Source organism: Nitrobacter hamburgensis X14, assembly GCF_000013885.1.
GTDB classification, from domain to species: Bacteria; Pseudomonadota; Alphaproteobacteria; order Rhizobiales; family Xanthobacteraceae; genus Nitrobacter; species Nitrobacter hamburgensis.
This window is the reverse complement of sequence record NC_007964.1, coordinates 2,675,295-2,731,403: the sequence shown is the minus strand read 5'-3', so window position 1 is coordinate 2,731,403 and position 56,109 is coordinate 2,675,295. Positions and strand designations below refer to the sequence as shown.

General features: G+C 62.5%; 54 protein-coding genes (2 of these 54 running past the window's edge). 26 read left to right on the top strand and 28 right to left on the bottom strand.

All coding sequences use genetic code 11. The features are described 5' to 3' along the window. Nucleotides 1-1,046 carry the 3' portion of a saccharopine dehydrogenase family protein gene (locus NHAM_RS12595; RefSeq protein WP_011510928.1) on the top strand. It extends 133 nt beyond the left edge of the window, so the window shows 1,046 of its 1,179 coding nt (coding positions 134-1,179); its start codon lies off the left edge, out of view; the stop codon is at nt 1,044-1,046. Nucleotides 1,047-1,061: 15 nt separating this feature from the next. Here the strand turns inward: NHAM_RS12595 and NHAM_RS12590 are convergent, their stop codons facing one another. The 4 genes from NHAM_RS12590 to NHAM_RS12575 form a co-directional block, all read right to left on the bottom strand. Next, nucleotides 1,062-2,327, bottom strand: coding sequence for an O-antigen ligase family protein (locus tag NHAM_RS12590; protein WP_011510927.1), 1,266 nt, complete (start codon nt 2,325-2,327; stop codon nt 1,062-1,064). Nucleotides 2,328-2,361: 34 nt separating this feature from the next. Next, on the bottom strand, nt 2,362-3,894 hold the full coding sequence (locus tag NHAM_RS12585; protein ID WP_011510926.1) for an undecaprenyl-phosphate glucose phosphotransferase: 1,533 nt from the start codon (nt 3,892-3,894) through the stop codon (nt 2,362-2,364). A gap of 123 nt (nt 3,895-4,017) precedes the next feature. Continuing rightward, nucleotides 4,018-5,151, bottom strand: a complete 1,134-nt coding sequence (locus NHAM_RS12580; RefSeq protein ID WP_011510925.1) for a glycosyltransferase family 4 protein — start codon at nt 5,149-5,151, stop codon at nt 4,018-4,020. 3 nt (nt 5,152-5,154) lie between these two features. Continuing rightward, complete coding sequence (locus NHAM_RS12575; protein WP_011510924.1) at nt 5,155-5,862, bottom strand: polysaccharide biosynthesis/export family protein; 708 nt, start codon at nt 5,860-5,862, stop codon at nt 5,155-5,157. A 349-nt stretch (nt 5,863-6,211) separates the two neighbouring features. Between NHAM_RS12575 and NHAM_RS12570 the strand changes: the two genes are divergently transcribed. Beyond that, nucleotides 6,212-8,353, top strand: a complete 2,142-nt coding sequence (locus NHAM_RS12570; protein WP_011510923.1) for a GumC family protein — start codon at nt 6,212-6,214, stop codon at nt 8,351-8,353. A 24-nt stretch (nt 8,354-8,377) separates the two neighbouring features. Here the strand turns inward: NHAM_RS12570 and NHAM_RS12565 are convergent, their stop codons facing one another. Continuing rightward, complete coding sequence (locus tag NHAM_RS12565) at nt 8,378-9,571, bottom strand: GNAT family N-acetyltransferase (RefSeq protein ID WP_011510922.1); 1,194 nt, start codon at nt 9,569-9,571, stop codon at nt 8,378-8,380. Nucleotides 9,572-9,747: 176 nt separating this feature from the next. Beyond that, a complete protein-coding gene (locus NHAM_RS12560; RefSeq protein ID WP_011510921.1) occupies nt 9,748-9,954 on the bottom strand; it encodes a DUF2842 domain-containing protein in 207 nt (68 codons plus the stop codon). A 96-nt stretch (nt 9,955-10,050) separates the two neighbouring features. Here NHAM_RS12560 and NHAM_RS12555 point away from each other — a divergent pair, with 96 nt between their 5' ends. Continuing rightward, nucleotides 10,051-11,133, top strand: a complete 1,083-nt coding sequence (locus NHAM_RS12555; RefSeq protein ID WP_041358076.1) for a COX15/CtaA family protein — start codon at nt 10,051-10,053, stop codon at nt 11,131-11,133. A gap of 298 nt (nt 11,134-11,431) precedes the next feature. Continuing rightward, nucleotides 11,432-12,661: an MFS transporter gene (locus NHAM_RS12550; RefSeq protein WP_011510919.1), complete on the top strand. Its 1,230-nt coding sequence runs from the start codon at nt 11,432-11,434 to the stop codon at nt 12,659-12,661. A gap of 190 nt (nt 12,662-12,851) precedes the next feature. On the opposite strand, the gene NHAM_RS12545 is transcribed toward NHAM_RS12550, so the two are convergent. Both NHAM_RS12545 and NHAM_RS12540 read right to left on the bottom strand, forming a co-directional pair. Beyond that, on the bottom strand, nt 12,852-14,129 hold the full coding sequence (locus tag NHAM_RS12545) for an O-acetylhomoserine aminocarboxypropyltransferase (protein ID WP_011510918.1): 1,278 nt from the start codon (nt 14,127-14,129) through the stop codon (nt 12,852-12,854). A gap of 256 nt (nt 14,130-14,385) precedes the next feature. After that, nucleotides 14,386-14,970, bottom strand: a complete 585-nt coding sequence (locus NHAM_RS12540) for a CoA-binding protein (protein WP_011510917.1) — start codon at nt 14,968-14,970, stop codon at nt 14,386-14,388. A gap of 197 nt (nt 14,971-15,167) precedes the next feature. Between NHAM_RS12540 and NHAM_RS12535 the strand changes: the two genes are divergently transcribed. The 5 genes from NHAM_RS12535 (at nt 15,168) to tsaA (ending at nt 18,588) form a co-directional block, all read left to right on the top strand. Then, nucleotides 15,168-15,596, top strand: a complete 429-nt coding sequence (locus NHAM_RS12535) for a PaaI family thioesterase (protein ID WP_011510916.1) — start codon at nt 15,168-15,170, stop codon at nt 15,594-15,596. Nucleotides 15,597-15,747: 151 nt separating this feature from the next. Continuing rightward, entirely contained in the window at nt 15,748-16,212 is a 465-nt protein-coding gene (rplM, locus tag NHAM_RS12530) for a 50S ribosomal protein L13 (protein WP_011510915.1), read from the top strand. 2 nt (nt 16,213-16,214) lie between these two features. Continuing rightward, complete coding sequence (rpsI, locus tag NHAM_RS12525; protein WP_011510914.1) at nt 16,215-16,691, top strand: 30S ribosomal protein S9; 477 nt, start codon at nt 16,215-16,217, stop codon at nt 16,689-16,691. A 237-nt stretch (nt 16,692-16,928) separates the two neighbouring features. Continuing rightward, a complete protein-coding gene (locus tag NHAM_RS12520) occupies nt 16,929-17,870 on the top strand; it encodes a lytic transglycosylase domain-containing protein (protein WP_011510913.1) in 942 nt (313 codons plus the stop codon). Between the two features lie 226 nt (nt 17,871-18,096). After that, nucleotides 18,097-18,588 carry a tRNA (N6-threonylcarbamoyladenosine(37)-N6)-methyltransferase TrmO gene (gene tsaA / locus NHAM_RS12515; RefSeq protein ID WP_011510912.1) on the top strand — a complete coding sequence of 164 codons (492 nt, stop codon included), beginning with the start codon at nt 18,097-18,099 and terminating at the stop codon, nt 18,586-18,588. Between the two features lie 4 nt (nt 18,589-18,592). Here the strand turns inward: tsaA and NHAM_RS12510 are convergent, their stop codons facing one another. The 5 genes from NHAM_RS12510 to NHAM_RS12490 all read right to left on the bottom strand — a co-directional run bounded on the left by NHAM_RS12510 (nt 18,593) and on the right by NHAM_RS12490 (nt 22,938). Then, complete coding sequence (locus NHAM_RS12510) at nt 18,593-19,021, bottom strand: HIT family protein (protein WP_011510911.1); 429 nt, start codon at nt 19,019-19,021, stop codon at nt 18,593-18,595. 32 nt (nt 19,022-19,053) lie between these two features. Beyond that, nucleotides 19,054-20,307, bottom strand: a complete 1,254-nt coding sequence (locus NHAM_RS12505; protein WP_011510910.1) for a GNAT family N-acetyltransferase — start codon at nt 20,305-20,307, stop codon at nt 19,054-19,056. Nucleotides 20,308-20,453: 146 nt separating this feature from the next. Continuing rightward, entirely contained in the window at nt 20,454-21,206 is a 753-nt protein-coding gene (locus tag NHAM_RS12500; protein ID WP_011510909.1) for a glycerophosphodiester phosphodiesterase, read from the bottom strand. 5 nt (nt 21,207-21,211) lie between these two features. Next, entirely contained in the window at nt 21,212-21,679 is a 468-nt protein-coding gene (locus NHAM_RS12495) for a RidA family protein (protein ID WP_011510908.1), read from the bottom strand. Nucleotides 21,680-21,858: 179 nt separating this feature from the next. Beyond that, nucleotides 21,859-22,938 (bottom strand): IS630 family transposase, encoded by a 1,080-nt coding sequence (locus NHAM_RS12490; RefSeq protein WP_081434946.1) that lies wholly within the window; start codon nt 22,936-22,938, stop codon nt 21,859-21,861. Nucleotides 22,939-23,065: 127 nt separating this feature from the next. On the opposite strand from NHAM_RS12490, the gene NHAM_RS12485 reads away from it, so the two are divergent. Then, nucleotides 23,066-23,956 (top strand): cell envelope integrity EipB family protein, encoded by an 891-nt coding sequence (locus NHAM_RS12485; RefSeq protein ID WP_011510907.1) that lies wholly within the window; start codon nt 23,066-23,068, stop codon nt 23,954-23,956. Nucleotides 23,957-23,995: 39 nt separating this feature from the next. On the opposite strand, the gene NHAM_RS12480 is transcribed toward NHAM_RS12485, so the two are convergent. Beyond that, nucleotides 23,996-25,285 carry a DNA polymerase IV gene (locus NHAM_RS12480; protein ID WP_011510906.1) on the bottom strand — a complete coding sequence of 430 codons (1,290 nt, stop codon included), beginning with the start codon at nt 25,283-25,285 and terminating at the stop codon, nt 23,996-23,998. Further along, entirely contained in the window at nt 25,282-25,581 is a 300-nt protein-coding gene (locus tag NHAM_RS12475; protein ID WP_011510905.1) for a DUF3572 domain-containing protein, read from the bottom strand. The genes NHAM_RS12480 and NHAM_RS12475 overlap by 4 nt, the downstream gene beginning before the upstream one ends. Nucleotides 25,582-25,812: 231 nt before the next feature. Between NHAM_RS12475 and NHAM_RS12470 the strand changes: the two genes are divergently transcribed. Both NHAM_RS12470 and NHAM_RS12465 read left to right on the top strand, forming a co-directional pair. Continuing rightward, a complete protein-coding gene (locus NHAM_RS12470) occupies nt 25,813-26,178 on the top strand; it encodes a response regulator (RefSeq protein WP_011510904.1) in 366 nt (121 codons plus the stop codon). Nucleotides 26,179-26,188: 10 nt separating this feature from the next. Continuing rightward, nucleotides 26,189-27,562 (top strand): PleD family two-component system response regulator, encoded by a 1,374-nt coding sequence (locus NHAM_RS12465; RefSeq protein WP_011510903.1) that lies wholly within the window; start codon nt 26,189-26,191, stop codon nt 27,560-27,562. Nucleotides 27,563-27,690: 128 nt separating this feature from the next. On the opposite strand, the gene rpmG is transcribed toward NHAM_RS12465, so the two are convergent. The 5 genes from rpmG to topA all read right to left on the bottom strand — a co-directional run bounded on the left by rpmG (nt 27,691) and on the right by topA (nt 34,343). After that, entirely contained in the window at nt 27,691-27,858 is a 168-nt protein-coding gene (rpmG, locus tag NHAM_RS12460) for a 50S ribosomal protein L33 (protein WP_006611239.1), read from the bottom strand. A 175-nt stretch (nt 27,859-28,033) separates the two neighbouring features. Further along, nucleotides 28,034-28,774, bottom strand: a complete 741-nt coding sequence (locus NHAM_RS12455; RefSeq protein ID WP_011510902.1) for an NUDIX hydrolase — start codon at nt 28,772-28,774, stop codon at nt 28,034-28,036. Nucleotides 28,775-28,817: 43 nt separating this feature from the next. After that, nucleotides 28,818-29,258, bottom strand: coding sequence for a DUF983 domain-containing protein (locus NHAM_RS12450; protein ID WP_011510901.1), 441 nt, complete (start codon nt 29,256-29,258; stop codon nt 28,818-28,820). Further along, nucleotides 29,255-31,627 (bottom strand): ribonuclease R, encoded by a 2,373-nt coding sequence (rnr, locus tag NHAM_RS12445; RefSeq protein ID WP_011510900.1) that lies wholly within the window; start codon nt 31,625-31,627, stop codon nt 29,255-29,257. The genes NHAM_RS12450 and rnr overlap by 4 nt, the downstream gene beginning before the upstream one ends. Further along, a complete protein-coding gene (gene topA / locus NHAM_RS12440; protein ID WP_041358070.1) occupies nt 31,608-34,343 on the bottom strand; it encodes a type I DNA topoisomerase in 2,736 nt (911 codons plus the stop codon). The genes rnr and topA overlap by 20 nt, the downstream gene beginning before the upstream one ends. A gap of 240 nt (nt 34,344-34,583) precedes the next feature. Between topA and NHAM_RS12435 the strand changes: the two genes are divergently transcribed. After that, on the top strand, nt 34,584-34,814 hold the full coding sequence (locus NHAM_RS12435) for a hypothetical protein (protein ID WP_011510898.1): 231 nt from the start codon (nt 34,584-34,586) through the stop codon (nt 34,812-34,814). Between the two features lie 61 nt (nt 34,815-34,875). On the opposite strand, the gene NHAM_RS12430 is transcribed toward NHAM_RS12435, so the two are convergent. Both NHAM_RS12430 and NHAM_RS12425 read right to left on the bottom strand, forming a co-directional pair. Next, nucleotides 34,876-36,162: a polysaccharide deacetylase family protein gene (locus tag NHAM_RS12430; RefSeq protein ID WP_011510897.1), complete on the bottom strand. Its 1,287-nt coding sequence runs from the start codon at nt 36,160-36,162 to the stop codon at nt 34,876-34,878. 86 nt (nt 36,163-36,248) lie between these two features. Then, nucleotides 36,249-37,046, bottom strand: coding sequence for a polysaccharide deacetylase family protein (locus NHAM_RS12425; protein WP_049769423.1), 798 nt, complete (start codon nt 37,044-37,046; stop codon nt 36,249-36,251). A gap of 153 nt (nt 37,047-37,199) precedes the next feature. Here NHAM_RS12425 and NHAM_RS12420 point away from each other — a divergent pair, with 153 nt between their 5' ends. The 3 genes from NHAM_RS12420 to NHAM_RS12410 all read left to right on the top strand — a co-directional run bounded on the left by NHAM_RS12420 (nt 37,200) and on the right by NHAM_RS12410 (nt 39,381). Next, complete coding sequence (locus NHAM_RS12420; RefSeq protein ID WP_011510895.1) at nt 37,200-37,565, top strand: helix-turn-helix domain-containing protein; 366 nt, start codon at nt 37,200-37,202, stop codon at nt 37,563-37,565. Between the two features lie 100 nt (nt 37,566-37,665). After that, on the top strand, nt 37,666-38,484 hold the full coding sequence (locus NHAM_RS12415; protein ID WP_011510894.1) for an aldo/keto reductase: 819 nt from the start codon (nt 37,666-37,668) through the stop codon (nt 38,482-38,484). Between the two features lie 93 nt (nt 38,485-38,577). Continuing rightward, entirely contained in the window at nt 38,578-39,381 is an 804-nt protein-coding gene (locus tag NHAM_RS12410) for a YdcF family protein (protein ID WP_011510893.1), read from the top strand. An 8-nt stretch (nt 39,382-39,389) separates the two neighbouring features. Here NHAM_RS12410 and NHAM_RS12405 read toward each other — a convergent pair whose 3' ends face one another. Beyond that, nucleotides 39,390-39,659 carry a DUF3253 domain-containing protein gene (locus tag NHAM_RS12405; RefSeq protein WP_011510892.1) on the bottom strand — a complete coding sequence of 90 codons (270 nt, stop codon included), beginning with the start codon at nt 39,657-39,659 and terminating at the stop codon, nt 39,390-39,392. Nucleotides 39,660-39,808: 149 nt separating this feature from the next. Between NHAM_RS12405 and NHAM_RS12400 the strand changes: the two genes are divergently transcribed. From NHAM_RS12400 to NHAM_RS12380, 5 genes are all read left to right on the top strand, one after another. Further along, nucleotides 39,809-40,624 (top strand): hypothetical protein, encoded by an 816-nt coding sequence (locus tag NHAM_RS12400; RefSeq protein ID WP_245269878.1) that lies wholly within the window; start codon nt 39,809-39,811, stop codon nt 40,622-40,624. A gap of 71 nt (nt 40,625-40,695) precedes the next feature. Beyond that, nucleotides 40,696-41,352, top strand: a complete 657-nt coding sequence (locus tag NHAM_RS12395) for a glutathione S-transferase family protein (RefSeq protein ID WP_011510890.1) — start codon at nt 40,696-40,698, stop codon at nt 41,350-41,352. 264 nt (nt 41,353-41,616) lie between these two features. Beyond that, a complete protein-coding gene (locus NHAM_RS12390) occupies nt 41,617-41,820 on the top strand; it encodes a hypothetical protein (protein WP_086008320.1) in 204 nt (67 codons plus the stop codon). A gap of 290 nt (nt 41,821-42,110) precedes the next feature. Beyond that, a complete protein-coding gene (locus tag NHAM_RS12385) occupies nt 42,111-43,052 on the top strand; it encodes a hypothetical protein (RefSeq protein ID WP_011510888.1) in 942 nt (313 codons plus the stop codon). A 21-nt stretch (nt 43,053-43,073) separates the two neighbouring features. Continuing rightward, the gene (locus NHAM_RS12380; RefSeq protein ID WP_041358979.1) at nt 43,074-43,511 is read left to right on the top strand and encodes a DUF1489 family protein; all 438 of its coding nucleotides are present in this window, start codon (nt 43,074-43,076) and stop codon (nt 43,509-43,511) included. Between the two features lie 297 nt (nt 43,512-43,808). Here the strand turns inward: NHAM_RS12380 and NHAM_RS12375 are convergent, their stop codons facing one another. Both NHAM_RS12375 and panC read right to left on the bottom strand, forming a co-directional pair. Then, nucleotides 43,809-45,152 carry an IS1380-like element ISNha3 family transposase gene (locus NHAM_RS12375; protein WP_011510130.1) on the bottom strand — a complete coding sequence of 448 codons (1,344 nt, stop codon included), beginning with the start codon at nt 45,150-45,152 and terminating at the stop codon, nt 43,809-43,811. 122 nt (nt 45,153-45,274) lie between these two features. Then, on the bottom strand, nt 45,275-46,126 hold the full coding sequence (panC, locus tag NHAM_RS12370; RefSeq protein ID WP_011510886.1) for a pantoate--beta-alanine ligase: 852 nt from the start codon (nt 46,124-46,126) through the stop codon (nt 45,275-45,277). Between the two features lie 313 nt (nt 46,127-46,439). Here panC and NHAM_RS12365 point away from each other — a divergent pair, with 313 nt between their 5' ends. Next, nucleotides 46,440-47,216, top strand: a complete 777-nt coding sequence (locus NHAM_RS12365) for a hypothetical protein (RefSeq protein WP_041358068.1) — start codon at nt 46,440-46,442, stop codon at nt 47,214-47,216. A gap of 94 nt (nt 47,217-47,310) precedes the next feature. Next, complete coding sequence (locus NHAM_RS12360) at nt 47,311-48,030, top strand: DnaJ domain-containing protein (protein ID WP_041358066.1); 720 nt, start codon at nt 47,311-47,313, stop codon at nt 48,028-48,030. 214 nt (nt 48,031-48,244) lie between these two features. Here NHAM_RS12360 and NHAM_RS12355 read toward each other — a convergent pair whose 3' ends face one another. Beyond that, entirely contained in the window at nt 48,245-50,005 is a 1,761-nt protein-coding gene (locus tag NHAM_RS12355) for a D-alanyl-D-alanine carboxypeptidase (RefSeq protein WP_011510883.1), read from the bottom strand. A 367-nt stretch (nt 50,006-50,372) separates the two neighbouring features. Between NHAM_RS12355 and NHAM_RS12350 the strand changes: the two genes are divergently transcribed. Further along, complete coding sequence (locus NHAM_RS12350) at nt 50,373-50,711, top strand: phasin family protein (protein WP_011510882.1); 339 nt, start codon at nt 50,373-50,375, stop codon at nt 50,709-50,711. Nucleotides 50,712-50,787: 76 nt separating this feature from the next. Here NHAM_RS12350 and NHAM_RS12345 read toward each other — a convergent pair whose 3' ends face one another. Next, nucleotides 50,788-52,239 carry a TadE/TadG family type IV pilus assembly protein gene (locus NHAM_RS12345; protein WP_011510881.1) on the bottom strand — a complete coding sequence of 484 codons (1,452 nt, stop codon included), beginning with the start codon at nt 52,237-52,239 and terminating at the stop codon, nt 50,788-50,790. Nucleotides 52,240-52,722: 483 nt separating this feature from the next. Between NHAM_RS12345 and clpS the strand changes: the two genes are divergently transcribed. Further along, nucleotides 52,723-53,055, top strand: a complete 333-nt coding sequence (gene clpS, locus NHAM_RS12340) for an ATP-dependent Clp protease adapter ClpS (RefSeq protein WP_041358064.1) — start codon at nt 52,723-52,725, stop codon at nt 53,053-53,055. Between the two features lie 259 nt (nt 53,056-53,314). Continuing rightward, the gene (gene clpA, locus NHAM_RS12335) at nt 53,315-55,714 is read left to right on the top strand and encodes an ATP-dependent Clp protease ATP-binding subunit ClpA (protein WP_011510879.1); all 2,400 of its coding nucleotides are present in this window, start codon (nt 53,315-53,317) and stop codon (nt 55,712-55,714) included. A 242-nt stretch (nt 55,715-55,956) separates the two neighbouring features. On the opposite strand, the gene rplI is transcribed toward clpA, so the two are convergent. Continuing rightward, nucleotides 55,957-56,109, bottom strand: partial view of a 50S ribosomal protein L9 gene (gene rplI / locus NHAM_RS12330; RefSeq protein WP_011510878.1) — the final stretch only. It continues 456 nt past the right edge of the window; the window shows 153 of its 609 coding nt (coding positions 457-609); its start codon lies off the right edge, out of view; its stop codon occupies nt 55,957-55,959.

The following is a 56,109-nucleotide window of genomic DNA, read 5'->3' as shown; positions in this document are numbered from 1 at the left end:
ACAAGCTCGCGTCGGTGCGTGACGCCATCGGCGCGCCAGGCGACTTTCCGCTGATCGCCGCGGATTCCGGCGACCCCGCATCGCTCAAAGCCATGGTTGGCCGCACGGCCTCGGTGCTGAGCACGGTCGGACCTTATCAGCTCTACGGTTCCGGTCTGGTCGCGGCCTGCGCGGCCGGCGGGACCGACTATCTCGACCTCTGCGGCGAGCCGATCTGGATGCGGCAGATGATCGACGCGCACGAGGCGGAGGCGCGCAGGAGCGGCGCGCGGATCGTGTTCTCCTGCGGCTACGATTCGCTGCCGTTCGAACTCGGCGTGTTCTTTCTCCAGGAGGCCGCGAAACAGCAGCTCGGATCGAGCGTCGCGCGGGTCAAGGGCCGCGTGCGCAAGATGAAGGGCACGTTTTCCGGCGGGACCGCCGCGAGCATGAAGGCGATCTTCGCCGCGGCCGCCAACGATCCAAGTTTGTTGCCGAAGTTGCGCGATCCCTTCGTGCTGACGCCGGGGTTTGAAGGACCGAAGCAGCCGCCGGGCAATAAGCCTCTTTTCGACGAGGACATCGGGATGTGGCTGGCGCCGTTCGTGATGGCGAACATCAACACCCGCAACGTGCACCGATCGAACTTTCTGCTCGGGTTTCCCTACGGCAGGGGTTTCGTCTACGACGAGATGATGGTCGCGGGGCCGAAGGTGACCGGCGAGGCGACCGCGAAAGCCATCATTGCCGCCAACAACAAGCTAGGCGCGCAGGGCGGTCCGAAACCCGGCGAGGGGCCATCGAAGGAGGAGCGCGAGAGCGGATATTACGATCTTCTCTTCGTCGGCATCGCGCCCGACGGGCGGCGGGTGAAGGCCGTAGTGACCGGCGATCGCGATCCCGGCTACGGATCGACCTCCAAAATGATCGCGGAATGCGCGATCTGCCTGCGGCGCGACACGCCGGACGTTACAGGCGGCTTCTGGACGCCGGGCGCTGCGATGAAGGACGCGCTGATCAAACGGCTCGTCGATCGCGCGGGGCTGACGTTCACGATCGAGGCATAGAATTTTAGCCCAGCTCTATTGCGGCGCCTGTTGAACGGGAGCCTGCCGGGCGTCGGCGGTGTACTGGTGAGATGCCGCGAACATGCCCCACATCGTGCCGAGCATCAGCCAGAAGTGACGCCAGTGATCGGTGTCGATGACGAAGCTCTCGCCGACATTTCCCAGAAACGCCGTGAAGATCGCGAGATAGGTTCGTTGCCAGGGAGTCCGGACGAAAATGTAACGAAAGCCTAGAATTACGGTGGTGAAGATCAGCGCGGGATAGCAGATGCCCGAAACCCACCCGCCCGACATGAAGGCGTTCAGATACGAGTTGTGGGTGTCCTCCGGGAAGAACCGCCTGAACTGCAGCGGGCCGATGCCGAGCGGCAGGTCCAGCGCCATCTGGAAACCGAGAATGTGCCGGCCGAAGCGGCCGAAGCGTCCTTCGTCGTAGCTCTGGTCGAAACTCGCGCGTTCCTTGAACAGGCTATCGATCGAGTCGAACGACAGCAGGATCGCCAGCAACAGCGCGATCACGGCGGCCGCGATCACCGCGGTCGTGACCAGCCGCGACCGCTGTTTCGTTGACGGACTGGTCAGGAACATCAGGGCCAGCATGAAAGCCGATGTCAGCACGAACTGGCCCCAGGCCGCGCGCGAAAAGGCCAGCAGCAGCGCAAGGCCGATGATTCCGAGCACGATGCCGCTGCGAACAGCCTTTCCGAAGCGATCCGTGACGACGGTTTGCAGCACGAACAGCGCCGGCAGGATCAGGAACGCGGAGAGCACGTTCGGGTCCTTGAAGGTGCCGCGGGCGCGGCCATAGAGCGTCAGCAGGTCGTGTTCGCCCGGCACCAGATGGAAATAGCCCGCGATGCCGGCCACCGACGCGATCACCGCGCCGAAGATCAGGCCGCGCCGCAGCAGTTCGAGCCGTGCCGCCGTGTCCTCCGAAAACACCAGCGCGAAGAAGATGACCGTGACCGCCATGTACCAGGAGGTCATGATCCAGTTCACGATCAGGGTGTTGTCCATGAGATATGCGGCGCAGACCGTATAGCCGAGGTTGACCAGAAACAGCAGAAGCATCAGCGGAACGAACGCCAGCCGCATCCGCAGGCCGGTCGCGAGGAACACGACCATCGCGACCAGGGTCGCGAATTCGTACGGGCTGGGTTCGATGTAGACGATCGCGCCGCCGGCTCCGACCAGCCACAACAGCGAGCGCTGGAGCGCTGCAATGCCCGGGGTCTGCGTCAATGGCCGGAGTGGACTGTCAACCGCTGCAGGGTACGCCATTACACTCTCGCAAACTCAACGCACGAGGATCGGATCAATAAGCGTTTTCGGATTTCAGGAGCGCCAGCGGTGTCTTCAGCAGAATGTAGGCATCGAATAACACCGACCAGTTCTCGATGTAGTAGAGATCGAACTCGACGCGCTTCTGGATCTTTTCCTCGTTGTCGATCTCGCCGCGCCAGCCGTTGACCTGCGCCCAGCCGGTGATGCCGGGCTTGACGCGGTGGCGCGCGAAATAGCCGTCCACGGTCTCGGCGAACAGGCGGCTTTGCAGTTTGCCCTGAATAGCATGCGGGCGCGGTCCGACGAGGGACAGGTTGCCCTTGAAGACAACGTTGAAGAGCTGCGGCAGCTCGTCGAGGCTTGCCTTGCGGATGATGCGTCCGACACGGGTGACGCGACTGTCGTTCCTGGTCACGACCTTCGAGGCCAGCGGATCGGCTTGATCGTGAAACAGCGAGCGGAACTTGAAGACGTCGATGCGTTCGTTGTTGAAGCCGAAGCGTTTCTGGCGGAACAGCACCGGACCCGGGCTGTCGAGCTTGACCGCGAGCGCGACCAGCGCCATCACGGGCGAGACCAGCAGCAGGATGAAAGCGCCGACCATTCTGTCGAACAGCCATTTCAGCACCAGATCCCAGTCGGTGATCGGAGCCTCGAAGACGTCGAGCATCGGGACTTCGCCGAGATAGGAATAGGCGCGCGGGCGGAAGCGAAGCTTGTTGGTGTGCGCGGACAGCCGGATATCCACCGGCAGCACCCACAGCTTCTTCAGCATCTCGAGGATGCGGGTTTCCGCGGAGATCGGCAGCGCGAACAGCACGAGATCGATCCGGGTACGCCGCGCGAATTCGAGCACGTCATCGACCTTGCCGAGCTTCGGGCTTCCGGCGCAGGTGTCGAGCGCGCGCGAGTCGTTGCGGTCGTCGAACACACCGAGAATCTCGATGTCGGAGTCGTCCTGCGCTCTCAACGCGTTGATGAGATTTTCTCCGTTCTCGTCCGAACCGACGATGACGGTGCGGCGATCGAGACGGCCGTCGCGCGCCCAGCGGCGGATGACGGCGCGCAGCAAGAGCCGCCCGGCGATCAGGCCCGCCAGGCCGACAAAGAAGAACGAGGCCAGCCAGAGCCGCGAGACGGCATCGCCAAGCTTGACGAAGAACGAGATGCCGATGAACAGCAGGAAAACAAACGCCCAGGACGAGATCATCCGCCCCATCTGCCGCAACTGGCCGCGGAAAACCTGGATGTCGTAGATGTCCGCGGCCTGGAAACAGACGACCGCGGCGGCGGCCACGGCAAGGATCGCCTCGATATAGCGCCAGTTAAAACCATCGATGCGGGCGGCGTATCCGAGATAGAGCGCGACGCCGATCAGGCTCAGCAGCACGAAGTCGGCGGCACGGACGACGCCGGTGATGACGATGGGCGAATAGGCCGGCCGCACCTTCTGATTGGTGACCGCAAGCGCCGCGGGTGATAGCCGCCGGCGGCGCTCCACCCGTACCGCAAGGCCATTGCTCGCCGCCGCATCGGTTCTCGAGCGTGCGTTGATAGGGTCCATGTCCTCAAGTCCACATCTGCGCCGCAACGACAGGATGCGGCGCCGGGCAACCGCCCTCCGGTGCGGTTTAGGGACTCAATCGGGAAGATTTGGTTGCGCAGAACGTGAAGCAGTTCAGGATGGTTAACGTTTCGCAAACGTCTCGCGATAGCCTGCCATGACGCCATCGACCATCGCTGTCTGCGAGAAATGCTGGAAGATGCGCTCGCGCAGCGATTTTGCGCTCGCGCCCGCGGCCGCGGGGTCGTCCAGCGCAGCCTTTATTGCATCCGCCATGACGCCAACGATTCCGGGGGCGAACAGCGCGCCGGTGTGGGCGTCGAAAATCTCCGGGATGCCGCCGACGTTCGCCGCGACCATGGGAATACCCGCTGCCGCCGCTTCGATCACCACGTACGGCATGGAGTCGCCGCGCGATGGCACGACCAGCAACCGGCCCTTCGAGAAGCCGTAGCGCGCTTTGACGTGTCCGATGAAGCGGACGGCCTCGCCGAGATCGAGCCGCTGGACCTGGGCTTTCAGCGCCGCGGTTTCCTCGCCGTCGCCGGCGAGGGTGAGGGTGAGGGGTCTGCCGTCGGCCCGCAATCGCGCTACCGCATCGATCAGGAGGTCGGCGCCCTTGATATGTCTGAACTCGCCGACATAGACCACGTCGGTCGCGTCGTCAGCAAGCGTGACGGGATCGAATTCGCTGGCAGTCACACCGTTGAAGACGCATTTCACGAGGCCGGCCGGGGTGCCGACGATCCGCTGATAGGTGTTCCGCGCGAAGGCGCTCTCGAACAGGAACAGGTCGGTGCGGTTCATCAGCGCGCGTTCGAGGCGGCTGTAGAACGCGCCTTTCACCGTCGCCGGCGGATAGTGCAGGGACCCGCCGTGCGGCGTGTAGACCCGGACCGTGCGTTTCGACGGCCCCTTGAGCCGCACAAAGGCGCCGGCCTTGGCGCCGTGTCCATGAAGGATATCCGGCTTCAACTTCCGTATCAGCGCGGCGAACCGCATCCACGCAAACAGGTCGGTGGGGTGAGGTTCCCGGCGGATCGGGAGGCGGTGGACACCCAGTTTCAGTCGCGGCGCGATCTCCGCGAAAGCCGCATCAGCACGCTCGCCACCGGTGAGGCTGTCGGCGACGATGCCGACGAGATGCCCGCGATCGGCCTGTCCATTCGCGACATCGAGGATGTGCCGGATAATCCCGCCAACCGGCGCGCGCACGGCGTGCAGGATACGAAGCGGTCGATCAGGCGAGGGCGTCATGCCTCAGAACCAGCGTTCGCCGACGAGGATGGTGTCGCCGGGGCTGAGCAGCGTTGCGGTGGACACGACGAGGCGGACGGTACCGCGGGCATCGGTGTGGGTGACGGTGACGCGGTCGCGTTTGGCGCGGGGCGAGAAGCCGCCGGCGATGGCGACCGCGCTCTCGACCGTCATGTTGGGCACGAACGGATACTGGCCGGGGGCGGCGACCTCGCCGAGAATGAAGAACGGCCGGTAGGCTTCGACCTCGGCGGCGACATAGGGCTGGCGGATGTAACCGCTGCGCAGCCGCGCGGCGACGGCGGCGGACAGTTCGGCCGGGGTGCGGCCGCGGGCGACGACGGCGCCGATCAGCGGCATGGTGATGCTGCCGCCGGCATCGACCAGATAACTGTTGGTGAGGCCTTCCTGGCCATAGACCACGATGCGCAGCCGGTCGCCGGCATCGAGGTGGTAGGCGGGATCGCGCGCGACGGGCGGCGGCGCAGCGGCGTAGACAACGTGCGGCGCGGCCGCAGCGGCGCGGACCGGCGGACTCCGCATGACGCGGCGAGCAGCCGGCTCTGGCGCAACGGCCTGCCGCCCGCCATAGGCCAGCGCATCGAGATCGTTATGCGGACGGACCATCGCCGCCGGCGCCGGGTGCCGCATGCACCCCGACAGCGCCAGCGCGGTCAGCAGGCACAGGGTGGCGGCGCGCGCGCTTCGCATCAGGCATTTCCATGAAATATCAAATCCATTTAAGGGCTTTTGTGGTTAACAAAGCGTAATCAAAGCCTCGCGAAGCATCGATCAATGTTGGCGTCGGCGCGCGGAGTTAACCCGACAGCAACCATAATGGACTGTAATGGTCGCACTCGGCCTGGTGGTCCGTTTCAAACATTCGCATCCGTTTCAGCGGGTCGCGAATGTCAAATACGCTCCACTAGAGCATGATCCCGAAAAGTGGAAATCGGTTTTCGGATGTGATCATGCTCAATCAAAAGGATGAGGCGAGAGTCCGATCCAACGCAGTTTGGATCAGACTCTCGGAGTCGTAAGCGTCCAGCGGGAGTATGCGATGCGGTTTGCATTATGGCGTGCCGGCAAAGATAAGACACCGGTTTCGAACACGGTATCGGCGCCAATGCCTGCTGCGCCGAGCGTCTCGCCGCCGGGCGACCTTGATTTGCGCGTCATCTGGCAGGCGCTGCTGCGCAGGAAGCGCGCAATCATCATCCCGACGCTTCTCGCCTTCGCCCTTTCGCTTCTCGTCGTCAATCTGATCACGCCCAGATACAAGTCCGAAGCCCGCATCCTGATCGACGGCCGTGAAAACGTTTTCCTGCGCCCGAATGGCGAGCGTAACGACGAGCGCAACGCGCTCGATCCCGAAGCCGTCGCCAGCCAGGTGCAACTGGTGCTGTCGCGCGATCTTGCCCGCGAGGTGATCAAGAAAAACCAGCTCGCGAAGAATCCGGAGTTCGATCCGGTGCTGCGCGGCGTGTCGCCGATCAAATCGCTGCTGGCGCTGTTCGGAATCGGCCGCGACCCGCTCCGGATGACGCCGGAAGAGCGCGTGCTGGATGCCTACTACAGCCGGCTGACCGCCTACGCCGTCGATAAATCCCGCGTGATCGTCATCGAATTCCAGTCGCGCGATCCGGAACTCGCGGCTCGCATCGCGAATTCGGTCGCCGACGGCTATCTCGTCCTGCAACTGAGCGCGCGTCAGGAGCAGGCGAAGGCCGCCGGTCAGTGGTTGTCCGGAGAAATCGACAGCTTGCGCAAGAAGGTCACGGATGCCGAATCGCGGGTCGCGGATTTCAGGTCGAAGTCCAGCCTCTTCATCGGCACCAACAACACCTCCCTGTCGAACCAGCAACTGGGTGAAATCAACACCCAACTGAATAACGCGCGTGCGCTCAAGTCCGATGCGGAATCGAAGGCACGACTGATCCGTGGGATGCTTCAGAGCGGCAAACCGATCGAGGCCTCGGAGGTTCTCAATTCGGAACTGATCCGCCGCCTGTCCGAACAGCGCGTGACGCTGCGCGCGCAACTGGCGGAGCAGTCCTCGACCCTGCTCGGTCAACATCCGCGGATCAAGGAGTTGAAGGCCCAGCTTGCGGACCTCGATCGCCAGTTGCGCGAAGAGGCCGGCAAGATATCGCGGTCGCTCGAAAACGACGCCCGTATCGCCAGCGGCCGGGTCGAGGGCCTCAGCAACAGCCTCGAGCAGTTGAAGAAGCAGGCGACGTCGTCCAATGGCGACGATGTGAAGTTGCGGGCGCTGGAGCGCGAGGCGAGGGCGCAGCGCGACCTGCTGGAATCCTATCTCGCAAAATATCGTGAAGCCACCACGCGCGAGACCATCGACGCCGCACCGTCCGATGGCCGCATTATCTCGCGCGCCTTCGTCTCGAATACGCCGGCCTACCCGAAGAAGCTGCCCATCGTCCTGATCGCGACGCTGGCGACGCTGATGCTGGCGGCCGGCACTGTTGCGACCGGCGAACTGCTGCGCATCACCGCTCCGCGGGCCCCGGCCGGGTTCGGTCCTGTCTCGCCGCAAGCCGCCGCGGCGCCGGAGCCGCGCGAGCCCCGTCCCGATCCGGCGGCGAACCTGACCGGGATCGACCGCCTCGCAGACGACCTGCGGACCGCGGGCGAGGCGGCGCGCAAGATCACGATCATGGGCACCGGCCAGAACGAGAGCATCATGCTGAGTGCGCTCGCGCTCGCGCGGCTGCTGGCGCACGGCGCCAAGGTTGTCCTGGTCGATCTGTCGCCCTCATCGCCGGTCCTGACCGCCGCCTCGGTCGATCCGGCGGCGCCGGGACTGGCCGACCTGATGCTGGGCGAGACGTCTTTCGGACAGGTGATCACCCGCGACCGGCTGTCGGCGGTCCATCTGGTCGCCGCCGGACGTTCCGATGCCGATCGTGCGCTGCTGCAATCGCCACGCCTGACGATCGCGCTCGATGCCCTGCTGCGCGTCTACGATCACGTCCTGCTCGTCGTCGGCACCGCGACCGATCTGCCGGCCAGGCTGCTGACCGATCAGGCGCGCGCGATCGTCGTTCCCGACCCGTCGATGAGCGTCGATGCGCGTGCACGATTGAGCGGGCAGCTCACGGCCATAGGCTTCGCGTCGGTGACGATGCTCGATCCGACGCCGCAGCCGGCGGACACCCAGACAGGTCCCCGCGAGGCGGCCTGATCGTCCGGCGGAGGTGATGCGTCGTCAGCGATGCAGCGCGCTGCGCAGCGCCTGCGCCATCCGTTTCAGCGCCGGCGTCTGCTTCACGAGGCGCTTGGCGCGGGCCATCGAGGACATGCCGATGGCGGCCATCCTGCCGCGTGCGGTGAGCGGCAGGTAACTGTCGAAGATCGGCTCGTCGCCCTTGCAGAACAGGCGCTTGTAGTCGTCCGATCCGATCCCGAGATCGAGCGAGGTGTAGCCGCGCTCGGCATAGTGGTCGGCGATATCGCGCATCAGGATCAGGCCGGGACTGTAGCGGGCGTTTTCCGACAGGGTGTAGGTGTTGAACATCATCGAGAAGCGGTGGTCGTCGGCGACGCCGGCAAAGATCGCGATCACCTCGGTGTCGCATTCGAGGGCGTGGATTTCGATGGCGTGGCCACCGTCCGGCAGCGGCGTCAGGCAGGCTGCGCGCAGGAAATCCTCGACGCCGGGGCTGGCGAACACGTTCGGCAGCTTCTGCGCGGCCATCCGCAGCGGCTTGATCGTGAAGAACGCATCCAGCATCCGCTTGATCTCGGTCTCGGTCGTCGCCACGCGGTAGCGGAAGCCGGGCAGAGCCTGAAGCTTGCGTTCCTTATCCTTGAGCCGGCGGCGAAACGAGCGGCTGATGTGCTCCGAAGGCGGCGCGCCCGGCACGATCGTCATCAGCGGGCAGCCGTTGGCGGAAGTCTGGCCCGGCAGCAGCGCCATCGGGTTTTGCAGGTCGCGCCAGCGCCGCGGTTGCCGCGTGAATGCCAGCACGTCGATCTTCGCGGGAAGCTCGCGGATTCCTCGAACCAGCGTGTCGAGCTCGGCCAGCGTGGCGGAGGCTGCGAAATCCCGCTGCCAGAGCGGCATGTTGAAGGTGGCGTGCTTGCCGCCCATGAATCGCGCGACGCGGACGCCGTTCTCCGCGCCGGCTGTGAGCGGCAACAGCAACAGCGGCCGCCGCTCGGCGTCGCAGGCGACGATAATGCAAGGCTGAAGATCGCTTTTGGTCCCGACGTGCCGTTGCCAGGCAGACAGAAAATCGAACCGCTGATAGGGCGTCGAGAAATGCGACGCCTCGAGGCTGCGCCAGACCGGCTCGGCCTCTCCTAGATCATGAAGGATATCGAGATGGACGATACGTCTCTCCCCTGACCGCGGCCGTGTCCTCGCCGTCTGGCTTTCGATCACAGCCGCCATGGTCATCGCTGCGCCCGTTTTTGTAATTTTGTTTCTTTCTCGCTTTGGCCGACCTTTGCATGGGATATGTCAACAAAAGGTAATGGCGAAAGGAGAGAGGAGAACCGGATCGAGGGGCGTTCGCCTGCAGCCCGCACTGGAGGCCGCGCCCGCGGTCTGCGGAATTGGGCCGCAATGGGCCTTTACGCGTCGGGTCGCGCCATCCAGCTGACGATCGGCATGGCCGGCAATACCCAGCCAAGCCCGGCGACGACATAAAAGATCGCCTGGTAGAGGCCTGACGCAGCGAGCCACGGCGTCTGCGCAACCGTCATGCCCAGCAGCGACCAGACGACGACCAGAACGAGCAGGGCGATCGTGCCGAGGAATTTTCGGGTGCGGATCCGCATACCTTAAAAATGCAACTCGTGGCTGGGCCGAGGCTTGCGCCGAAGCTGGGGTGGACTATAAAGGGCGCGAAAAATGCATTCAACCCACGGCTTTTGATGACCCGTCCGATAGTACAAAAGGGGTTCCACCTGCGCGCCGTGCGATGGTGGCTGGTGTTGATGGCGCTGCTGATCGCCGCCATGGTGCTGGTCGGGGGAGCAACCCGGCTCACCGAATCCGGCCTTTCGATCGTCGAATGGAAGCCGGTGACCGGGACGCTGCCGCCGCTCTCCCAGGAGGAGTGGTCCCAGGCCTTCGATGGCTATAAGCAGATACCGCAGTATAGCGAGATGAACGCGGGCATGACGCTCGAGCAGTTCAAGACCATCTTCTGGTGGGAGTGGAGCCATCGGCTGTTGGGACGCTTTATCGGCGTAGCTTTCCTGTTGCCGTTTCTCTGGTTTATGTGGCGCGGCATGTTGCCGTCGGATCTGAAGCGGCGGTTGTGGATCATCTTCGGTCTGGGCGGACTTCAGGGCGCTGTCGGCTGGTGGATGGTTGCGTCCGGTCTCACCAAGCTCGTCGAGGTTTCGCAGTATCGTCTCGCGACGCACCTGGTGCTGGCGTTGCTGATTTTCTCGGCGATCGTCTGGACCGTGAGGCGATTGTCGGATCGCCCGTCATTGCTGTCGCCGATGCGATTGCGAGTGACCAGCGGCATTCTGCTGGTGCTGGTGTTTGTGCAGCTCTATTTCGGAGCGCTTGTCGCAGGGCTGCGCGCCGGCAAGGTCTTCAACACCTGGCCCGACATCGACGGATCGTTTATTCCGTCCTCGGCGCGACTGTTTTTCGAACAGCCGTGGTGGCGTAATTTGTTCGACAATACGCTCACGGTTCAGTTCGAACATCGCATGATGGCTTATACACTGTTTGCGATTGCTATTTTACATGCAATCGATGCGATCGTGTCGCGGGCGGGCGCCGCCGTCGTTCGCGGGGCGCTCTGGCTGGCCGCGGCAATGACGCTACAGGCGACGCTCGGAATCCTGACCCTCCTGCACGAGGTTCCGATCCTGCTCGCGCTGGTGCATCAGGGGGTTGCGATCATCGTCCTGACGCTTGCGGTCGTTCAGGCTGAGCGGCTGATGGCCGGTAACGCCGTACGGCAACGGCAAGGCTTGGGCGTGGCGGCCGGATAGATCCGGTGACCGGAGCTTTTGTTTCCGGTTTTGGTTCATAGTTCTACACGAGATCGCAAGCCGGCTGCTCACGAGCTTGACGCCGTGATGTCGGGTCATGCTGAAGCAGGGTGTGATGTGATTAAAATCGTCACGCCGGGATTTTATGCCGGCCTAACCTCAATCGGATAAAACGCGAATTTCTGGCGCTGTACAGTTTTGCGAACGTGCGTCATGATGTCGTAGTCATGAGTCAGGATCGATAAGCCAGGAACCGCCAATCCTCCCGGTCGATGGCGAGCCTTAATCGGGGCAACGAATGGCGAGAGCTGGCAGCCTGTCCGTCCTGCTCATCACCACCTGGGCCTTCACGGTCTGCTTCGCCGTCTGGATGATGTTCAGCGTGATCGGCATTCCGATCCGCGCAGAGCTTGGGCTTGGTTCGACTGAGTTCGGTCTCCTCACAGCGACGCCCGTCCTCACCGGCGCGTTGTTTCGTTTGCCGCTGGGCATCTGGACCGACCGCTTCGGCGGACGGATCATCATGCTGCTGCTGCTGATCGGCTGCGCGATCCCGCTCTGGCTGTCGTCCTATGCGACCGCGCTGTGGCAGTTCCTGCTGCTCGGGCTGGCGCTCGGTCTTGTCGGCGCCTCGTTTTCGGTCGGCACGCCCTACGTCGCGCGCTTCTTTCCAAAAGAGCGCCGGGGTTTCGCGATGGGCTTCTTCGGCGCAGGCACGATCGGTGCGGCGCTCAACATGTTCGTCGCTCCGTGGCTGATCGAGGCCTATGGCTGGCAGATGGTGCCGAAGGTCTATGCCGTCGCGCTGCTGGTCACTGCTTTGCTTTTTTGGGTGTTGTCCAGGCCCGATCCCGGCGTCGGCGGTCCGGTGTCGTCAATGTGGCAACAACTGTCCGTGCTGCGCAATCCGCGCGTCTGGAAATACTGCCAATACTACTCGATCGTGTTCGGTGGCTTCACCGCGCTGTCGATCTGGATGCCGCAATATTTCAAGACGGAGTACGGCTTCACCATCGCGCAGGCGTCGCTGCTGGCCGCGTGCTTCTCGCTCCCCGGGGGCGCCTTTCGTGCTCTCGGCGGCTGGTTGTCGGACCGCTTCGGAGCCCACAACGTCACCTGGTGGGTGCTGTGGGCCGCCTGGGTTTGCCTGTTTCTGCTGTCCTATCCCAAGACCGACCTGATCGTGCACACGATCCGCGACCCGCTGAGCTTCCGCATCGCCTTGCCGTCGTGGTTCTTCACAATGCTCCTCTTCACGCTCGGCATCGCCTTTGCCTGCGGCATGGCTTCGACGTTCAAATACATAGGCGACGACTTCCCCGACAGCATGGGAGCGGTATCCGGCATTGTCGGCATGGCGGGCGGCCTTGGCGGCTTCCTGCTGCCGATCACGTTCGGCGCGCTCCTGGACTGGATCGGCTTCAACTCAAGCTGCTTCATGCTGCTCTACGGCATCATCTGGGTGTCGCTGACCCTCAATTATCTGACCGAAGTCCGGCGGGCACCGGTCATGGGCGAAGAAACCTGATCGTCAGCGGCGGGGCCGTCGCATTAAGTACGGAAAAAAGCGGCGGCTGTATGAGCCGTTTTCTAGAACGTTTTCGAGCGAAGCATGTCCTCGGGCTTGACCCGAGGATGGATGCCGGTTCGCGTGAAGAAAACGCGTCAATTCAAAATCATAGAGCCTCGCTTCTGATTCCATCAGAAGCGGAAAGGCTCTAGGTCATGGCCTGATCGAGGTCGGCCATCAGATCCTCCTTGTCCTCGATGCCGATCGACAGGCGGACGATGTCGGGTCCGGCGCCGGCTCTGGTCTTGGCGTCGTCGTCGAGCTGGCTATGCGTGGTCGATGCAGGGTGAATCACGAGCGAGCGGGTATCGCCAACGTTGGCGAGATGCGAGAATAACTTGAGTTTCGACACCAGATTGACGCCGGCGTCATATCCGCCCTTCAGGCTAAACGTGAACACGGCGCCAGCGCCCTTCGGCGTGTATTTGCGGGCGAGCTTGTTGTACTTGTCGCCGGGCAATCCGGCGTAGTTGACGGCCGCGACCTTGGGGTGGCTGGCCAACCATTCGGCGATCGCCTGGGAATTCTCGCAATGCTTCTGCATCCGCAACGGTAGCGTTTCGATGCCGGTCAGGATCATGAAAGCGTTGAACGGCGACAGCGCCGGGCCGAGATCGCGCAGGCCCAGCACGCGGCAGGCAATCGCGAACGCGAAGTTGCCGAACGTCTCCTGCAGCTTGATGCCGTGATATTCCGGACGCGGCTCGCTCAGCATCGGATACTTGTTGTCCCTCGACCAGTCGAACGTGCCTGCATCGACGATGATGCCGCCGAGCGAGTTGCCGTGGCCGGCGAGGAACTTTGTCAGCGACTGAACCACGATATCGGCGCCATGTTCGATCGGCCGGATCAGGTAGGGGCTCGCCATGGTATTATCGACGATCAAGGGAACACCGGCCTTGCGCGCGACGGCGGCGACGGCTTCGATATCGGTGATCGATCCTCTCGGATTGGCGATGGATTCGATGAAGATCGCCCGTGTTCGCGGCGTGACCGCTTGCTCGAACGTTTCGACGTCGTCCGGATCGGCCCACGCCACGTTCCAGCCAAAGCTCTTGAATGCGTGGGTGAACTGGTTGATCGACCCGCCATAGAGTTTGCGGGCGGCGATGACTTCGTCGCCGGGTTTCAATAACTGCTGGAGCGTGACGACCTGCGCGGCGTGCCCCGAGGCCACCGCGAGCGCGGCGGTGCCGCCTTCGAGGGCGGCAACGCGCTCCTCCAGCACGGCGTTGGTTGGATTTCCTATGCGGGTGTAGATATTGCCGAATGACTGCAATCCGAACAACGACGCCGCGTGGTCGGCATCGTTGAACACGAACGACGTGGTTTGGTAGATAGGCGTCGTGCGTGCGCCCGTGGTCGGATCGGGCTGCGCGCCGGCGTGGACGGCAAGCGTTGCAAAGCCGGGAATGCGATCGGTCATATCGTGTCCTGTTTGCTCGGTCGAAGGTCGTTCCGCTAGAGCATTTTCCAGCTAAGTGGAATCCGGTTCACGCCAAGAAAATACTCTCAATCAATAACTGTGCGTATTCTGATCGCAAAACCGGTATCCACTTTTGCGGAACATGCGCTAGCGATGCTGATGGGATCATGCGCCGCCGTCAAGGCGCTGCCGGAAACTTTGCCTGTTTCGGCATGCGGCCTTGCGGCGCGGCGAAGCTGAACGGAATCTTATGCGCTCACGCCGGACCGTTCTTGTCTTTCGCGGCCCGGTCGGCGGCGAGGGTGCTGCCGCCGCCTACGCTCACGCGGTTGAGCGACAGGCGCTGGCCATGGATCGGCATCGGCGCACGTTTCGAGCTCAGGGTCCGCGAGTTGACACCCATCCACGAGATCTCCGACGACAGACGGCCGTATTCGATCTTCGGACAGCGGTTCATCACCACCTTGATGCCGGCAGCCTCGGCTTTCGCGGCAGCCGCGTCGTCGCGCGCGCCGAGCTGCATCCAGATCACCTTCGGCGGCGGCGACAGCGTCAGCGCCTCGTCGACCACGGGCATGATGTGGATCGAGCTGCGGAAGATATCGACCATGTCGAAGGGGCGGCCGATGTCCTTGAGCGATGTGACGAAGGGCTTGCCCACCAGGCTCTTGCCGACATGGCCGGGATTGACCGGGATCATGTCGTATCCGCGTTCGGCGAGATACTTGAACGCGAAGTAACTCGGCCGCACGTTGACGGGAGACGCGCCGACCATCGCGATAGTCTTCACGCTGTCGAGAATCCCGCGGATGTAGCTGTCGTCGTAGGCATCGTGATTCATCTTGAGGTCCAAATCATTGAACTCTGCGACCGTTCAAACCACTATTGTCATTCCGAGGTGCACGGTCTTGCCGCGCAGGCCCGGAGTCCATGCGTCCGGCGAGCGGGCAGGCCTGGTGGTCATCGAATTATCCGTTTGGGCGAAACCATCTTCTTAATGTAACAGGCGACACGAGGCGAGAGCAGGGACGGAAAGACATGGCGATCGCGAGAATGAGCGTGGCTGAGCTCGAGGCGTTTCTTCACGCTGAGTTCCCCCAGGCCTTCAGGGATGGCGATATCGCAATCGAAAGCGCCGACGGCGAAACCTGCCTGCTGCGCCAGCGCTATAGCGAGCGGATGCTGCGCCCGGGCGGAACGGTCTCCGGGCCGACGTTGATGGCGCTGGCCGATTTCGCCATGTATGTGGTGCTGCTGTCGCGGATCGGCCCGGTCGGCCTCGCGGTGACTGCCAACCTCAACATCAATTTTCTGCGCAGGGGCCGCCCGGGTCAGGACGTGCTCGCCGCGGCGCGGCTGCTCAAACTCGGCAAGCGGCTGGCGGTCGGGGAAGTGACGCTGCTGTCCGGCACCTCGCCCGACCCGATCGCCCACGTGACATCCACCTATTCCATTCCGAATGCTTGAACATTTTACAGGTATTATAGAACCGTTTTTATAAGTAGTTGATTCTACAATAAAAACATTGCGTCATTGACGTTGACTGGAGATGGTCGGTTCTCTAGAACCGAACCCATTCGGTGCGTGGCACCGAGGTCTCTTTTCACGGATTTCTCACATGAAAACGTTCTCGGCAAAGCCAGCCGAAGTGACGAAGAAGTGGGTGCTGATCGACGCCAGCGGTCTGGTGGTCGGACGGCTCGCCACCCTCGTTGCGATGCGGCTGCGCGGCAAGCATCTGCCGACCTACACACCGCACGTCGATTGCGGCGACAATGTCATCATCATCAACGCCGCCAAGGTGGTTTTCACCGGCCGCAAGCGTGAAGACAAGGTCTATTACAATCACACCGGCTATATCGGCGGCATCAAGGAGCGCACGGCGAAGTCGATCCTCGAGGGTCGTTTCCCGGAACGCGTCATCGAGAAGGCCGTGGAGCGCATGATCCCGCGCGGTCCGCTCGGGCGCGTGCAGCTCGGCAACCTCCGCGTCTATGGCGGCGCAGAGCACCCGCATGAAGCCCAGCAGCCGGAAGTCGTCAATGTCGGTGCGATGAATCGCAAGAACATGAGGGCCGCATAGCGATGTCCGATACCATGCAGTCTCTCGACCAGTTGTCCGCGCTGAAGACCGCCGAGTCAGAAGCGCCGAAGCACACCAAGAAAATCGACAAGTACGGCCGCGCCTACGCCACCGGCAAGCGCAAGGACGCGGTTGCCCGCGTCTGGATCAAGCCGGGCGCCGGCAAGATTCTCGTCAATGCCCGCGAGGTCGAAGTTTACTTTGCGCGCCCGGTGCTGCGAATGATGATCCAGCAACCGCTCGTTGCCGCGGCGCGCGCCGGTCAGTACGACGTGGTGTGCACCGTCGCCGGCGGCGGCTTGTCCGGTCAGGCTGGGGCCGTGCGTCACGGCCTGTCCAAGGCGTTGACGAACTTCGAACCCGAATTGCGCGGCGTTCTCAAGAAGGGCGGCTTCCTGACCCGCGATTCCCGAGTGGTCGAGCGCAAGAAGTACGGCAAGGCGAAAGCCCGCCGCTCGTTCCAGTTCTCCAAGCGCTAATGGAGCAGATTTGACATTCGCTGCTGTTTGGCAGCGAATGTCAAAATCCGGAACTACAAGTATTGTCCTCCGGAGGAGCCGGGGGTTTTAGCGCGTATTCCGCAAAAGTGGATACCGAACACGCGCAAGTTATTGATCTAGCAGGCTGTTGAAGAAGTCTGCCACGCATCGTGGATGAAGTTGGCTTCGTCGCCGTCGTGGAAGAGAACCGATATGGCATCGCGCCTTGCCGTTCTCATGCAATACGCGTTGGCTATGATGCTGATGATGCCGCATGTCGCCTTTGCGCAAGTCGGCGCGGAGACGGCGGCCGATCCCGGACCTGCCGCCAAGACAGATCCCGTCAAGACAGATCCCGTCAAGACAGACCAAGACACGCGCGAATCGATCTGCCTGATGGTCGAATCGGCTGCGAAGGCCGAGAGCTTGCCGCTGGAATTCTTCGCGCGCGTGATCTGGCAGGAGAGCCGGTTTCAGTCCGATGCCGTTGGCCCGTTGACCCGCAGCGGCCAGCATGCGGAGGGAATCGCGCAGTTCATGCCGGGAACGGCGAGTGAGCGGCGGCTGCTCGACCCGTTCGATCCGGTGCAGGCCCTGCCGAAATCGGCCGAGTACCTGAACGAGTTGCGCGGGCAATTCGGCAATCTCGGACTGGCGGCCGCAGCCTATAATGCCGGGCCGCGCCGCGTGCAGGACTGGCTTGATGGCAAGGGATCGATGCCGACTGAGACGCGCAACTACGTTGTCGCGATCACGGGATCGCCGATCGAGGACTGGGTTGCCGCCGGCAAAAGCGGTAAACCGCCAGCGCAGCCACCGGCGACGAACTGCCGCGAGTTGATGGCGCTCCTGAAGCGCGCGCCCAATCCGTTTGTCACGGGGCTTGAACAGCACGTGAAGCTCGGTGCCGACAAGCCATGGGGCGTGCAGCTTGCTGCCGGCTTCAGCCGCGTCCGCGCCATGGCCATGTATGCACGAGCCATCAGGCGGCTCGTCGCCGTGATCGGCGACCGCGATCCAAGTCTGCTAGGCTCGGTATGGCGCAGCCGCGGCACCCGGACGTTCTATCAGGTGCGGATCGGAGCCGATACGCGCGCGGAAGCCGATGGCCTCTGCAACCGGATCAGGCGCGCCGGCGGCGCCTGTCTCGTACTGCGAAATATGCGTGTGAGAGGTTGAGTTCGGCGTTCCGCAGGGGGGTGAACTGCTGGCGGACGCCGGCCTGCGCCTTCTGGCGAGATTGGGTTATGCTTTGCGGTGAATAACGGTCCGGATCGTGATATTAGAGCGTTTTCGAGCGAAGTGGACACCGGTTCGCGTGAAGAAAACGCGTCAAATCAAAATCATAGAGCCCGCTTCTGATTCCATCACAAGCGAAAAGGCTCTAGGATGCGAGGAGCCAACGATGGTGCGGGAATACGAAGTACGAGAGGGAGAGGTCGTCGTCGATCTGCCGCCGCCGACCGACGCCGGGCTGGTGTTCATCGGCCGAATTCGCACGCCATGGACGTCTCGTCTGAAGACCCCGCGGCAGGGGCGTGAAGACGGCCCGGTTTGCCGCCTCGAGATTTTCGATCCGTGGAAGCCTGCATTGCAGGGGCTCGATCGGTATGAGAGCATCGAAGTCATCTACTGGCTGCATCTGTCGCGCCGCGACATCGTGCTCCAGACCCCCAAGAGCAGCGGCGCGACGCACGGCACTTTTTCGCTGCGTTCTCCGGTACGCCCCAATCCTCTGGGCACGTCGCTGGTGAAGCTGGTCGGCATCGAGGGATCGACGGTGCTGGTGCGCGGAATGGATTGTCTCGACGAGACGCCGCTGCTCGACATCAAGCCGAACCGTTGCCAGTTCACGCCGCTGGCGCCACCGCAGGACGGCGATTTCGAAACCGGCTGACGGTTCAGCTTTCCGCCAGCGCCGAGATCAGCAGCCTGGCGTGCTCCTCGAGCACCTTCGGGTCTTCCTTGCGGCTGGCGGGCGGCAGCAGCGCAATGCCGTCGCGGCGCGGCATCATATGCATGTGCAGGTGAAACACCACCTGGCCGCCGGCCGCTTCGTTGAATTGCTGCACGGTGATGCCGTCGGCCTTGAAGGCCTTCATACCGGCCCGAGCGATTTTATGCGTGCCGCGCGCCACATGCGCGTAGTCGTCGGGGGAGATGTCGAAAATATTGCGCGAAGGGGTTTTGGGAATCACCAGCGAGTGTCCGGGCGCGCGCGGCATGATGTCGAGAAAGGCCAGTACGTGCTCGTTCTCGTAGACCTTGTAACAGGGCAGTTCGCCCCGCAGGATTTTCGCGAAAATGTTGTTGGCGTCGTAGGCGGTCATCATCATTCCTCGAATTGCCGGCGCCCAAAGCGTCAGGAGACGCCATCGTCGCCGGTCTTGCGAAACGGTCCGGCGTCGGTTAGCTCGCGGGCCGCTTCGGCGACATAATGTCGTTCGTGCTTGAGATAGTCACCCACCGCGCGGCGCAGTGCGGGGTCGGCGATATAGTGCGCCGAATAGGTGGTCTGCGGCAGATAACCGCGCGCTATCTTGTGCTCGCCCTGCGCGCCGGCCTCCACCGTTTTCAGGCGATGACGGATCGCAAAATCGATCGCCTGATAATAGCAGACCTCGAAATGCAGGAAGGGATGATGCTCGATGGCGCCCCAGTGCCGCCCGAACAGCGTATCCGAACCGATGAAGTTGATGGCGCCGGCGATCCAGCGGCCGTCGCGGCGGGCCATGATCAGCGCAATATCCCGGCTCATGCTTTCGCCGATCAGGGAGTAGAAGGACCGGGTCAGGTAGGGCCGGCCCCACTTGCGCGATCCCGTTTCCATGTAGAATTGGAAGAAGGCGTCCCAGGTTTCTTCCGTGAGTTCATTGCCGGTGAGGACGTGGATGGTGATGCCGTTGGCCAGCGCATCGCGGCGCTCGCGGCGGATCGCCTTGCGGTGTCGCGAAGCGAGGTTGGCGAGAAAGTCCTCGAAGCTCGAATAGCCTTCGTTCCGCCAGTGGAACTGCTGGTCGGTGCGTTGGAGGAATCCGTTCCCGGCAAGAAACGTCCATTCCTCCTGGCGGGCAAAGGTGACGTGGACCGATGAGGCCTGTGTCGCATCGCAGAGGCCGACGAGGCCGCCGACCAGCGCGGCGCCCACACGCGCTTTGTCGCTGCCGGCGCGGATCAAGAGCCGCGGGCCGGTGGCCGGTGTAAACGGAACCGAGGCCAGCAGCTTGGGGTAATAGCGCCCTCCGGCGCTTTCATAGGCCTGGGCCCAGCCGTGATCGAATACATACTCGCCCTGCGAGTGCGACTTCAGATAGCACGGCACGACGCCCACGACCGCGCCGTCGAGCCGTGCGATCAAGTGGCGCGGTCTCCATCCGGTGCGCGGGCAAGCCGAATTCGATGCTTCAAGTGCCGTAAAAAAGGCGTGTGATACAAATGGGTTGTATTGCTCTCTTGCGCTTAAACAAGAATCTTGAGCCGATGAAGAAGCCGGGGCTTCATCGGACGCCAGCGACCGGTGTTGCTTGGTCGCCGGGTTGGCGCAGGCGTCCCAGTCCACGGCCGTAATCTGGCTGACGGAGTCGACGGCTTCGAGCGATATGTCGGGTGACGTCATCAAGGAGTTGAACCGGTCCAGGCCTGAGAATCAGCCACTGTACGCGGTGACCTCCGCTGTGTGCCGGTTCAGAAGTTCATTCGAACCAGCCACGCCAGAGATTGGACACGATGCCGGTGCCGTCAAGGGCTGTCGGGTCAAAGGGGTCAAATGCCCGGGTGGAAACCCTCGAAGATCATTTGATCTGCATATTTGGCGGCGCGGGCGCGCTGTTCCGGCGTGCGTACCGTCCATGTCAGTAGCGCGCATCGAAAAATGTTTCGCGCAATCCATGGGGTTATGTCCGGAAGGTCACTCACCGAGTAAGCGACAAAATGCGGCCGGGTGCGGAAGGCATGACGCAGGTGGGTCATTGCCGCGCGCTGGTTCGGCGTCGTGTCGGGCCAATCGGCTTCGGTGTAGAGGCGCTCGGCCACGATGCCGCGCGGGCGCGACGGAATCAATTCCCGCAGCGCCAGCACCTGATCCGGATCGAACGACATGCCGGCCGCAGGCCCGTTATAGCTGGACAGCACCTCGGCCATGCGCCGCACCAGCCTGCGATCGCCGTCGAAACGGCTTTTGACCTCGATCACCAGCGGCACGCGGCCGGCGACCAACCTGCAGAGATCCGCAAGCGACATCATCCTTTCGGACGTGTTTTTGAAAACGACCTGCCTGAGTTCGGCTGCGGTCTTGGTTCGCAGGGCGCCCGAACCTTCGGTCAGCCGGCCGAGTTCATCGTCATGATGAACCATGGCCTCGCCGTCGGCGGTGAGCTGGATATCGGTCTCGATGCTGAAGTTTCCGGCGATGGCGGCTCGAAACGCCCCCGGCATGCTCTCGACGATGCCGCGGGCGTCGTCGTGCAGGCCGCGGTGGGCGACCGGTCGTGCCGTCAGCCAGTCGGGCGCGCGCATCGGCGTCAGACGACCTCGAACAGGCCTTCGATTTCGACCGCCGCATCGGCGGGAAGGGAGGCGACGCCGACTGTAACGCGCGCATGGCGGCCCTTGTCGCCGAACGTCGCAACCATCAGATCCGATGCGCCGTTCAACACCTTTGGTCCATCGACGAAATCGGGAGCGGAGTTGACGAATCCGCCCAGCCTGACTACGCGGACTACCTTGTCGAGGTCGCCGAGCGCGGCCTTGACCTGCGCCAGCAGATTGAGGGCGCAGCCGCGCGCCGCGGCGCTGCCCTGTTCAACTGTGACGCCCGCGCCCAGCTTGCCCTTGGCGATCAGCTTGCCTTCGGGATTGAAGCAGAGCTGTCCGGATACGAACAACAGGTTGCCGGTGCGGACGAAGCCGACGTAATTCGCCACAGGCGATGCTGCTTCATGCAAGGTGATGCCCTGCGCCGCCAGCTTCTGCTCGATCGTTCCTGCCATGTCAGTCCCCGGTATGGATGCTCCGCCTGAATAATACCGCTCAGGCTCTCTCTATCTCGCCCATCGTCATGTCACATGCAAGCGATGGCGGGCCGGGGCGGATTTTGCGGGATACCCGGCTACGGCGCGATCAAACTATCGGGATTGGCCATCAAATCGCGGTCTGTCGTGGCGCCGCCCTAGTGGATGGAATCTAACACTTGGTGCCCGCGTCTGACGGCTCGGATAATTTTGTTGGGATCGGCAGTCCATGTGAAGGGCTTCGGTTCGGCGTTATGTTCGATTACGAAGCGATTGATTGCAGCCTGCAGGTCGACGACCGATCGGAAGATGCCGCGTTTCAGTCGTCGTTTTGTGAGTTTGGCGAAGAAGCCCTCGACGGCGTTGAGCCAGGATGCTGATGTGGGCGTGAAGTGGAAGGCCCAGCGGGGATGCCGGGCCAACCACTGGCGCACTTTCGGGTGCTTGTGGGTTGCATAGTTGTCGACGATAGCGTGGATTTGCTTTCGCGGCGGCACCTGCGCTTCGACGGCGTTGAGGAAGCGGATGAACTCCTGGTGCCGATGGCGCTGCATATTGCGGCCAATGACGGTGCCGTCGAGGACGTTGAGGGCCGCAAACAGTGTCGTCGTGCCATGACGCTTGTAGTCGTGGGTCATCGTCCCGGCGCGACCCTTCTTTATTGGCAAGCCGGGCTGGGTGCGGTCGAGCGCCTGGATTTGGCTTTTTTCATCGACCGAGAGAACGACGGCATGGGCGGGCGGATCGACATAGAGGCCGACGACATCGCGCAATTTGTCGACGAAGCGCGGGTCAGTGGAGAGCTTGAACTGTTTCACCCGGTGCGGCTGCAGCCCATGGGCGCGCCAGATGCGTTGAACGGAACTCGCGCTGATATCGACGACCTTCGCCATCATGGCCGAGGTCCAGTGGGTCGCCTCTGCTGGCGGCTCGGTCCGGGTGAGCGCCACGACGCGTTCAGCGATGCCCGACCCCAGCGGCGGAATGCGCGAGGGGCGTGTCTTATCGTGCAGGAGGCCGTCATAACCCGCCACCATGAAGCGTTCCTGCCAGCGCCACACACAGGTCTTCGACTTGCCGGTCCGGCGCATGATCTCATGGGTGCCGAAACCGTCCGCGCTCAACAGTACGATCTCGGCCCGCCAAACATGCTTGTGTGGGGTGTTGCGATTCCGCGCCAGCGCCTTCAGATGGCGGCGGTCGGCAGGCTTAAGGGTGATGAAAATTCCGGTTCGCATGCGCCAGACTCGCATGCATCCAGTCAGATGGGAATCCCATCCCGGATTCAAATGTCAGACGCGATCCACTAGTTGTGGCGCAATAGGGCAGTGACTATGCTCGGATTCGGTCACATCGAGAGACGATATGCGCGACCATTTCCATTTTTCAGCCTTGCGATTTTGGCCCGGGTTTCTGACGCTGGCCGTAGCAGCGGCGGGCCTGCCGCCACCCGGTAGCGCCGCGCACGCCGCGGCCGTTGTTCCGTTTCTCTCCCATCAGGCGCTGTACGATCTGAGCCTCCTGAAATCGCGCGGCAGCACGTCGCTCGACAGTACCCGCGGGCGAATCCTTTACAAGTTTTCCGGAAATGCCTGCGAGGGTTACACGTCGGACTTCAGGCAAGTCTCGGAAATGAATAGCGGGGAAGGCAAGACCACGCTGAGCGATCTGCAATCCACGAGCTGGGAGGATGCGGAGGGCAGGAGCTACCGTTTCAAGATCGCCACCCGCATGGACGACAGCGATCAGAGCGAGGTTGACGGCATCGCCGAGCGGACCGGTGACAAGATCACGGTGAAGCTCAAACAACCGGTCGCCAAGACGTTCACGCTCGACGGCAAGGTGGTGTTTCCGACCGAACAGATCCAGCGCATCATCGCGGCGGCGAAAGCAGGCAAATCGCTGCTCCAGTTGACCGTTTATGACGGCTCCGACAACGGAGAGAAAGTCTACAACACGCTTTCGGTTATCGGCAAACCTATTCCCGGCGATACGCCGGGGGCGTCTCCGGATCCATCGACCACCAACGGTCAGATGAAGACGCTGACGCGATGGCCCGTCACCGTCAGCTACTACGATCGTGACGCCCCGGCCAACAGTGGCGAGCAGACCCCGGTCTACGCCATGTCGTTCGAACTGTTCGAGGATGGTGTGTCGCGGGCGCTGGTGCTCGACTACAACGACTTCGTGATTTCCGGGACGCTGGGAAAATTCGACGTCAGCGACGTCAAGAACGCCAAGCCCTGCAAACGATGACGCCCCTATAAGGTAATCCTACGAACGGCTTGGCCGTTTTTACTGACGTTGTTTCTCGGGCCCGTCATAGGCTATGCCCCTGATGACCGCCGCGCTCCCGAACTTCTTGCGCAGATCGTCCATCGCTCGCTCGGCATGAGCCGAGCGGCGGTCCAGCATATCGGTGTCGTCAGCCTGCGACCCTGGCCGCAAGGCACTGACGCCTGTTCCCATCAGCCGGAAGGCGGTGCCGTCGATTTCCTTCGCCAGCATTTCGCGGGAGGTTGCGAAAATCTTCGACGCGAGCTGGGTCGGAACGGAGATTGATTGCGAACGGGTCCGTTGCCGGAAATCGGCGGTCTTCAGTTTCAGCGTGATCGTCGATCCCGCCAGTCCGCCTGTCTTCAGCCGCGACGATACCTTCTCCGATAGCCGCCAGAGGATGCGTTCGAGCGTGGCGAAGTCGCGGACGTCGGACTCGAACGTCGTCTCGCTGGAGATGGTCCTGGCGCCACGGTCCGCGATCACCCGCCGGTCGTCGATGCCGCGCGCCAGCCGCCACAATCGGCGGCCCTCGGCCGCAAATTGTTTCATCAATTCGATTTCGTCGGCGCGCTGCAAATCGCCGATGGTCCGAAAGCCGTGCTGCGACAGTCGCTCCTGGGTGGCCGGGCCGACGCCGAAAATGAAGCCGACCGGCTTGTCCGCGAGCATGATGCGCGCCTCGTCCGGATCGAGCGCCGCGAATCCGCGCGGCTTGTCGAGGTCCGAGGCAATCTTCGCGAGGAACTTGTTGCAGGACAGCCCGACCGACACCGTGATGCCGATGGTGCGCTCGACGTCGGCCGCGAACTTTGCCAGCACTTTGGCCGGAATCATGCCATGGACACGCTGGGTGCCGCCGAGGTCAAGGAAGGCCTCGTCGATCGACAGCGGTTCCACCAGCGGCGTCAGCGCCTGCATGGCGTGACGCACCTCGCGGCCGACCCGGACATATTTCGTCATGTCCGGCGCAATGACCGCGGCGGAGGGGCAGAGCGCGAGCGCCTTGAACATCGGCATGGCCGAATGCACGCCGTAGGTCCGGGCGATATAGCAGGCGGCCGATACCACGCCACGTCTGCCGCCGCCGATGATGACGGGTTTGTCCGCAAGCGCAGGATTGTCGCGTTTCTCGACGGTGGCGTAGAATGCGTCGCAATCGATATGAGCGAGGGTCAGCGTGGGCAGTGTGCGGTGGCGCACGAGCCGGGGAGAGCCGCATGTGCTGCAACGAACCGCCGCAAAGTCGGGATCGCCGAAACAATCCCGGCAAATGCACAATGGATCGCCTGGCGGCCCCTCAGTCACGGAACCTCGCGTTCCCAATGGGGATCGCCGAGCGCCTCCCGCGCGGCGGCGATCGTGGTGGGATGGTGTCCCGAGGATTCTGAGAAAGCTTTCACGGTTGCGTCGTCGCGCAGCACGAAGTCGAGCACGCCGGCAAGGAAGTGAGGATCGGAGGCGGAGGCGCGCAGGGTCTCCGGACCAATTCCGGTTTCGGCCAGAAACCGGCCCAGCCGTTCGCCGTCGCCCGCGACAAAGGAAAGTGCCTGAATGGCCACGATCTCAGCTACTTCGCGCGGGTTATGCACACGCTTTGTCATTGTGGCTGTTTGCCTTTCCGTAACCTATCGCTTCTAGTCTGGAACCATCATGCCCGAGTCCCTGAAACGTGTTCAAGCAAGTGCTAATCCGCTCGCATAAAGATCGTACTGTGCCTTAACGGCTTTGGAGCGAGTTCTGGTGCAAATCTAAATCCAGTTTGCGGATAAGTTTTGTGATGCTTGTGTATGTTTCGCTCACCAAGGTGAGCGCAGCGTCGACTGGAGGCCAGGGTGGCCAAGACGGTCCTGATCGTAGAAGACAACGAGCTCAACATGAAGCTCTTCCGCGATCTGTTGGAGGCTCATGGATATCAGACGTCGGGGACCAGCAACGGCTTCGAGGCGCTCGATCTGGTCCGCAAGCTTCGCCCCGATCTCGTTCTCATGGATATTCAGTTGCCGCAGGTGTCCGGCCTCGATGTCACGCGCTGGATCAAGGACGACCCCGAGCTGCGCGCGATTCCCGTGGTCGCGGTGACGGCATTCGCGATGAAGGGCGACGAAGAGCGTATCCGCGAGGGCGGTTGCGAGGCTTATCTGTCGAAGCCGATTTCCGTCGGCAAGTTCATCGAGACCGTCCGTCGGTTCGTGGGTTGAGGAGACAGCGGTGTCTGCGCGTGTTCTGGTCGTCGATGATATCCCCGCCAACGTCAAGCTGCTGGAAGCACGATTGTCGGCGGAGTATTTCGACGTCATGACCGCGTCCAACGGCGCGCAGGCGCTGGAGATCTGCGCGCGTGCCAAGTGCGACATCGTCCTGCTCGATATCATGATGCCGGACATGGACGGTTTTGAGGTCTGCCGCCGGCTGAAGGCCAACCCGGCAACCCATTTCATCCCCGTGGTGATGGTGACGGCGCTGGACAGTCCGTCCGACCGCGTGCGCGGGCTCGAGGCCGGCGCCGACGACTTCCTGACCAAACCGGTCTCGGACGTGGTGCTGATCGCGCGGGTCCGCTCGCTGACGCGTCTGAAGATGATGACCGACGAGCTGCGCCTGCGCGCCGTCACCTCGCTCGAAATCGGCGTGCAGGCGCCGGAGCGCGATGCGGTTGCCGACACCGGGAAGGGTGGGCGCATCCTGCTGGTCGACGATCGTGCCTCGTCGTATGAGCGGCTGGCGTCGGTGCTGAGCGCCGAACACACCGTCGATGTCGAAACCGATCCGTCCGAGGCGCTGTTTCATGCCGCCGAAAACAGTTACGATCTTCTCATTGTGTCACTCGGACTGGAGAATTTCGACGGCCTGCGCTTGTGCAGCCAGGCGCGCTCGCTGGAGCGTACACGGCACGTTCCGATCCTTGCCATCGCCGATGCCAACAGCAATACGCGATTGCTGCGTGGTCTCGAAATCGGCGTCAACGATTATCTGCTGCGACCGGTCGACAAGAACGAGTTGCTTGCCCGTTCCCGCACGCAAATCCGCCGCCGCCGTTACACCGACCACCTGCGCGACAACGTGCAGAACTCGATCGAAATGGCTGTCACCGACGGGCTGACCGGGTTGCACAACCGCCGCTACATGGAAAGTCATCTCGTTACGCTGGCCGAGCAGGCCTCGCTGCGCGGCAAGCCGCTGGCCCTGATGATGCTCGATATCGACTTCTTCAAGTCGATCAATGACGGCTATGGCCACGATGCCGGCGACGATGTGCTGCGCGAATTCGCCGTGCGAATCCGCAAATCCATCCGCGGCATCGATCTCGCCTGCCGCTACGGCGGGGAGGAGTTCGTGATCGTGATGCCGGAGACCAATTTGCACGTCGCCGGCATGGTGGCCGAACGGCTGCGCCGCTCGATCGCAGGCGAACCGTTCGCGGTTCACAAGGGTGCGAAGCGGATCGATGTGACCATCTCGATCGGACTGTCGATCCTGGAGCGGAAGGGGGAACCGGTCGCCGACGTTCTCAAGCGTGCGGATATCGCGCTCTACCGCGCCAAGCACGACGGCCGAAACCGAGTCGTGGCGCAGGCGGCATGATCCTTGGTCAAAATAAAAGCGAGATCCGAAGATCCCGCGCTAAGCTATTGAGTAGTCGCATTTCCTTGCGGTGATCCGGTTTCCACTTCACCGGGAAACGCTCTAATTCACCGTCGATCGCAGCGATCTTACTTGATCTTCGCTTCGCGGAATTCGACGTGCTTGCGCGCCACCGGGTCGTATTTTTTCTTGACCATCTTGTCGGTCATGGTGCGCGAATTCTTCTTGGCGACGTAATAGAAGCCGGTGTCGGCGCTGGAAACCAGCTTGACCTTGATGGTGACCGCCTTGGCCATGTGCAAACCCTCTGATGTCGGGAATCGGAAAGCTGGCCCAGCATCAGGCCCGCGTTGGCCGGCAAACTAGCTGCGAAATGCCCGAAGTCAAGGATTTCGAGGCTGTTGAAAGCTTGAAATCGACCCATTTCCCGCAAAGAGCCGGCTTCCGGGCCACGCATTCCCGCAATGACGCTTAAGCTACGCCCGGAAAAACATCCCTGTGCATCTTGCCGCCGTAGAAACGGAAGAACGGCAGGTCGGCATCGTGACGCAGCGGACCGGCGGCGAGACGTTTTTCGAGTTCGCCGAGCACGCTCCTGGTGATGGGATGAAGGTCGGCGAGAGGCTTTGCGTCCATCTCGATCCAGGCCAGTTCGACCAGTTCGGCGTCGGGGTGGATCACGCCATCGACGCGGTGGGCGATCGCGGATGCATCCGCGCTGAAGAAGCGGGTGTCGAACCGCCGCACATAGCCGGGCGGGGTGATGGCGCGTGCGATCAAGTGAAGGCTAGAGGGGTCTGGCAGCAATCCGGCATCGCTGAACGGTTGCCAGGCCCCGGTCAGCTTTGCGACGGCGCCCTCGGGCTTGCGTCCGAGGCAAAGTCCGGTTTCCTCGCAGGCCTCGCGGATCGCGGCGAGCGCAAGCGAGCGGGCGCGGGACGAATGGGTCTTCGGGCTGCCCTTGAGCAGGTTGGCCTCGAGTTCTTTCGGGATCGGCGCAGCGACAGGCACTTTATTGTCGGTCGTTTCGACGCTGCCGCCGGGAAAGACGAACTTACCCGGCATGAAGACCACCTTGTCATGGCGCTTGCCGAGCAGCACCCTTGGCGTGGCCGCGCTGCGGTCGATCAGGATCAGCGCGGCGGCATCCTTCGGTCGGCGATAAGGGTGACGGCTGGCCTGTTGCGGGGCGTGATGCGCCGTCTCGCTCATCGCGCTAACCGCGCAACTCGGATCACCGGGCCGAGGAGCCGGATCAGATTTGATCTTCGACAAAATTCTCGTCGAAACCGTGCATACGAAGGGCCCATTGGAGGCCGACCACCCCGCCCTTGATCGGCTGAATCAGCCATAGCGCCAATACCAGCGTCGTCGGCAGATAAATTGCCCACTGAACGACGAGCGGTGGCGAAAACCCTTTCTCGATCAGCAGCGCCAGCGGTATCACGATGTGGCCGACGACGACGATAACGAGATAGGCGGGCAGGTCGTCGGCGCGGTGCGGGGAAAAATCGAGCCCGCATTCCGAACAGTTGTCGGCGGTCTTCAGAAAGGCGCGAAAGAGCTTGCCTTTGCCGCATTTCGGGCAGCGGCCGAAAAAGCCTCTCTTCATCGCGGCCCAGAGGTGGCGCTTCTCGCCTTCCGGGGTCCAGATTGTGGCGGCTGTGCTCGCGGTGTTGGGAGGAGGCGCCGTCATGATTTGCCCTTCTTCGGTTTGCCGGCCTTGCTCTTGCCCGGCTTGCGCGATGCCTTGCGCGGTTTGCGGCCCGGATGGGCCTTTGAATGGACGCCGGGATGCCGCGTGTCCTGCGGACCGCGCTGCCCCTTCGTGTTCCGGCCGCCGCGCGCGCGGTGATCGCGTGGCCCGGCATGTCCCCCAGATAGGAGTTCGAAACGCAGGGCGCCAGCCAAGGGTAAAGCTTCTACCAGACGAACCTCGACCACGTCACCAAGCTTGTGCATGGAACCGCTGCGCGAGCCGACCAGCGCGTGGCGGGCCTCGTCGTAGTTGAAATATTCCGTGCCCAGGGACCGGATCGGGATCAACCCGTCTGCGCCGGTATCGGTCAGTTTTACGAACAGGCCCGCGCGGGTCACCCCCGAAATCCGGCCCTCGAAGATATTGCCGATGCGGTCGGCGAGGAAATGCGCGATCAGGCGGTCGGCGGTCTCGCGTTCCGCCTTCATGGCGCGGCGTTCGGTGACGGAAATCTGCGCGGCGATTTCAGCCAGCGTCTCGGGGGTCTCGGCGTCCGGCAGCGCGCCGTCGCCAAGGCCGAGCGCCCGGATCAGGGCGCGGTGCACGATCAGGTCCGCGTACCGCCTGATCGGAGAGGTGAAATGCGCGTAGCGCCGCAGGTTGAGGCCGAAGTGGCCGTAGTTCTCCGCAGAATATTCAGCCTGCGCCTGCGACCGCAGCACCACCTCGTTCACCAGCGACTCGGAGTCGTAGCCCTTGACCTGATCGAGGACGCGATTGAACAACTCGGGCCTCAGCGCGCCGCTCTTGGCGAAGGACATGTCGAGCGTTTTCAGGAACTCCCGAAGGTTGTGGACTTTCTCCACCGTCGGCTCGTCATGGACCCGATAGATCAGCGGCAGGCCCTTCTTCTCCAGCATCTCCGCGGCGGCGACGTTGGCGAGGATCATGAACTCCTCGATCAGGCGGTGAGCGTCGAGACGCTCCGGCACGACGACGCGGTCAACCGTGCCGTCCGTCTTCAGGAGAATCTTGCGCTCGGGCAGCTCGAGATCGAGCGGATCGCGCTCGTCGCGCGCACGCTTCACCAGCGTATAGGCCGCATAAAGCGGTTTCAGGATCGGTTCGAGCAGGGGGCCGGTGGCATCATCGGGGTTGCCGTCGATCGCGGCCTGCGCCTGCGCGTAGTTCAGCTTCGCCGCCGAGCGCATCAGGATGCGATGAAACGTATGCGAACGCTTGCGGCCGTCGGGACCGATCACCATGCGCACGGCCAGGGCGCCGCGCGCTTCGCCGGGCACCAGCGAGCAGAGATCGTTGGAGATGCGCTCCGGCAGCATCGGGACCACACGATCGGGGAAATAGACCGAGTTGCCGCGCGTCAGCGCATCATGATCGAGTGACGATCCAGGCCGCACGTAATAGGCGACGTCGGCGATGGCGACGGTGACAATGGCGCCGTCCTTGTTGTTTGGATCGTCGTCTGGCGCGGCGTGAACCGCGTCGTCGTGATCCTTGGCATCGGGCGGGTCGATGGTCACGAGCGGCAACGCGCGCCAGTCTTCGCGGTGCCGCAGGGTCGCGGGCTTCGCAGCCTCGGCCTCACGCAAGGCAGCCGGCGCAAACGCCTGCGGAATGTCATGGGCGTGGATCGCGATCAGGCTGACGGCCTTTTCGGTCGAGAGCGAGCCGAGCCGCTCCTTCACCTTGCCCGACGCAAGACCGAAACTGCGGGTACGCACAAGTTCGACGCTGACGAGATCACCGTCCTCCGCGCCGGCGTTGTCGGCTTTCGCGATGTTCAACTCGCGGCCGGCCTGTTTCTTGTCGACCGGCACCAGGCGGCCGCCGCCCTGAGGCAAGGCGCGATAAATGCCGAGGATACGCGCGCGGGTGTGATCGATCACCTTGATGACGCGAGCACGGAAGCGTGCGGATTCGTCGGGCTCCATCGCTTCGATGCGCAGCAGCGCGCGGTCGCCGACGCCGGCCGCGGTGCCGGGCTTGATGCGGCGCGGCACATGGATGCGGATTTTTGGAGGGGGGCCTGCTTCCTCGTCCCATTCGGTGGGCGTCGCGAGAAGTTCGCCGTCGCTATCGCGTCCGGTGATATCGGCCATCAGCGTCGGCGGCAGCGTTTCCGCCTGCTGCAGCTTGCGGCCTCGTTTGACGATCGTGCCGTCGTCCGCGAGATCGCGCAGGATTTGCTTGAGTGCGATGCGATCCGCATTCTTCAGGCCGAACTCGCGGGCGATCTCGCGTGTTCCGGCTTGGCCCGGATGGGCGCGAATGAAGGCGACGATGGTCTCGCGGTCTGGAAAACGCTTGTCGCGCAGTTTGCTCACGTCAGCCGTTCTTGCCAGCACTCTTCTTTGCGGGCGCTTTTTCAGCCTTGGCCGGCGGTTTGACTGCCGCGATCGAGCCGCGCGCCTTGCTCACCGCGGCGGACTTCGGCTTGACGGAGGCCTGTTTTGCAGCCGCCTTTTTGGCCGGCTTTGCTGCCACGGCGCCGGCCTTGCCGGTCCTTTCAGTCCCGGCGGACTTGGCCTTCTTTGCCGCGCGCTTCGGCTTGCCGCCGCCCTTGGCGGCGCGTTCGTCGATCAGCGCGATGGCCTCGGGCAGGGTGATGGTGTCCTGGGTCTTGTCGCTCGGGATGGTCGCGTTGACGCCGCCTGCCGTGACATAGGCGCCATAACGTCCGCTCTTCACCGCGACGGAACCGAGTGTCGGATGCTCGCCGAGCGGCTTGCCGGGATCGGCGCCAAAGCGCCGGCTCGGCCCCTTTGCGATTTTCTCTGCAATCAGCGTCACCGCGCGGTTGAGGCCGATGTCGAACACCTCGTCGCCGGCTTCAAGACTCGCATAGGTTTTTTCATGCCGTACGAACGGACCGAAGCGGCCTATGCCGGCGGTGATCGGCTCGCCGGTCTCCGGATGCTTACCGATCTCACGCGGCAGCGAAAGGAGCTTCACGGCGAGGTCCAGCTCCATGTCAGCGGGCGACGTGTTCTTCGGAATGCCCGCGCGTTTCGGCTTTTCGCCCTCGCCATAATCGCTGGGCTCGCCGAGCTGGATGTAGGGTCCGAAGCGGCCGGACTTCACCGTTACATCGAGACCGCTCTCCGGATCTTTGCCGAGAATGCGGTCGCCGCCGGCCTCGCCATCGGCGGCGAGGGGACGGGTGTAGCGGCATTCCGGGTAGTTGGAGCAGCCGACGAACGCGCCGAACTTTCCGGCCTTGAGGTTCAGTTTTCCGGTCCCGCAGGTGGGGCACTGGCGGGGGTCGCCGCCATCCTCGCGCGGCGCATAGATGTGCGGCCCGAGCATGTTGTCGAGCACGTCGAGCACTTCGGAAACGCGGACGTCCTTGATCTCATTGACGACGCCGATGAAGTCGTTCCAGAAATCCTTCAGGACCTGCTGCCACGACACCTCGTTATTCGAGATGCGATCGAGCTGCTCCTCGAGGTTGGCGGTGAAGTCGTATTCGACGTAGCGCGCAAAGAAATTCTCCAGGAACGCGACGACGACGCGGCCCTTGTCTTCGCCATAGAGCCGTTTCTTCTCGAGTTTGACGTAGCCGCGATCCTTGAGCACCTGCAGGATCGAGGCATAGGTCGAGGGTCGGCCGATGCCGAGCTCCTCCATGCGCTTGACCAGCGAGGCTTCCGAGAAGCGCGGTGGCGGTTCGGTGAAATGCTGGGTGACGCTGAGGTTCTCGCGCCTCAACGCTTCGCCGTCGCTCATGGCGGGAAGACGACGGCTGTCCTCGTCTTCCTCGTCGTCGCGGCCTTCCTGATATAGCGCCAGGAAGCCGTCGAACTTGATGACCTGGCCGCTGGCGCGCAGTTCCAGCACGCGCGATCCGGCCCTGGCCGCGATGTCGACGGTGGTGCGTTCCAGTTCCGCCGATTCCATCTGGCTGGCGATGGTCCGGATCCAGATCAGCTCATAGAGTCTCGCCTGATCGGCATCGAGACGCCGCTTCATGTCCGCGGGACGGCGCGACAGGTCGGTCGGGCGGATCGCCTCATGGGCTTCCTGCGCGTTCTTGGCCTTGGTCTGATACTGGCGCGGTGCGTCCGGCACGTAGGCGTTGCCATAATCCTCGCCGATCACCTTGCGCGCTTGCGTGATCGCCGAGCCGTCGATCTGCACGCCGTCGGTTCGCATGTAAGTGATGAGGCCGGTGGTCTCGCCGCCGATGTCGATGCCTTCATAGAGTCGTTGCGCGATCCGCATCGTATGCGCGGGTGCGAAGCCGAGCTTGCGGCTCGCCTCCTGCTGCAGCGTCGAAGTGGTGAATGGCGCCTGCGGATTGCGGCGCGCCGGTTTCGCCTCGACGGTCGAGACGATGAAATTGGCGGCCTCGATCGCCTTCCTGAAATCCTCGGCCTCGGCGCCGCTGCCGATATCGAGCCGCTGAATTTTCTTGCCGTCGGCGCCGACCAGGCGAGCTTCGAAGGTGTCGCCGCGCGGCGTCGCCAGGGTCGCGATCAGCGACCAGTATTCGCGCGGGACGAATTTCTCGATCTCGATCTCGCGGCTGCAGACCAGCCGCAAGGCGACCGACTGCACGCGCCCGGCCGAGCGGGCGCCGGGCAGCTTGCGCCACAACACCGGGGAGAGGGTGAAGCCGACCAGATAGTCGAGCGCACGGCGCGCCATGTAGGCGTCGACCAGCGCGCCGTCAATCTGGCGAGGATTCTTCATCGCGTCGGTGACGGCCTGCTTGGTGATGGCGTTGAAGACGACGCGCTCGATCTTCTGGTCCTTCAGCGCGCGCTTCTGCTTCAGCACCTCGAGCACATGCCAGGAGATCGCCTCGCCCTCGCGATCGGGGTCGGTGGCGAGGATGAGCTTGTCGGCGCCCTTGAGCGATTTGGCGATGTCGTTGAGTCGGCCGACGGCTTTGGGATCGACCTCCCAGATCATCTGGAAATTGGCATCCGGATCGACCGATCCGTTTTTAGCGGGGAGGTCGCGGACGTGGCCGAACGAAGCCAGCACCTCGTAGGAAGCGCCTAGATACTTGTTGATCGTCTTGGCCTTTGCAGGCGACTCAACAATGACGATATTCATGTTATTCCAATAGCTTAATGGGAAAACTCGAGGCCGGTTCCGCGAGAGATGCGCGGACGGTTTCGGGGCGAACATGGGTGCAGCACGCCCTTAAGTCAAATAGACTTGTGTGAAAACCTTCGATCTCGCTTCTCTTAAATGTTGTGTTTATAACATAATTCTACCTATAGATGTATAATCATAAAGGGTAATGGAAGCGAGCAGGTTCCACCCTGACTGTGATGAGAAGGAGTCTCCGGGATGAGGGGACGACCAGACCGGAAAGAGGATTCCCGCGACAACAGGGCCTGCGGGGGCGAATCCGCCAGTGACGGCGGTCCGGACGAGGCCGCGCGCTATCTGGCGGCGGCGGTCGCCGATCTTGGGCTGATTGCCCGGCGCCACGGTCTTGAAACTCTCGGCTATCTGCTCGACATGGCGCAGATGGAAGCCGAGGACATTGTTCTCGGGGCGGCGCGCGACCGGAGCTGAGGGGCTTCGAGCAGAACCTCGGTATATAAGTAAGCCACCGCTTGTTCTTGCGGGATACGCGCTAGTGAAATCCGGGTTGAGTCACCGGCGCGCTTCCCGGAATCGTGCGCTTCGCGGCGCTCGCATCGATCGAAATCAGATGTGCAATTTCATCGACGCCATCACTTGGCTCGGCGGTTTGCGTGACGTGGCGCGGCAGCGGAACGACGGCGTTGAGCGGAACAGCGGATTTTTCCTGGATCGCGAACACATTTTGCGCGGGCACGGGAAACGTGTCTGTGGCGGCGCCAGCAACCACCGCCGATTGGCGCGGCCATAGCGGCTCCTCCGGCAGCGGCACGGCGCCGCGCACGAAACGCCGCGAGCGGTCGAAAGCCTCGGGCAAAAGCACCAGCTGGCCATCGTGCAGATCGGAATCCGAGATCGCCGGAGCGGGGAGCGTGCCGATGTTTGCAAAACTGAAGCTCGGCACCTTGGGCCAATGCGAGATCGCGACCGTTTCCGGGGTCGGATGCAGCCGCCAGTCCTGCGGCTCGGTCGGTGTCTTCGGCAGATTGGGCGTGGCCGGCACCACGTGAACGATGCGGTAGCCGCGTTCCTTCAGCGTGCGGAGAATCCGGGGCAGTGCCGCCACCGTCCGCGCCTGGATGTCGTGCAACAGCAAAATGCCTTTACCCTTGGCTTCGATCCGGCTGATCGCGAGTTGATAGACGCGATCGGCCGAAATGTGCCGCCAGTCGTCCGCCGGAAAGTCTGCGCTCCAGACCTGAATGCCTTTCGACGCCAGATAATCCTCGACGCCCTTCGCCCGCAGCAGGCCGGGAATGCGCATGAAAGGCGCCACAGCCGCAGGATCGCCCAATGCCGCCGCTGCAGAAGCGATGCCGTCATCGATTTCCTGTCGCACTCGTTCGATCGGCATCCGGTTCATGCTGAGCGGATGGTTCTGCGAATGGGTGCCGATGGAATGACCCGCCGCCAGCACCCGGCGGAGGTCTTGCGGATAGTCGTGCGCCATCCGGCCGATCGTAAAGAAGGTCGCCTTCACGCATTCCCGAGCGAGGATATCGAGAACCTGGAGGCTATGCGGCGGCAGTGGGCCGTCGTCGAAGGTCAGCACCACCTCATGATCCCGCAGCGGCAACGTTTCCGGGTATTGCATGGTGCCGATGCGGGGATGTTCGCGCGGGTCCACGACCAGCGTCCGGGAGGTTCCGAGGGCATCGGGGTTGCCGGGACAGTTGCCGGCCCGGGCAGGAAATGTGGTGAATTCCAAGGTGGCGGCGAGCAGGCCGAGGCAAAGAATCCACTGTGGCCTCAGCCAGGCTCCGTTGAATGTCTTTGCCATTCGAAAAATACCTTCGCACCGTCCATTTTGGCCCGAAACTACCGGCCGGGCGATGAATGCAGCCTTAACCCATCGGCAATGGAGCGCTAGTGGGTTTTCGGGGTGTCGTCTGCGTTCCCATGCATGTCCGCGCCTTTCGGCTTCGGGACGACATGCACCACGCGATAGCCGTTGACGCGCAGATATTTCAGGAAATCGGGCAGCATGGCAGCGGTTTGCGCGCGGGGGTCGTGAAACAGGATGATGCCCTTCCGCGCAGCCTTCAACCGGCCGGTGATCAGTTTCAATTCATCCTGCGGGGTCATCGGCAACCAGTCGCTGGCCCAGAAATCGGCGCCGAACACAACGATTCCCCTGGCTTGCAGCATTTCGAGCAGTTCGGGCGTCGATTCGAAGTATGGAAAGCGGAAAAACGGCGTGCTGGGGACGTTCGTCGCCTTGCCGTGGAGGGCGGCTTCGTCGGCGGCGATGCCGCGGTCGATGTTGTCCCTGGCGGTTTCAAAAGTCATCGCATTGAGGTGCGGATGCGACCATGTGTGATGCCCCAGCGTATGGCCGCCCATTGTCACTTTCTTGACGAGGCCCGGCAACGCCTGCGAACTCCTGCCGACCTGGAAAAAGGTCGCGAGGACGCATTCGCGAGCGAGCGCAGCCAGAATCCGCGGCGTTGTTGCCGCAGGCCCGTCGTCGAAGGTGAGGACCACTTCCTTGTCGTCGAGCGGGAGCGTTTGAGGAAAGCTCTTGAGGCCGACACGGGGATATTTGGCGGCATCGACCTCGAGGATACGCGACGTGCCGAGCGTTCCCTGGCGCGGGCAGTCGCTGGCCCATGCCGAGGTGGTCCATGCAACAAAAACGAGAAGCGTAAGCCTCAATATGACCATGGCGCTGTTCCGGACCGGCAGTACCTCATCGTCTACACGGGTGCCGCGGCGTTTGGTATGGCCTATTCTATTGGCGATCGCCACGGCGATTGTCCTACTGTTCACCGCGTCTTAACGCACATCGCGGACCATCCACTTGAATCAGAGGTGGTCATGCAGCGCTTGCGTTTGAAAGCGGACGGACGGATCGTGGAAATCCGCGATGGGCAAGAGTTTCCGCTTGCGCCGCCCATGCCCGTCGCGAATCCCGCTTCGGATCATGTTGCAGGGTTTGCGCCGACCACAGTATCACCAGCTAGTCTACCTCCGGCTACAGTGCCTGAGGTCAGAGACCTGCGTCAGCGGGCGCGTCTGACCCAGATCGAGTTCGCGGCGCGACTGGGCGTTCCCGTTGAAACCATCCGCAACTGGGAGCAGGGCAAGCGGGCGCCGCGAGGACCCGCGCGCGCGCTTCTTGCGGTCATTGCGCACGCGCCCGAAACCGTGTTCGCTGCCCTCGACAGACATATCGCCGGCTGAACGCGTTCGGTGGTGTCGGGATTGCTGGCGCGTTGTCGCAAACGGCATAATATCCGCACAAAGGCTCAGTTTACTCTCGGCGCGATAGCCGGAGGTTGCGATGCAGTTCATTGAGGCCAATGGCGCGCGCATTCCGGCTATCGGACTGGGCACATGGGAGCTTCGCGGCCGGGCCTGCGCTCGCCTCGTCGAGCAGGCGATCAGGTTCGGCTACCGCCATATCGACACCGCGCAGATGTATGAGAACGAACGCGAAGTCGGCGAAGGCCTGCGTGCGTCCGGCATCGGTCGGGACGATGTTTTCGTCACGACCAAGGTCTGGACCACGCATTTCGCGCCCAACGATCTCGAGCGGTCCGTCAAGGAAAGCCTCAAGCAACTGCGCCTTGCGCAGATCGATCTGGTGTTGCTGCACTGGCCCAATCCGCGAGTTCCGCTGGCTGAGACGTTGAGCGCGCTTGCAAACGTCAGGCGGCTCGGCATGGCGCGTCATATCGGCGTGTCGAATTTCACCGTCGCCTTGATCGAGCAGGCGGTCGCGCTCTGTCCGGAGCCTCTGGTTTGCGATCAGGTCGAGTATCATCCGTATCTCGATCAGGCCAAGGTTCTGGAAGCGTGCCGGCGCCACGATATGGCTTTGGTCGCCTATAGCCCCGTCGCCAAGGGTCGCATCAAGAACGATGAAGCGCTGGCCCGGATCGGGGTCGCTCACGGCAAGACTGCGGCACAGGTTTGCCTGCGCTGGCTGATTCAGCAAAACGTGCCGGCTATACCGCGGACATCGCGAATAGAACGGCTGTCGGAGAACATCGAGATTTTCGACTTCACGTTGACCGATGACGAGATGGCGCGGATATCGGCAATGGGCAACGCTAACGGACGCCTGACCGATTTCGGATTCGCCCCGAAATGGGATTAGCTCGCAGGGCGCGCGCGATGCCTTGTGCTCTGTCATTGATCTTGGTCTGGAGATCACGCATGCAAGGCGCGCCTCTGCTTGCCGGCTGATTGCATGTTCTTCCTGCTCTCCAAAATAGTCGGATTTATCGCACTGCCGTCGAACGCGACCGCGCTCGTCTGCGGTCTGGGCCTGTGTCTGCTGATCATGAAACGGCGGCGCGCCGGCACGGGTTTGCTGGCGACGGGAGTGATGGCGCTGCTGATTTTCGGCTATTCACCGCTCGGCAACGTGTTGCTCCTGACATTGTCGGAGCGCTTTCCTGCATGGCATTTCGACGGCCGCGAGCCGGACGGGATCATCATCCTCGGCGGAGCCATCGAGCCCGAACTCTCGGCGGCGCGGAAGGCCGTGGAAGTCAACGGGGCCGCGGAGCGGATCATCGGCGGACTCGAATTAGCGCGGCGCTTCCCCAGGGCACGGGTCGTCTACAGCGGCGGAAGCGCAAATCTGATCGCGGATCCGGTTTCCGAAGCGCCGATCGCCGGGCGGCTGCTGGAGACTTTCGGAATATCACCCGAGCGCATCGTGCTCGAAAGCGAGTCGCGGACCACCGATGAAAATGCGCGTTTCACCCGCAAGCTGGTTTCGCCAAAGCCAGGTGAACGCTGGCTGCTGGTGACGTCGGCCTATCACATGCCGCGATCGATCGGCGTGTTTCGCAAGGCGGGCCTGGATGTCGAAGCCTATCCGGTCGATTGGCGCACGCGGGGCTGGATCGATGCGTGGACGCCGTTCGACAGGCTGAGCGCGGGCCTTGCTCGTGCCGATACCGCCGTCCACGAATGGTGCGGCCTGCTGGCCTACCGGCTGACGGGACGGAGCGATGCGTTGTTTCCGGGGCCGCGGCAGCGATAAAGAACCGTTCAGTCCAGCCGCGGCAGGCCCAGTCGGTACACGCCGCGGAAGTCCAGGGGATCGGCTGGTTTGCCTTTGCGATAGATCACGAGGCGCCCGGATTGAGCCAGTGCCACGGCCGCGCGCCGGATCGGCATCAGCAGGCGATGCCAGTCGGATTCAGCGGCAATCGCCTGTGCGAGTTCGGGAGCGCTCAGCGTCTTGGTGATGTCGCGCGTCAGAACCTTGAGAATATTGTCTTCGAGGGAGAGCGCCGGCTGCGAATCTTGTGTGGTCATGGGCTGATGCCATGACGCAATGACAGTTGCCCGGCAAGAGCAATGGTCCAATACCGTGCGTCGATTCAAAATAGCTGCATACGGAACCGAGGCCGGCCGTTATGATGGCGGCACGGGTGGCGCGGTTAACGGAAGAGATGGAATCGCAGGTGCTCATACGGTCGGCCGCGGCATCGTTTGCCGGTCACATGGCTTTGGCGGCCGGCCTGTTCTTTGCCGAGGCGCATCCATTCGACTATGTCTCGCCCGAGCCGATTGCGGTCGATATCGTATCGTCGAAGGAGATTCCTTCCCCCGCGAAGGAGGCTCTCCCGGAACCGCCGCAAACATCCTCGACCGACACGTTCGATAGTCCGGACGACAAGCCGCAGGCAGATACGGCGGATACGAAAGCGGCCACAGCCAAAGCGCAATCTACGCCGGCCCAGGCTTCGCCTGCATCCTCGGAGACTTCTCTGCCGGCACCGTCATCGAGCGCTCCCATGCCGCCCGCCTCGAAACAAGCGGCGCTCCAGCCTGCGCCGCAGCCGCGTCCTGCACCCCCGCCATCGTACAATGCGCCGGAGCCCGATATCAGCGTCAGGTATGGCGTTCTGCTCGGTCTGCCGGTGAGTGGCGTTGGCGACGGCAGTGGTGCTGCGGAAGCCACCAAGGCGGATATTCCGGCGATGGATACCGCGCAGTTCCGGCGTCATCTCAAAACCTGTTCGAAGATGCCCGCATCCGTCTCGCCCGGCGACAACATTCGCATCGTGCTGCGCGTGCCGTTCACCACCGATGGCAAAATCGCCGCGCCGCCTGCCTTGATCGAAGCCAGTGCGTCGGCGAAGGGGCCGGCCTTGATGAAGGGCGCGATCGCGGCGTTGGTGGCGTGCCAACCCTACGCGATGCTGCCGCCGGACAAATACGACGAGTGGAAGGTCCTCGATCTCAGTTTCACGCCGCGCGATTTCGTGGGCGGATAATTCGAAACAGTTGGTGCTTGTGGCATGTTTGCCGTCGCGCGCCAGTTTGCGGGCACAGGAGTGAAATCGAAATGACGCTGACGCTCGTGATCGGGAACAAGAATTATTCGTCGTGGTCGATGCGGCCCTGGCTGGCGCTCAAGGCCAGCGGCATTGCATTCGAGGAGAGATTTATTCCGCTCTACACCGGCGCCGCCGACAAACAGCGCATCCTCGATGTAACCCCCGCCGGCAAGGTCCCCGCGCTGATCGATGGTGACGTGACGGTCTGGGATTCGCTGGCGATCATCGAATACCTCGCCGAACGGTTTCCGGAGGCGGGTCTGTGGCCGGCGGACCCGGCCAGCCGCGCATACGCACGGTCGGTCTCGGCGGAAATGCATTCGGGCTTTGCAGCACTGCGAAACGAGTGTGGGATGAACCTGCATCGGCCGGTCGGTGCGAAGACGCTTTCCGACAATGCGCGCGCCGACATCGCCCGTATCCAGGAGATTTGGACGGATTGCCACCAGCAGTTCGCGAAGGCCGGGCCGTTCCTGTTCGGAGCCTTCAGTGCAGCCGATGCCATGTATGGGCCGGTGGTCCATCGCTTCCGGACCTATGCGATCGTCGTGACGCCGCCGGTGCGGGCGTACATGGATGCGATGATGTCGCTGCCGGCATTTCAGCAGTGGACCGAGCAGGGGCTCACGGAAACCTTCGTGATCGAGAAACTAGAGGCCGATTGAACGCCGCGTCCGGATGCTACGGGGCAGGCAACACCGCCGGCCGGTCGTCGGTTTCGGCGCTCGATAAAGGTCACAACCACCACTCGCGGAGTTCCGTACGCAGCAACCGCAAACGCATTTACATGACTGGAAAACCTGCAAAATCGGCAATTCCGCCATGTCGTTTATGACTGGCCAAAAGCCTTGGTCGCGTGCTATACCCGCCTAAAATCATAGCCGGCGGCGCCGTGGGGGACTGCGGACATACCGGCATGCCATTGTGTGATGGAGAAGGCGTTGAAGCATAAATATCTCGTTGGAGAAACGGTCTATTTCACCGCGAGCAACGTGGCACGGCCGGCTGCGAGCGGCACTTACGAGGTGATCCGGCTGCTTCCCACCGACGGCGACGACTGTCAGTACCGGATCAAGAATTCGGCCGAGGCTTTCGAGCGCGTCGCTAAGGAAAGTCAGCTCGCCGCCGGCTAGCGCGTTTTCGAGCGAATCGGGCTTGACCCGAGGATGGGCCGATTCGCGTGAAGAAAACGAGGCAAATCAAAATCATAGAGCCCCGGCTTCTGATTCCGTCAGAAGCGTAAAGGTTCTAGGAGAAGATTCGGCACGATCGAGCTAATGCTTGCCCTGAAACCCTCCGAGACGGACCGGTCCAGACTGATTTTGCCGCATTCCCAGTTCATTGAATAGCTGGGGAATCTGCATTTGCATTCGCCGATTGCGTTTTATGCTGGTCCCACCGTTCGGCATGAGGGACAACGCGCATGAACTGGGCGTGGGTGACATCACACGATCAACTCTGGCATTCGCCGACATTTCCGATGTGGCTGACGCTGCTGGTAGCGATATTCTTCGCGATCATTGTGCTCCTGACGCTGGTTCGCGCTGAAAAGTCGGCCGCGAACGGCGTCTTGACCATTATCGCGCTGCTCGCGATCGGAGTTGCGGGGGCCGTCACCATTCGCGGATTCGGCCCGGATGGCGGCGAGGCGTTCGGGTCGAAACATCTGTCCGCCCCGGTCAACGTCGCAATGCCTGCGTTGTCCTGCGTCGACGGCCTTGCCGGCGACGTGGTCGAGGTCGCCTGCGAGAAGGCATTGTTCGGCAAACCGGATGCGGCGGCGGCCGCCGTCTCCTACGTCGCTTCGGAAATCAGCCGATTGAGGTCGTTCGGCGATGTCGCCGCCGCCAACGGCGTCATATCGCCGGAGTTGCAGGCGCTGCGGCGGGCGATCGAGCGCGATCGTTATGGCCTGGTCGCCCATGTGCTGGTCGCCCGCGATCACTGCCAGCCATCGGACTGTGCCGCCTTCCAATCGCTGACCGACCATAGCCAGGTCGCGGCGAACATGGAGGAGCGGGTCTACGAGAAGCTGGTGATGCGCTACGCGCCATCCTGGAGCGAGCCTGCGGCAACGGCTGACGCCGCGATGCCCGGCACGCCGACGTCGGCGCTCGTGTCGGAGCCGACGGGCCATCCGACAACGATGGACTTTCCGACGGCCGCATCCATCCCGCCGGTTAACATCATGACGCCCGAGCCGCCGACAGGCGCGGCGTCACCGCCACCGCCGACTTCGGCGGCCGCGCAGACGGTTCCTAAGCCGCGTCCGGCTGCGGCCAGGAAGCCGCATGCACCCAAGCCGCACCCGGCAGAGCCCGTCCGCCTCACGCCGGCACCGTCGTCAGCGGGAGCACAGAACTAAACGATGAGAGCTGCCGCTGATATCCACCTCAATCTCGTCAAACTCGCCGTCGGCTGCGAATCCTTGAAGGAATTCAGGAACTGGATCGCCGAGCGCATGAAGCAGGCAAAACGGAACGGGCTGCCGCGCCACCATATCCACATCACCCGGATGACGCCGAAGCGCGACGAGGAATTGCTCGCGGGTGGCTCGCTCTATTGGGTCATCAAGGGTGAAATCGCCGCCCGGGAGAAACTGATCGGCATCGAGCCGTTCCGCGACGGCGACGGCATCGGTCGATGCCGTCTGGTCATGCAACCGAAGGTGATTGCTGTCAGGCCGCGTCCGATGCGTCCGTTTCAGGGGTGGCGCTATCTGTCTGCCGCCGATGCGCCGCCCGACCTCGGCAGCAATGCGGCGAGCGTTGCCGCGATGCCCGAGCCGATGCGGCGCGAGTTGCGCGATCTGGGGTTGCTGTAAAGGTAACAAACGGGGCGGTGCTTGCCGCCAGAGTCTGTTTCAAATGCGTCGAATCAGACTCTGGCCTTATCTTCTTGACTGAGCAGGATATCATCCGAAAACCGGTTCCCACTTTTCGGGATCATGCTCTAACCCGTCCTATTCGTGAGAGTGCGGTTTTTTGGTTCGATTGATGTGACTGCACATCTCCTCGGACGAGGCGCATAGGATTGCCTTCGGCTTTTCACCGCCTGACGACCGGTACTTTGCAACGCGTTTGAGGGATGGGTTGGGCGAAGGGGGCGCACGCCCCGGCGGTCAAGGACCGTGTGGCAGCAGCGAGCCCGGCAAGCTGCGGAAGAGGTCGGCTTCGGGACATGCCGCGGCGAACGCGAGGCGAATGCGGCTCGCGGTCTCGACGACCCTGGCTGCGATTTTCAAGAGACGAAGACGCAGCGTCGCGAACTCGGCAGTGGCCAATTCGCGGGCTTTGGGAATGGCGTCGCGCACGGTCAGCATCAGCCAATAAGCGGCGGTATGGAGCACGAGACGGACCTGGTTGGCGAGCGCCGAACGGCAACTGGTGCGATCGGAGGCGAGCTGCGTCTTATGCAGCTTGATCAGGTTCTCGGCCTGGCCGCGCGCGCAATACAGGCTGTCGTAGATCCACTCGGCCGAGCCGGCATCGAGGCTGGTGACGACGAAGCGGATGTCGAGGCCGAGCATCGTCGCCTCAATACGGGCGACGGTGCGCCGTTCGCGATCCCAGGACTTGGCCTTGTGGCGCGTCTCGGTATAGCCGCGCAGAACAGCCAGGTTCTCGATGGCGCGTCGGGTGCGGATGTCGTCAGCGACCTCGTCGACTTTTCTGGCGAGCGGCTTGGTGCCGGACAGGCCGAAGATGTAGTCGATGCCGTTGTTCTCGCACCACGTCATCGCCTCCGGCCGGGCATAGTGCCCGTCGCCACGGACCGTAATTCGCGTGTTGTGCCATCGCGTGCGGATGTGCCGTACCAGGCGGCGCAGATGGGCGCGCACCTCGACGCCGCCCGGCGTCTTGCCCGGCCGCAGCACGACCGCCACGGGCCGGCTCTTCTCCGTGTCGTAGACGTGGATCGGCAAGAAGCAGCGTTCGTCATAATGAGCGTTGAACAGCGAGAGCTGCTGATGACCGTGGACGACATCGCAGGTATCATCGATGTCGAGCGTGACGGATGCCGGCTCGCGCGGGTAGCTATCCATCCATGCGTCGACCAAAGTGTAGGTCAGCCGGATCACGTCGCGCAGGCGCGGAGCATTCTCCAGGCGCGACAGCGTCGGTTGGGAACACAGATCGCGACCGCTGTCCGGCAGCCGTCCGCAGGCCAGCTTGAATGCCGGATCGGACCGCAGATGATCGAGGTCGTCGGCGTCCTCGTAGCCGCAGCAGATCGCGAACATGCGAGCGCGAAACATATCGACAAGGCTGTGCACGACCCGCGTCGGGTCGCGCCGGTCCGGGAACACCCGGGCCAACTTGTCGGCCAAACCGAGACGTCGCTCGGCCGTCGCCAGAAGCATCACGCCCCCGTTCGATGTCAAGCGACCGCCATCGAAGGCAGCTGTGACTTTCTTGGCGTGAACGGCTGGAAACGAGAATGGCAGAATCGTATCATCGGTCATGGCGGGCGTGGCGTTCGCGATTGAAGGTCATGGGGTTGGCTTCGCAACCGAATCCTACGCCGCATCAGCGCTTTACACCACGCTCGCCAGCCTCTCAGGCGCACTCTCACGAATAAGACGGGCTAAACACCGATATTGTCGATCAGTCGGGTCGTTCCGATTTTTGCCGCCACCAGAAGCCGGACTGGTCCGTCCTTGATCGAGCGGACCGGAGCCAGCGTTTCAGCGTGACGCGCCTCGAAGTAATCCAGCGCGAAGCCCGCGTCTACGATCGTGCCTGCACCGTCGGCCATGACGGTTTCGAGATCGTCGCCGTTGCGCAGCCGTTTGGCGGCATCCTTCATGACGCGATGGAGTGTCGGTGCAACGGCGCGCTGCTCCGCTGACAGGTAGGCGTTGCGCGACGACATCGCGAGCCCGTCGCGTTCGCGCACGATCGGAACCCCGATGATCTTGACGCCGAGATCGAGATCGGTGGCCATTCGTGTCACCACCTTGAACTGCTGATAGTCCTTCTGGCCGAACAGGGCGACATCCGGCCGGCACTGCGCGAACAACTTACCGACGACGGTCGCGACGCCGCCGAAAAAATGCGGCCGGAAACGATCTTCAAGACCTGCCATTGCTGGTCCTTCAGTCAATATCCGGGTCGCGAAGTCCGGCGGATACATCGTGCCGACGTCCGGATTCCAGACCAGATCGACGCGCGCTTCCGCGAGTTTGGCCATATCGGCCTTCCAGGTCCGGGGATACGATCCGAAATCTTCGTGCGGCGCGAACTGGGTCGGGTTGACGAAAATCGAGACGACAACCTTTGACGCGCGCCGCTTTGCCTGACGCACCAGCGCCAGATGCCCGTCGTGAAGCGCACCCATGGTCGGCACCAAAGCGACGGTTGCCCGGCGCGCCCGCAAACCCTCCAGGGCGCGGCGCAGCGAGGGAAGGGTGCGTGCAATAGCGGGGGCGCGTGGCATTGCTGCTCGGTGGAATGGGTTTTGGGACGGGTCGCTTTCGAGCCGCAGCGGAAAGCCGACCTTATCAAGCTCGATCCGGCATCGCCAACCCGCCGCGGTCTGGTTTTCCGGGCGACCATGTTGTCGCAATTCCTGACTTTCGAGCTTGTTTTTACCTTATATGCCATGTCCGCATGACATAAAGCTCGATAAGGACCGGAGGGTTCCCGCAAGCTGAACTGGTCGGCCCTAGTTGGGGACCTGCAGGAAGAAGCCGATATTGAATCATCCGTGGTTTGCGCCACATTATGTCTTTGATCCCTTGCGAGTTCCGATGTCCCGCGATCCGGCGCCGCCGAAATTTCCCGCTAACCCGTCCGCCTTTCGGAGCACACCGTCCGGCGGAGACGCTCCGTTGCCTGACATAAAGCCGTCGGCCTCGGCCGATATCGCGGCGTTCGTCGCCAGGGCGCGGGCGATGTCGCCCTGCGCCACGGGCAGTCGAGGCAAGCTGGTGTTCGCACTCGACGCCACCATGAGCCGGCAGCCGACATGGGACATGGCCTGCTCACTCCAGGCCGACATGTTTCGCGAAGCCGCCGGCATCGGCAGCCTTGACATCCGCCTCGTCTACTATCGCGGACTCGACGAATGCCGTTCCAGCGGCTGGATATCCGACAGCGCAAAGCTGGCAAGGTTGATGGGTGCCATCGATTGCCGTGGCGGCAACACTCAAATAGGTAAAGTTCTTTCACACGCGCGCAGCGAAGCGGTGGCGTCGGGTATCAAGGCCGTCGTGTTCGTCGGCGACGCGATGGAGGAATCTGTCGACAGTCTCTGCGCGACAGCCGGCGAGTTGGGCTTGCTGAAGGTGCCCGTGTTCATGTTCCAGGAAGGACATGATGCGATTGCCGAGCCGGGGTTTCGAGAAATCGCGCGGCTGACCGGCGGCGCCTGGTGCCGGTTCGACCCCGGCGCTGCGGCTCAGTTGCGTGAATTGCTTCGCGCCGCCGCGGCCTATGCTGCGGGCGGCCGGGAAGCCCTGCAACGGCTGTCGACGACCGCCGCCGGTGCGACCCGGCTTTTGGGACAAATGAAATTAGCGCCATAATGCACCTGCGCGAACATGGGTTCGCTCCGTGTGTCGCCGTGACCGCTTTCAACAATCGCTTTCGCCGGTTGCGCCGACATACTATCTATCCGCCATGCCGATCCTGATTGCAGGCCTTCTCGCCTTCGTTTTTCTGTATTTGCTGGTTCAGCTGCTGCGGGCTGCAAACCCAGCCGTGCTGGCGCGAGCCATCAGGCTCGCCGGCGGCATCGTAGCGCTCGCGGTGGCTGCCTTTACCGGCATCAAGGGAGAACTGGTGGTTGCGCTGCCGCTCGGGATTTTCGGCGCCGGACTTTTGGGCTGGTCGCCGTCCAGCGCATCGTTCTTAGGCAGACTCTTCGGCGCGCGGACACAGCCCTCTGTGGGAAAGACGTCCCAGGTGCGTTCGCAGTTTCTCGACATGGTCCTGGATCACGACAGCGGCCGTCTCGGCGGATGGATTGTTGCCGGACCCGACGCGGGTCGCTCGCTTGACGATTTCGACCTGCCGCAGCTTGTCGCAATGATGACGAGCTTCGATGCCGAGAGCTGCGCGTTACTTGAAAGCTATCTGGACCGCAGGTTTCCCGCCTGGCGTCAGAACGCGCAAGGCGATCCGGCAGGGGGGCGAAGCCGCGCGTCGTCGGGCGGCAAAATGACGAACGAGGAGGCCTATCAGATCCTTGGCTTGCAGCCGGGGGCGGGTGGCGACGAGATCCGGCGCGCGCATCGAGGGCTCATGAAGAAACTGCATCCCGACCAGGGGGGGACGACGTACCTGGCGGCCCGTGTAAACGAGGCCAAGGACACTTTGCTTCGCACTCATCGCAGCTAACTCCAACGCCACCAAACGCTACACTGCGAGTCGCTTCTGCCTGTCTCTGTTCAACGTCCCGTTTCGCCCGCCGTTGTCCGGCGTGGTCGATCGTTGTTTTCAACTGTATCCGCCAATTCTTGACGAGTGGTTTGCGTGGTGTGGGTTTTCGGCTGCGGAGATCACGCGCGCTGAAGGTCCCGGCGCCGTCAAAAAGACGACGCGCGCAGTGCGATCAATTTTTGATCGTGATGCAGGACATATCCGAACGCTTCAGGGTACGGCACACGGCTTCGGCCTCACTCCGGTCGAGGCCGGCGAAGCGGGCGCGGTACAGCTTCTTGTTGCCTTTGGCGACGGTCTCGGTGAAGGGATCGGCCTTGCCCAGCATGCCGCGGGCGCGGCCTCGCGCCGCATCGAGACGCTCGCGCGCCTCGCGCTCGGTTTCCAGCGCGCCGACCTGGATGATCCAGCCCGAATGCGATGCCACCGGCTTCACCGCGCCGTTGTGCTGAACAGCCTGCGGTTGAACCTTGGGCGCGGAATCCGCGTTCGCCATTGTCTGCGATGTCGGGGAGGGGACGCTGGAGGCCGGCAGCACGCCAAGGATGCCCTGGCCGGTGCCGAAGTTGGCAGGCTGCGGTGGCATGTTGGCCCGCGCCACGACAGACCCTGAGGTTTCCGGTGCTCCGTCGCGAACGGCCGCGGCGGCGTTGCCTGCGACCGGCGGCAACGACGGCGCCGACCCGGCCGAGGCCAACCTGATCGATCCCGCCCTGACCTGCACCGTCTTCACGCGCACCGGCTTCATCGGTTCGGTGGAGCCGGGAACGGCGTCGATCGGCGGGGTTTCGATGACGCCGCTCGTCAGGGGAGCGGGCTCGGGTCTGGGCCGCTTCTGTGGCAGCGCGGCGGTCGAGGCTGTTACCAGCGAGTGGGTCAGGTGAGCGGGACGTTCGGTCGGCAGCGCGACCGGCTCGGGTGCAGATGCAACCTGAACGGCGCCGTCGACCTGCTTCATGCCCTTTGGCCGTGAGCGCGCCTGATCTTCGGCCACCTGCGCATTGGCGTCGGCCGTGCTGCTCTCGGTGATGGCGGCGACCGTCCGCCGCGTCGCGGCCTTGTCGAGATTGTCGGTTAGCAGTTTGCGCATGGTCGCGTCGCGCGAACCGCTGCTGCGGCCTCCGAGGACGACGCCGACCAGGTGACGATTGCCGCGCTTCAGATTGGTGACGAGATTGAAGCCGGAGGACCGGATATACCCGGTCTTGATGCCGTCGACGCCGTCGACACTGCCGAGCAGATGGTTGTGGCCGCGAATGGTGCGGCCGCGGAATGTGAACGAGGTCGTCGCGAAGTAGCGGTAATAGCGCGGGAACCGGTCCTGCAGCGCACGACCGAGCGTTGCCTGGTCCCGCGCGGTGGTGACTTGATCGTCATCGGGAAGACCCGAGGCGTTGCGATAGACCGTCCGGGTCATGCCGAGAGCACGCGCCTTCCGCGTCATCATCCTGGCGAAGTCATCTTCGTCTCCGCCGACCGCCTCGGCGATCACGACCGCCGCATCGTTTGCGGACTTCGTCACCAGGCCCTTGATGGCGTCTTCGACGCGGATGGTCTGACCGCTTCGCAGACCGAGTTTCGTCGGGTCCTGCGCCGCCGCGTGCCCTGAGACCCGCATCTCGGTATCGAGATTGATCTTGCCCGCATCCAGACGCTCGAACAGCAGATAGAGCGTCATCATCTTGGTAAGCGATGCCGGATGACGAAGGCTGTCGGGATTGGTGGACGAAAGCGTCGCGCCGGAATTGGCGTCCACTATGATCGAGGCGAACGGCGGATTGTAGCTGTGCCGCGCCTGTTGGTGTTGGCGATGGTGGTGACGGGCGCGGCGTGCGTCGGCGTGGTCGATCGTGAAAACGACGGCGGCCAGTGCCGCCAGTCCGATTGCGCCAGCTCGCAGCACGCGCGAGGAAGCCAAGGTTGTGCGAAGCATGAACTCCCCCGTCCCCATTTCGACTTTAGTCACCGGTTCGTGAGGCAAAATTGTGCCCGACCGTCTGATTCGAACGTTCAGCGCGAACCGGTCTCCAGGCGAGGTGGCAGATCAGGTTGCCGTTCTGGCTAAGAGGCTGGTTTCACGGTGTTTTTCTGATTTTCCACCGGAACGCTCACGATGCGGAAATCAGCCTAGGGGGCCGGAGTTTCCAAAAGGTTAAGCAACTCTTGATGGCACCTGCTGGATTTGCGTCGAATCGTCAGTTTGTGCAGTGCGAAAAACACTTGCATTTTATTGTGCAGTGCACTATAACTTCATGAGAGAGCCGGAAGCACCGGCTGGTAACCCGGGAGAGGAATTCATCATGATCAAGATCGAAGAGATCCAGCAGCACGGAAAAGAGCAATTCGATGCGGCGGTGGCGGCCGCGGGCAGCCTCCAGAAGGGCGTTCAGGCCATCGCCATCGCCGTCGGCGACTATACGCGGAAGTCGTTTGAAGACGGCAACGCATTCACCGAGAAGCTCGCCGGTGTGAAGTCGCTCGACAAGGCCATCGAGGTGCAGACTGAATACGCCAAGACGGCCTACGAGACGTTCGTTGTGGAGTCGCAGAAGATCGGCGAACTCTACGCCGATCTCGCCAGACAAACCTACAAACCGTTCGAGGACTTCGCCGCGAAGTTCGTTCCGGTCGCTCGCTGATATCGCGAGACTATCCTCAAATGAAAAAGCCCGGCCATCATCGGCCGTGCTTTTTCTATGGGATGCTGCGCGGTCGTTACTTCGCGATGCGGAGCTGAGAGAGCGACGCTCCGATCTGGGCGAACGCGGAAGCAATTCCGCTTGCCGTACTGGTCGGGAAGAAGCCGTCGGTCGCGCAGTTCTTCAGGACGGTGGATTCGGGATCGCCGTCGGTGTTGACCTGGATGGTGTAGATCCGCGTCCTGCGGGTCGGATCGGTCTTGCTGATCGGATCGTTTTTGATGTTGTTGCAGAGCAGGGCCTGCCGCGTGTCGACCTGTGACGACCAATCTGAGCCGTTGCCGTACCAGCGATCCTGAGTGTTCAAGCCGTCGGACAGCAGGATGATCGCGTCGGTATATTTGTATTTTTCGTCCTTGGCGGGCGCCGGGAACGGCGCCGTGGGCTGTAGCATCATCCAGGCCATTTGCATGGCGATGGCCTGATTGGTGGCGCCGTTTGCTACGAGGTTGTTGATCTTGCCCTTGAGGGTGCTGTCGTCGGTCGAACTGTCGGATTCCTTCGAGTCGTAGGCCGACGTCATCGGCAGGATCGATGACGGGCAGGTGCTATAGTTCCGTGCGAGATAGAGCGTATAAGGTGTACTTGCGACAGGCTCGTCTTTCGTCGTGTCATAGTCTCCGCTACCGGGCTTCGACACAGGGCCGCGGTCGGTTACGCAACCTTTCCAACTGCTGATGTTTTTGGGAGTCCATGTCTTACCGGCGGCGATACACGAGCTTTTCGTGTTCGGCTTGGATTTGCCGCTCCCGCTGCAGCTGCCGTAGTTGCTGCTGCTGTTGTCGTAGCTGCCGTCTTCCCATTCGAGCCAGCTTGCAGTGTTGTTATTGGCACCCACATTGACCATAACGTTGAACGGGATGATCGAAATATACACGTCGCCTTCGGCCGTAGCGGACGCCTTGAGAGTATCAATCAGCTTTTTGGCCGCGATCTTCATTTGGACAAGTTTGCCGGCGCTGGACATTGAACCGGTGACGTCCAGCGCCATGGCGACGCGGAGCTTGGTGTTGCCCCAGGTCGCTGTCGAGTTTGTTTTGAAGCTGATCTGAGGAAAGCCCACCACCTTCATGAAGTCGGTCTGCACGTTTCCCGAGCCGGACAGGACGACGGTCGCCGGCGTCCCGTTGTTATAGGGCGTGTATACGGCGCTGACAGAAGCGCCCTGGGCATCCGTGTTGTGATACAGCGCATTGAAGTATTTCTGTGCCGCCGCAGTTACCTGATCCGCTGTCATCTGTGGGCTCGCCGCGTTGGCGTCCTTGGCAACCATTAGGGCAGCCGAATCCATTGCCGCCTGCATCGACGAGCGCGCTGCATTCGCCCGCGTATAGTCGACGGCGGCTCCGACGAAGCCGAGCATCGGCAGGAGAGCGATCGCAAAAATCGGTGCGATATTACCCCGTAAATCTTGGCCAAAACGGACGGCCGAACTGCGTATCCGTTCGCGAATTGACGTAGCAGACATGGCTGTCACCGATCCGTTGGTTTCAGCCGGCATGTCGAGCCGCAGGGCTAAACGGGTGGTAAAGTCGTCCTGAGAAAGCAGGTAAATAGCCGCATAAATTGAGGGGATACGCCGAAAGACTGCCGCCGTCGTCAACGGAGCTTAAATGGCCGCATCGGACATTCTCTTAAGGCGGGAGGACCTGGTTAACCATCGGCTCGATGGTCGGGCCGCGGGCAAAGTCCGTTTCGGGAGCAATTTACGATCTTGCGGACAGCCGAATACAGACCCATACTTAAGCCGTCCGGACCAGCCGACGACCGACCTGGACAGGCGGCCGTGAAAACTTGCCTGGATTGATACGACCGCGTGGCTACTTTGCCCGCTGTCGTTCATCCTGCGGAGATATTGAACGCTTGAGCCATGTTGAAGCTGCCTGCCATTCAAACATCTGGGAGTTCCGTGCTGCTGGTGGAGGATATCCGTTCAGCGCCTGCACCGAGAATGGGTAACGACGAAGATCGCACCGACGGGCGGGGCGATCCGGCCGCTTCGGTCATCACCAAAGTCAAACCGAAGACCAAGCGTCCCAATCTCTACCGCGTGCTGATATTGAACGACGATTACACTCCGATGGAGTTCGTCGTTCACGTCCTCGAGAAGTTCTTTCAGAAGGATGTGGAGGCCGCCACCGAGATCATGCTGCACGTCCACCATCACGGTATAGGCGAATGCGGCGTGTTCACCTACGAGATCGCCGAGACCAAGGTGACGCAGGTGATGGATTTCGCGCGCAAGCACCAGCATCCGCTGCAATGCGTGATGGAAAAAAAATAGCTGCACCATTCGGCGAAATCGGAACGGGATCTTGCGCCAACGGGTCTTGCAGGCTCCCGGATTTGGCTGGCGCGAATCCGCGCGTGGTTCATCCATGCCTCTGCGAGATTCGGACGAGATTCGGAACAGGATGACGCGATTTCTGCTCTGAATCGACCCTTCCCCCGGGATAGTGTATTACTATATTGTTGACGAAGGTTGTTGTTGCCTGACCGGGCGATGGCGATCATGATGGCCAAGAGACTGCAGAGGACGCGGAATGCCAACTTTTTCTCAAAGCCTGGAACAATCCCTGCATAGGGCGCTCGCAATCGCGAATGAGCGGCATCACCAATATGCTACGCTTGAGCACCTTTTGCTGTCGCTGGTCGACGATTCGGATGCGGCCGCTGTGATGCGGGCTTGCAGCGTCGATCTCGACAAGCTGCGCGGCAGCCTGGTGAACTATCTCGAAACCGAATTCGAGAATCTGGTGGCGGCGGACGCCGCCGACGACGCCAAGCCGACGGCCGGTTTCCAGCGCGTGATCCAGCGTGCGGTGATCCACGTGCAGTCGTCCGGCCGAGAAGAGGTAACGGGCGCCAACGTGCTGATCGCGATCTTCGCGGAGCGCGAAAGTCATGCCGCCTACTTCCTGCAGGAGCAGGATATGACGCGCTATGACGCGGTGAATTACATCAGCCATGGCATAGCCAAACGTCCGGGCGTTTCCGAAGCGCGTCCGGTGCGCGGCGTCGACGAGGAGACCGAATCGAAGAGCGGCGGCGACGACGCCAAGAAGAAGGGCGACGCGCTCGAGACTTATTGCGTCAACCTGAACAAGAAGGCGCGAGACGGTAAGATCGACCCGGTGATCGGGCGACACGCCGAGATCAACAGAGCGATTCAGGTGCTGTGCCGCCGGCAGAAGAACAATCCGCTCTTTGTCGGCGATGCCGGCGTCGGCAAGACCGCGATCGCGGAAGGGCTGGCCAAGCGCATCGTTGACAGCGAAGTTCCCGAGGTGCTGTCGGCCTCGACCGTTTTCTCGCTCGACATGGGGACGCTGCTGGCCGGCACCCGCTATCGCGGCGATTTCGAAGAGCGGTTGAAGCAGGTGCTCAAGGAACTCGAAGCGCACCCGAATGCGATTCTGTTCATCGATGAGATCCACACGGTGATCGGCGCCGGTGCCACCTCCGGCGGCGCGATGGACGCGTCCAATCTGCTCAAGCCCGCGCTGGCGTCGGGGACGATCCGCTGCATGGGTTCGACGACCTACAAGGAATACCGGCAGCACTTCGAGAAGGATCGCGCGCTGGTGCGCCGGTTCCAGAAGATCGACGTCAACGAGCCGTCGGTCGAGGATGCCATCGCTATCCTGAAGGGCCTCAAGCCGTATTTCGAGGACTACCACAAGCTGAAATATACCAACGACGCGATCGAAGCGGCGGTGCAGTTGTCGTCGCGCTATATTCACGACCGCAAGCTGCCCGACAAGGCGATCGACGTGATCGACGAGTCCGGCGCGGCGCAGATGCTGGTTTCCGAGAACAGGCGTAAGAAGACGATCGGCATCAAGGAAATCGAGACCACGATCGCGGCCATGGCTCGGATACCGCCCAAGAGCATGTCGAAGGACGATGCCGAGGTCCTCAAGCATCTCGAGCAGACGCTCAAGCGCGTCGTGTTCGGACAGGATCTCGCGATCGAAGCCCTGACGGCGGCGATCAAGCTCGCGCGCGCCGGCTTGCGCGAGCCGGAAAAGCCGATCGGCTCCTACCTGTTCTCCGGCCCGACCGGCGTCGGCAAGACTGAGGTCGCGAAACAGCTCGCGGCGGCGATGGGCGTCGAACTGCTGCGTTTCGATATGTCCGAATACATGGAGCGGCATACCGTTTCGCGGCTGATCGGCGCGCCTCCGGGCTATGTCGGGTTCGATCAGGGCGGCCTGCTGACCGATGGCGTCGATCAGCATCCGCATTGTGTGGTGCTGCTCGATGAAATCGAGAAGGCGCACCCCGATGTCTACAATGTGCTGCTGCAGATTATGGATCACGGCCGGCTCACCGATCACCACGGCAAGCAGGTCAACTTCCGTAACGTGATCCTGATCATGACCACCAATGCCGGCGCCTCCGACATGGCCAAGGCTGCATTCGGCTTCACGCGCAGCAAGCGGGAAGGGGATGATCACGAAGCGATCAACCGCCAGTTCTCGCCTGAATTCCGCAACCGGCTCGATGCCACCGTCTCGTTCGGCCATCTCAGCACGGACGTCATCGGCATGGTGGTCGAGAAGTTCGTGCTACAGCTCGAAGCCCAGCTTGCGGATCGTTTTGTGACGATCGAACTATCCGAGCCGGCCAAGGCCTGGCTGGTCCAGCATGGCTACGACGAGCAGATGGGCGCCCGGCCGATGGCGCGGGTGATCCAGGAGCACATCAAGAAGCCGCTGGCGGACGAAGTGCTGTTTGGCAAGCTCAAGGGCGGCGGCCATGTCCGCGTCGTTCTGGTCAAGGACGAAGCGGTCGCCGGCGTCGATCTCGAAAAGATCGGTTTTGAGTTCCTCGAGGGGCCGGTCACGCCCAAGCCCGAAAAACTTCCGGGTGCCCGCAGGCGGCCCCCGCCTCGCAAGCCGAAGTCCGGCGGTATCTCGAAGGAACCGCTCAAGGTCTGAGGGTAACCGCAAAGAATCAAACGGCCGGCACTTCAAGTGCCGGCCGTTTTGCTTTGTGGACAGGTGCGGCCGCTGAAGCGGATCGGATGTCGGAATCGGACCACGATAGCGTTTTCAAGCAAAGCATGTCCTCGGGCTTGACCCGAGGATGGATTACCTGTTCGCGTGAAGAAAACGCGTCAATTTTCGCTTCCGATGTTATGGGAAGCGAAAAGGTTCGAGCGTCGTTCGCGCCGCCGGATTCACTTCTCCTCGGCGGTCTGCTCGCCCCCGGCTTCGGCGACATCGTCGGGCTCTGCTTCCGGATCGAAGAATTCGCCGGCGGCGGCGATCGCCTCCGCTGCGGCATCGCGATCCTCCCGTCGGGTGCTGATATCCTCGCCGCGCTTGATGCG

What these genes read in the sequence shown, in the direction of transcription:
- clpS (WP_041358064.1), top strand. Translation starts at nt 52,723, where the DNA reads ATGGGTAACGACGAAGATCGCACCGACGGGCGGGGCGATCCGGCCGCT.
- NHAM_RS12420 (WP_011510895.1), top strand. Translation starts at nt 37,200, where the DNA reads ATGCAGCGCTTGCGTTTGAAAGCGGACGGACGGATCGTGGAAATCCGC.
- NHAM_RS12560 (WP_011510921.1), bottom strand. Translation starts at nt 9,954, where the DNA reads ATGCGGATCCGCACCCGAAAATTCCTCGGCACGATCGCCCTGCTCGTT.
- NHAM_RS12545 (WP_011510918.1), bottom strand. Translation starts at nt 14,129, where the DNA reads ATGACCGATCGCATTCCCGGCTTTGCAACGCTTGCCGTCCACGCCGGC.
- NHAM_RS12450 (WP_011510901.1), bottom strand. Translation starts at nt 29,258, where the DNA reads ATGACGGCGCCTCCTCCCAACACCGCGAGCACAGCCGCCACAATCTGG.
- NHAM_RS12390 (WP_086008320.1), top strand. Translation starts at nt 41,617, where the DNA reads ATGGAGAAGGCGTTGAAGCATAAATATCTCGTTGGAGAAACGGTCTAT.
- NHAM_RS12500 (WP_011510909.1), bottom strand. Translation starts at nt 21,206, where the DNA reads ATGCGCGCGCCCGACTGGCTGACGGCACGACCGGTCGCCCACCGCGGC.
- NHAM_RS12590 (WP_011510927.1), bottom strand. Translation starts at nt 2,327, where the DNA reads ATGGCGTACCCTGCAGCGGTTGACAGTCCACTCCGGCCATTGACGCAG.
- NHAM_RS12350 (WP_011510882.1), top strand. Translation starts at nt 50,373, where the DNA reads ATGATCAAGATCGAAGAGATCCAGCAGCACGGAAAAGAGCAATTCGAT.
- rplM (WP_011510915.1), top strand. Translation starts at nt 15,748, where the DNA reads ATGAAAACGTTCTCGGCAAAGCCAGCCGAAGTGACGAAGAAGTGGGTG.
- NHAM_RS12410 (WP_011510893.1), top strand. Translation starts at nt 38,578, where the DNA reads ATGTTCTTCCTGCTCTCCAAAATAGTCGGATTTATCGCACTGCCGTCG.
- NHAM_RS12520 (WP_011510913.1), top strand. Translation starts at nt 16,929, where the DNA reads ATGCAATACGCGTTGGCTATGATGCTGATGATGCCGCATGTCGCCTTT.
- tsaA (WP_011510912.1), top strand. Translation starts at nt 18,097, where the DNA reads ATGGTGCGGGAATACGAAGTACGAGAGGGAGAGGTCGTCGTCGATCTG.
- topA (WP_041358070.1), bottom strand. Translation starts at nt 34,343, where the DNA reads ATGAATATCGTCATTGTTGAGTCGCCTGCAAAGGCCAAGACGATCAAC.
- NHAM_RS12405 (WP_011510892.1), bottom strand. Translation starts at nt 39,659, where the DNA reads ATGACCACACAAGATTCGCAGCCGGCGCTCTCCCTCGAAGACAATATT.
- NHAM_RS12565 (WP_011510922.1), bottom strand. Translation starts at nt 9,571, where the DNA reads ATGACCATGGCGGCTGTGATCGAAAGCCAGACGGCGAGGACACGGCCG.
- NHAM_RS12345 (WP_011510881.1), bottom strand. Translation starts at nt 52,239, where the DNA reads ATGTCTGCTACGTCAATTCGCGAACGGATACGCAGTTCGGCCGTCCGT.
- NHAM_RS12355 (WP_011510883.1), bottom strand. Translation starts at nt 50,005, where the DNA reads ATGCTTCGCACAACCTTGGCTTCCTCGCGCGTGCTGCGAGCTGGCGCA.
- rpmG (WP_006611239.1), bottom strand. Translation starts at nt 27,858, where the DNA reads ATGGCCAAGGCGGTCACCATCAAGGTCAAGCTGGTTTCCAGCGCCGAC.
- NHAM_RS12395 (WP_011510890.1), top strand. Translation starts at nt 40,696, where the DNA reads ATGACGCTGACGCTCGTGATCGGGAACAAGAATTATTCGTCGTGGTCG.
- NHAM_RS12485 (WP_011510907.1), top strand. Translation starts at nt 23,066, where the DNA reads ATGCGCGACCATTTCCATTTTTCAGCCTTGCGATTTTGGCCCGGGTTT.
- NHAM_RS12490 (WP_081434946.1), bottom strand. Translation starts at nt 22,938, where the DNA reads ATGCGAACCGGAATTTTCATCACCCTTAAGCCTGCCGACCGCCGCCAT.
- NHAM_RS12570 (WP_011510923.1), top strand. Translation starts at nt 6,212, where the DNA reads ATGCGGTTTGCATTATGGCGTGCCGGCAAAGATAAGACACCGGTTTCG.
- NHAM_RS12535 (WP_011510916.1), top strand. Translation starts at nt 15,168, where the DNA reads ATGGCGATCGCGAGAATGAGCGTGGCTGAGCTCGAGGCGTTTCTTCAC.
- NHAM_RS12585 (WP_011510926.1), bottom strand. Translation starts at nt 3,894, where the DNA reads ATGGACCCTATCAACGCACGCTCGAGAACCGATGCGGCGGCGAGCAAT.
- NHAM_RS12540 (WP_011510917.1), bottom strand. Translation starts at nt 14,970, where the DNA reads ATGAATCACGATGCCTACGACGACAGCTACATCCGCGGGATTCTCGAC.
- NHAM_RS12430 (WP_011510897.1), bottom strand. Translation starts at nt 36,162, where the DNA reads ATGGCAAAGACATTCAACGGAGCCTGGCTGAGGCCACAGTGGATTCTT.
- NHAM_RS12475 (WP_011510905.1), bottom strand. Translation starts at nt 25,581, where the DNA reads ATGACAAAGCGTGTGCATAACCCGCGCGAAGTAGCTGAGATCGTGGCC.
- NHAM_RS12550 (WP_011510919.1), top strand. Translation starts at nt 11,432, where the DNA reads ATGGCGAGAGCTGGCAGCCTGTCCGTCCTGCTCATCACCACCTGGGCC.
- NHAM_RS12360 (WP_041358066.1), top strand. Translation starts at nt 47,311, where the DNA reads ATGCCGATCCTGATTGCAGGCCTTCTCGCCTTCGTTTTTCTGTATTTG.
- NHAM_RS12415 (WP_011510894.1), top strand. Translation starts at nt 37,666, where the DNA reads ATGCAGTTCATTGAGGCCAATGGCGCGCGCATTCCGGCTATCGGACTG.
- NHAM_RS12365 (WP_041358068.1), top strand. Translation starts at nt 46,440, where the DNA reads ATGTCCCGCGATCCGGCGCCGCCGAAATTTCCCGCTAACCCGTCCGCC.
- clpA (WP_011510879.1), top strand. Translation starts at nt 53,315, where the DNA reads ATGCCAACTTTTTCTCAAAGCCTGGAACAATCCCTGCATAGGGCGCTC.
- NHAM_RS12455 (WP_011510902.1), bottom strand. Translation starts at nt 28,774, where the DNA reads ATGAGCGAGACGGCGCATCACGCCCCGCAACAGGCCAGCCGTCACCCT.
- NHAM_RS12510 (WP_011510911.1), bottom strand. Translation starts at nt 19,021, where the DNA reads ATGACCGCCTACGACGCCAACAACATTTTCGCGAAAATCCTGCGGGGC.
- NHAM_RS12385 (WP_011510888.1), top strand. Translation starts at nt 42,111, where the DNA reads ATGAACTGGGCGTGGGTGACATCACACGATCAACTCTGGCATTCGCCG.
- NHAM_RS12580 (WP_011510925.1), bottom strand. Translation starts at nt 5,151, where the DNA reads ATGACGCCCTCGCCTGATCGACCGCTTCGTATCCTGCACGCCGTGCGC.
- NHAM_RS12435 (WP_011510898.1), top strand. Translation starts at nt 34,584, where the DNA reads ATGAGGGGACGACCAGACCGGAAAGAGGATTCCCGCGACAACAGGGCC.
- NHAM_RS12375 (WP_011510130.1), bottom strand. Translation starts at nt 45,152, where the DNA reads ATGACCGATGATACGATTCTGCCATTCTCGTTTCCAGCCGTTCACGCC.
- NHAM_RS12575 (WP_011510924.1), bottom strand. Translation starts at nt 5,862, where the DNA reads ATGCGAAGCGCGCGCGCCGCCACCCTGTGCCTGCTGACCGCGCTGGCG.
- panC (WP_011510886.1), bottom strand. Translation starts at nt 46,126, where the DNA reads ATGCCACGCGCCCCCGCTATTGCACGCACCCTTCCCTCGCTGCGCCGC.
- NHAM_RS12495 (WP_011510908.1), bottom strand. Translation starts at nt 21,679, where the DNA reads ATGGCAGGAACGATCGAGCAGAAGCTGGCGGCGCAGGGCATCACCTTG.
- NHAM_RS12425 (WP_049769423.1), bottom strand. Translation starts at nt 37,046, where the DNA reads ATGGTCATATTGAGGCTTACGCTTCTCGTTTTTGTTGCATGGACCACC.
- rpsI (WP_011510914.1), top strand. Translation starts at nt 16,215, where the DNA reads ATGTCCGATACCATGCAGTCTCTCGACCAGTTGTCCGCGCTGAAGACC.
- NHAM_RS12505 (WP_011510910.1), bottom strand. Translation starts at nt 20,307, where the DNA reads ATGACGTCACCCGACATATCGCTCGAAGCCGTCGACTCCGTCAGCCAG.
- NHAM_RS12555 (WP_041358076.1), top strand. Translation starts at nt 10,051, where the DNA reads ATGACCCGTCCGATAGTACAAAAGGGGTTCCACCTGCGCGCCGTGCGA.